Below are 56,938 nucleotides of genomic sequence, written 5' to 3' on the forward strand. Positions count from 1 at the left end.
GACGACGGCGTCGACGCCCATGGCCTCCAGCGTCTGCGCGGTGTCCTTGAGCGACTCGCCCTTGGAGACGCTGGAGCCCTTGGCGGTGAAGTTGATGACGTCCGCCGACAGCCGCTTCTCGGCGGCCTCGAAGGAGATCCGGGTCCGGGTGGAGTCCTCGAAGAAGAGGTTGACGACGGTACGGCCGCGCAGGGTGGGCAGTTTCTTGATCGGCCGGTCCGCGACCCGGGCCATCTCCTCGGCGGTGTCGAGGATCAGGACGGCGTCGTCGCGGGTGAGGTCGGCGGCCGAGATGAGATGACGCTGCATCTGTCAGGCTCCGTAGGCGAGTCATGCGGAAGAGCGGGATAATTCGGGCGCCCGGGCGCGTGCGGGGGCGCGCCGAGCGGGCGTACGGCACGGGTGGGCGCGTACGCGGGGTGTTACGGGTGGGCGCCCGGGGCGTCCGGCTTGACGCCGAGCAGCACGGTGTCGCGACCGTCCTCCTCGGCGAGCTGGACCTTGACCGCTTCCCGCAGCGACGTGGGGAGGTTCTTGCCGACGTAGTCGGCGCGGATGGGCAGCTCGCGGTGGCCCCGGTCGACGAGGACGGCGAGCTGCACCGCGCGCGGGCGGCCGATGTCGTTGAGCGCGTCGAGGGCGGCGCGGATGGTGCGGCCGGAGAAGAGCACGTCGTCGACGAGGACGACGAGGCGGCCGTCGATGCCGTCACCGGGGATCTCGGTGCGGGCCAGGGCGCGCGGGGGGTGCATGCGCAGGTCGTCGCGGTACATGGTGATGTCGAGCGAGCCGACCGGCATCTTGCGCTCGGTGATCTGCTCCAGCTTGTCGGCGAGCCGCCGGGCGAGGAAGACGCCGCGGGTCGGAATGCCGAGGAGCACCACGTCGTCGGCGCCCTTGGCGCGTTCGACGATCTCGTGGGCGATACGGGTCAGCACCCGCGCGATGTCGGGTCCTTCCAGCACGGGCCGGGCCTCGGACTGCGTGCCCGACTGCCCGTCGCTCTGCGCGCCGCCGAGCCTGTCCTGCTGCTTGCCTTGTTGCTTGTCCATACGAAACGGACCCCCTTCTCCGCCTCACGGGACGGACCTTAAAGGACGTCGGATATGCGCCACCTACGCTACCAGGCCCACAGGACCGGGTCGGCGACCCCCCTGACACTCCCGCGTCACTCTTTCGCCGCACCGCGGCCACCCGTTCGGAGCAACGGAGAGCGAATACCACGGAAGCGTCGGTGCGGACCATTCGGCTTGACGCAGGAGAGTAACGCTGCGTAACCTCACAGTGAGTTACCAGCCGCGCGGCCGACATCAGAGCCTGCCGCGTCGACACCTTGTCCGGGGAGCCATATGTCCAGCGAATACGCCAAACAGCTCGGGGCCAAGCTCCGGGCCATCCGCACCCAGCAGGGCCTTTCCCTCCACGGTGTCGAGGAGAAGTCCCAGGGCCGCTGGAAGGCCGTGGTGGTCGGTTCGTACGAGCGCGGCGACCGTGCCGTGACCGTGCAGCGCCTCGCCGAGCTGGCGGATTTCTACGGCGTCCCCGTACAGGAGCTGCTGCCGGGCACCACTCCGGGCGGAGCCGCCGAGCCGCCGCCGAAGCTGGTCCTGGACCTGGAGCGGCTGGCCACCGTGCCCGCCGAGAAGGCCGGCCCGCTCCAGCGGTACGCGGCCACGATCCAGTCGCAGCGCGGTGACTACAACGGCAAGGTGCTCTCGATCCGCCAGGACGACCTGCGCACGCTCGCCGTCATTTACGACCAGTCGCCCTCCGTCCTCACCGAGCAGCTGATCAGCTGGGGCGTGCTGGACGCGGACGCACGCCGCGCGGTGGCCTCCCACGAGGAGCTCTGAGCCTCTGCCGCCTCAGCAGAAACGTGCCGCCGGGGGGGGGGGGGGGGGGGGGGGGGGGGGGGGGGGCCCCCCCCCCCCCCGGCGGTTTTTGATGCGTAGGTGCGGCGCCCCGTGAGGGGCGCGGTGCTGTGCCGATCTTGCGGCTACCGCCGCGTGGGCGCGACCAGCCACGGACGACCCGCAGCCGCTCCCCCACCGCACCCCTACGGCGCCGCGTCTCTCCGCAAGCCCTGCGGAGCTACTCGCGGCGCAGTGAGGGCTTCAGGTCCTTCAGCCGGCCCAGCAGGCCGTTGACGAACGCGGGCGAGTCGTCCGTGGAGAACTCCTTCGCCAACTGCACCATCTCGTCCAGGACGACGGCGTCCGGGGTCGCGTCGACCCAGATCAGCTCGTACGCGCCCAGGCGCAGGATGTTGCGGTCGACGACCGGCATGCGGTCGAGCGTCCAGTCGACGGAGTACTGCGCGATCAGCTCGTCGATGCGCGCGGCGCGCTCGGCGTAGCCCTCGACCAGCTCCATCGTGTACTCGCTCACCGGCGGCTGCCGGGTGTCGGACCGGGAGTGCCGGACCCAGTCGGCGAGCACCGTCAGGACGTCGGCGCCGCGCTGATCGCCCTCGAAGAGGATCTGGAAGGCGCGCTTGCGGGCCGTGTTGCGAGCAGCCACGGTTAGCTGTTCACCCGGCCGAGGTAGCTGCTGTCGCGGGTGTCGACCTTGATCTTCTCACCGGTGGTGATGAAGAGCGGGACGTTGATCTGGTGACCGGTCTCCAGCGTGGCCGGCTTGGTGCCGCCCGTGGAGCGGTCGCCCTGGACGCCCGGCTCGGTCTCCTGGATGGTCAGCTCGACGGCGGCAGGCAGCTCGACGAAGAGGACCTCGCCCTCGTGCTGCGCGACGGTGGCCTCGAAGCCCTCGATGAGGAAGTTGGCGGCGTCGCCGACGACCTTGCGGTCGATCATCAGCTGGTCGTACGTCTCCATGTCCATGAAGACGAAGTAGTCGCCGTCCATGTAGGAGAACTGCATGTCACGCTTGTCGACAGTGGCCGTCTCGACCTTGACGCCGGCGTTGAAGGTCTTGTCGACCACCTTGCCGGAAAGCACGTTCTTCAGCTTGGTGCGCACGAAGGCCGGGCCCTTGCCGGGCTTGACGTGCTGGAACTCGACGACGGACCAGAGCTGGCCGCCTTCGAGCTTGAGCACCAGGCCGTTCTTGAGGTCGTTCGTGGAAGCCACGGTTGCGGAATCTCCTGGACTGGACTGACGTGGACGACCCGGGAGCGTACGCACAGCGCGAGGCTAGAGCGCGAGCAGCTCCTTGGTCGTGATGGTGAGTAGCTCGGGTCCGCCGTCCGCCTCGGGGCGCACGACGAGCGTGTCATCGATCCGGACCCCGCCCCGGCCCGGGAGGTGGACCCCCGGTTCGACGGTGACCGGCACACAAGCGTCCAGTTTACCCATGGCCGCGGGGGCCAGTTGCGGGTCCTCGTCGATTTCGAGTCCGACCCCGTGACCGGTGAGGGCCGGAAGGTTCTCCGCGTACCCCGCGGAGTCCAGTGCCTGGCGGGCGGCGCGGTCCACATCACGGCAGGCGGCACCGGGTACGAGGGCCTCACGCCCGGCCCGCTGGGCGGAGAAGACGAGGTCGTACAGCTCGATCTGCCAGTCGGCCGGCGAGGTGCCGATCACGAACGTGCGGCCGATCTCGCAGCGGTAGCCGCGGTACGTCGCGCCCAGGCACACGGAGAGGAAGTCGCCCTCCTCCACCCGCCGGTCGGTGGGCCGGTGGCCCCGGCGTCCCGAGTTGGGGCCGGTGCCCACGGAGGTGGGGAAGGCGGGGCCGTCGGCGCCGTGGTCGACGAGGCGGCGCTCCAGCTCCAGGGCGAGGTGCCGTTCGGTACGGCCGACCAGGATGGATTCCAGCAGTTCGCCGAGGGCCTGGTCGGCGATCTCGGCGCCGATGCGCAGGCAGGAGATCTCCTCCTCGTCCTTGACCACCCGGAGCTGCTCGACGGCCTGTCCGAGGTCGGTCAGACGCAGCCGGGGCGCGACCGAGCCCATGGACCGGTGCCGGACCACGGTGAGGTGGTGGTCCTCCGTGGCGAGGGACTCGGCGCCCTGTTCCGCGGCGAGTCCGGTGGCCGTGACGGCCGGATCACCGCCCGGTCCCGGCAGTGTCCGTACCGGCAGCGTCTCGTCGGGACGGCCCTGCGTGGGCCGGTCGTCCGGGGGGCCCGAGCAGACCAGCAGGTCCTCGGTCCTGCCGAGCAGCAGTACGGCGCCGTGCGGGGCGGCACCCGCGAGATAGCGCACGTTGGCGGGGCGGGAGACGAGCGCCGCCGCGCTGCCGCCCGCGTTGCAGCGTTCCCGTAGGCGCGTCCGGCGGGCCGCGTAGACCTCTGACATGAGCCGAGCGTATGGCTCCGCCGGTGGGGGCGCCGCTTGGGTGGGCCGAGTGGGCGGGGGCGAGGGATGCGGGGTGCGGGGTGGCGCTTCCTGTCGTGTGGCGGCCGACCGTCGGTGGGGGCTGGTCGCGCCCCCGCGGCGGAGCCGCATGTCGATGCAGTCCCGCCCCTTCGGGGGCGCTGCCCCCTACCGGTGTCTACCAGTTCGGGGGGCTGGCCATCGAGCGGGAGAGGACCTCGTCGAGGAGCTGGGCGGTTTCCGGGACGTCGAGTTGGGAGTTGTCGATGATGGGGAGGCCGGAGCCGTACCAGCCCGCCATGCGGCCGTGGATGCGGGCGACCTCCTCGTCGGTGAGGCGCCGGTTGCCGCTGCGCTCGGCGTTGCGCTCCAGGACGATGTCCAGGCCCGGCAGCAGGACGACCGGCAGCAGACCGGGGCCCACGTGCCGCTTCCAGCCGCCGAGGCCGACGACCGGGCGGTCCGGGAAGACCGCGTCGTCGAGGATGCAGGAGATCCCGTTGGCCAGGAAGTTGCGCGCGGAGAAGCCGCAGGTGCGACGGGCGAGGCGGTACTGCGCCTCCGAGTGCTCGTTCCACCCGGTCTGGGGGTCGGCGAAGCCGGAGCGGACCCACTCACGGACGTCGTCGAGGCTGATGTGCGCGGTGGGGACCCGGCGGTGCTCCGCCCAGTACTTGGCCACGCTGGTCTTGCCCGCGCCCGCGGGGCCGATGAGCAGCACCGCGAGCGTGGTCGTGGTGGGGTCGGGCGCGGCGGCCGTGGCGGGCGGCACGCTGGGCACGGCCACCGGACCGCCGGGCGGCAGCGAGAGGTGGCCGGTGGAGTCCGGCGGGGGCGGCGCGGGGGCCGGCTGGCGGTGCCCGGGCGCGGGGGCCGACTGGTGCGGGCCGGGAACGGGTCCCGGGTGCGGACCCGGAACGGCCCCCGGGTGCGGGGCCGGGGCCTGCCGCGGCGCCATGGGGTGGCCGGGCGCGGGAGGCGGTACGGGGGCGGGCCCTTGGGGCGGGCCGGGGTGGTGTGCGGCCGGGGACCAGCCGAGGGCCGGTCCGTGCCCCGTCTGGTGGGGCGGCGGCAGCGGAGAACCCACTGGGTGTTGCATCCGGTGCCACTCCGTCTCGTGCAGGCGATGGGCGCTGGCGGCGGGAGGGGGCCCGCCGTCCTGCTACCGAACGGTACCGCCCCCGGCCGTCGTTTGGTGAACGGCCGGGGGCGGCCCGAAGTGCCCGTCCGGCAGCGCGAATCGGGCGGAAGGGCCCAGCCGGGTACTACTCGCCCACCTCGCCGTAGGCGGCGAGGAGGACGGCCGGGTCGGGGCCCTCCAGGACGGTGGGCTTGGCGAGGCCGTCCAGGACGATGAAGCGCAACAGGTCGCCGCGCGACTTCTTGTCGACCTTCATGTTCTCGACGAGCTTGGGCCACTGGTCGTAGCGGTAGTGCAGCGGCAGCCCGACGGCTTCCAGGATGCTGCGGTGGCGGTCGGCGGTGGCGTCGTCCAGCCGGCCGGCCAGGCGGCCCAGTTCGGCGGCGAAGTGCATGCCGACGGAGACGGCGGCGCCGTGCCGCCACTTGTACCGCTCGTTCTTCTCGATGGCGTGGCCGAGGGTGTGGCCGTAGTTGAGGATCTCCCTGAGGCCCGCTTCCTTCAGGTCGGAGGAGACGACCTCGGCCTTGACCTTGATGGAGCGCACGATCAGCTCGGCGGTGTGCGGTCCGGCCGGGGTGCGCGCGGCCTGCGGGTCGGACTCGATCAGGTCGAGGATCACCGGGTCGGCGATGAAGCCGGCCTTGATGACCTCGGCCAGGCCCGAGACGTAGTCGTTGACCGGGAGGGAGTCCAGGGCGGCCAGGTCGCACAGGACGCCGGCCGGCGGATGGAAGGAGCCGACGAGGTTCTTGCCCTCGGCGGTGTTGATGCCGGTCTTGCCGCCGACGGCCGCGTCCACCATGGCCAGCACGGTGGTGGGGACGGCGATCCAGCGCACCCCGCGCAGCCAGGTCGCGGCCACGAACCCGGCCAGGTCGGTGCTGGCCCCGCCGCCGACCCCGACGACGACGTCGGTCCGCGTGAACCCGGACTGGCCGAGCGCCTTCCAGCAGTACGCGGCGACCTCGGCGGTCTTGGCCTCCTCGGCGTTGGGCACCTGGATGGCGATCGCCTCGTAGCCCTGCTCGGCGAGGTCGGCGCGCAGCGCGTCACCGGTCTCGGCGAGCGCCTCGGGGTGGATCACCGCGACCCGCTTCGCCCTGCTGCCGATCAGGCCGCCCAGCTCACCGAGGAGCTGCCGGCCGACCAGGACCTCGTAGGGGTCGGACCCGGCGCTGCCGCCGATGGGGATCCGGGTGACTTCCTCGCTCATGCTTCTTTCCACTCCACTGCGTCCAGGGCGGCTTCGGCCACTTCCTCCGGCGTGCGGCCGTCGGTGGCCACGACGGCCGTGGCGACCTCCTCGTAGAGGTGCCGGCGGGCCTCCATCAGTTCGCGCCACTGCTTGCGCGGGTTGACCGCCAGCAGCGGACGGGCCACGTTCAGGCCGGTGCGCCTGACCGCCTCCTCCACGTCCATCGAGAGGTAGACGACCCGCTGTCCGGCGAGCAGCGCACGCGTGTCCGCGTCCAGGACCGCGCCGCCGCCGAGGGCGAGGACGCCGTCGTGCCGGGCGAGCGCGGTGCGCACCGCCTCCTTCTCCAGGGCCCGGAAGACGGCCTCGCCCTCGTCCACGAAGATCTCGGCGATGGTCCGCCCCTGGGCGGCGACGATGTCCTCGTCCGTGTCCCGGTAGCCGGTACCCAGCCGCTCGGCGAGCAGCTGCCCGACGGTGGACTTGCCCACGCCCATCGGCCCGACCAGGACGATCACCGGTGCGCTCATCGGATGGCCAGGTTGTCGAGGTAGGAGCGCACGTTGCGGCGGGTCTCGGCGACGCTGTCGCCGCCGAACTTCTCCGCCACCGCGTCGGCGAGGACCAGGGCCACCATGGCCTCGGCGACGATCCCGGCGGCCGGCACCGCGGAGACGTCGGAGCGCTGGTGGTGCGCCTGCGCGGCCTCGCCGGTGGTCACGTCCACGGTCTTGAGGGCGCGCGGCACGGTCGCGATCGGCTTCATCGCGGCGCGCACCCGCAGCAGCTCACCGGTGGTGAGGCCGCCCTCGGTGCCGCCGGAGCGGCCGGAGACACGGCGGATGCCGTCGGGCGTGCTCACGATCTCGTCGTGGGCCTGCGAGCCGGGCACCCGGGCCAGCTCGAAGCCGTCACCGATCTCGACGCCCTTGATCGCCTGGATGCCCATGAGGGCGCCGGCGAGTCGCGCGTCGAGCTTGCGGTCCCAGTGGACGTGGGAACCGAGGCCCACGGGCACGCCGTACGCGAGGATCTCGACGACACCGCCGAGGGTGTCGCCGTCCTTGTGGGCCTGGTCGATCTCGGCGACCATCGCCTCCGAGGCGTCGGCGTCCAGGCAGCGCACGGGGTCGGCGTCCAGCCGCTCGACGTCGTCCGGCGTCGGGTACACGCCGAGCGGCGCCTTCGCCGAGGCCAGCTCGACGACGTGGCTGACGATCTCGACGCCGGTCGTCTCCTTCAGGTACGACCGGGCCACCGCGCCCAGCGCGACGCGGGCGGCCGTCTCACGGGCCGAGGCGCGCTCCAGGACCGGGCGGGCCTCGTCGAAGCCGTACTTCTGCATCCCGGCGAGGTCAGCGTGGCCGGGTCGCGGCCGGGTCAGCGGGGCGTTGCGCGCGAGGCCGGCCAGCACCTCCGGGTCCACCGGGTCGGCGGCCATGACCTGCTCCCACTTGGGCCACTCCGTGTTGCCGACCATGACGGCGACCGGGGAACCCATGGTCAGGCCGTGCCGGACGCCACCGAGGAAGGTGACCTCGTCACGCTCGAACTTCATCCGCGCGCCGCGACCGTAGCCGAGCCGCCGCCTCGCCAGGTGGTCCGCCACCATGTCGGTGGTGATCGGCACGCCGGCGGGCAGTCCCTCCAGCGTCGCCACGAGTGCGGGACCGTGGGACTCCCCCGCGGTCAGCCAGCGCAACCTGCTCAACGGTGCTCCTCAGTGCTCGCGCCCCGGTATTGCCCCGCGTACGCGCCTTCTCCGCGTGCGCGACGGTCCGGCCGGGTGCGCGGCCCCGGCCCGCCGCCTTCGATCCTCCCACGTCCGGCTGCCGGGACCGGCCGCCGGTCCATCTGACGGACGGGCGGCCGGCTCCGACGGTGTCAGGCGGGCGGGTTGCCCCGCTGCTGCGCGGGAGCGTACGACCCGAGGAAGTCCGCACCGCTCTCCTGCCGCCGGTCCGGGGCGTAGGGGCCGAGGAAGTCGGCGCCGCTCCGGGCCGGCCGCGGCGGCTGCTGCGGGGCGTAGGGGCCCGGATCGCCGGCGCCGGTGCCCTGGCCGTGCGGCGCCGCCCCCGGCAGCGCCTGCCCGGCGCGGCGGGCACGCCGCCGGGCGATCCCGCGCCGCGCCTTGACCACCCAGCTCGCGACGACGGCGAGCACGATCAGGGCGAGCACCGTGATCTGCACCCAGTCGGGCAGGAAACCCAGTACGGCCTCGAAGATCTGGCTCTTGGCCGAGGCCAGCGGTACGCCCGCGGTCCCTGTGTCCATGGTTCGTCTTCCCCTCCCGTCCCGCCCCCTGCGGAACCGGAGGGATCTTAGCGATCGGCGAGCGCGCGCTCCCCCGCTTTTCGCATCGCGGCCAGCGGGGCGGGGGCCCGGCCGGTCATCCGCTCCACCTGGAGCACCGCCTGGTGGAGCAGCAGGTCGAGGCCGCTGACGACGGCACCGCCGTACGCCGACCAGCGGGCGGCGAGCGCGGTGGGCCAGGGGTCGTAGAGCACGTCGAACAGGGTGGCCGGCCGCTCGGGGACGGCGGCGGCCAGGGCGTCGGTGGCGCCGGCCGGGGTGGTGGCCACGACCAGGGGCGCGTGCAGCGCCTGCGCGGCGTCGGCCCAGTCCGCGAGGCGCACGTCGACGTCGAGCCGCTGCGCCCAGCCCCGCATCTCGGCGGCGCGTGCCGCGCTGCGCACGTAGACGGTGATCTCGCCGGTGCAGATCCGGGCCAGCGCGGCCAGCGCGGAGGAGGCGGTGGCGCCGGCGCCGAGGACCGCGGCGGTCTCGGCCTTCTCGACGCCGTGTTCGCGCAGGGCGGCGACGATGCCGGGGATGTCGGTGTTGTCGCCGGTCCTGCGGCCGTCCTCGGCGAGGACGACGGTGTTCACCGCGTCCACGGAGGCGGCCGTCTCGCTGATCGAGTCGAGCAGCGGGATCACCGCGCGCTTGAGCGGCATGGTCAGCGACAGCCCGGCCCACTCGGGACCCAGTTCCCGGAAGAAGCCGGGCAGCGCCGCCTCGTCGACGTCGAAGCGGTCGTACGTCCACTGGGCGAGGCCCAGCTCCGCGTAGGCGGCGCGGTGCAGCACCGGAGAGAGGGAGTGGGCGATCGGGGAGCCGAGCACGGCGGCCCGGCACCGGTCAGTCGCCGGAACTGGCATCGAACTTGTCCTTCAGCTTCAGGAACTCGTCGTGGGTCTTGGCGAACTCGGTCTTGTCCACGCCGTCGGTGGCCACGAAGTAGATCCAGCCGTCCTGCGTGGGGTCGAGCGCCGCCTGAAGGGCCTCGTCGCCGGGGTTGCCGATCGGGCCGGGCGGCAGTCCACGGTTGGTGTAGGTGTTGTACGGGTCCATGTTGCTGTTGATCTCGGACTCGCTGATGTGGATCTTGCTCTGGCCCATCAGGTAGTTGAACGTCGAGTCGAACTGGAGCTTCTGGTTCGTCTCGGTGTTGGACTCCTTGAGCCGGTTGTAGATGACCTCGGCCATCTTGCGGAAGTCGTCGTGGGTCTTGCCCTCCGCCTGCACCAGGCTCGCGGCGGTGAGCAGCTCCCACGGGCCCTTGAGGCCGAGCCCTTCCGCCTTCCCCTCCAGACCGATCTTCTCGTACTGCTCGTTGGCACGTGCCACCATCTGCTTGAGCACGTCCTCGGGCTTCTGCCCCTTGGCCGCCGAGTAGCTGGACGGGTAGAGGAAGCCCTCCAGGGGATCCTTGACGCCCTTGTGGTTCAGCGCCCACTCGGGCAGCCCGAGGCTCTTGTACTCGGACTTGGCGACGTCGGCGGTGGTGCCCGCCTTCACCCCGAGGCGCTTGTCGATGAGCTCGTAGACGGCGGCGTTGCGCTTGCCCTCGGCGATGATCAGGTTGCTGCGGCTCTTGGGGCTGAGCAGGAGTTCGACCGCGCTCTCGGCCGACATCTCCTTCTGCAGCGTGTACACGCCGTCCTGGATGCTCTTGCCGCGGGGGTTGCTCTGCTGGGCGGCGATGAAGGCGTCGACGCTCTTCACCACGCCCTGCCGCTTGAGTTCCTGGCCGATCGTGGAGCCGCCGGCACCCTTGGGGATGGTGACGGTCACCTGTTCGCCGTTGCCACCGCCCGCGTAGTCCGGGGCCGAGCCGAAACGATCCTGGTAGAACTGGTAGCCGAAATATCCGACCCCCGCCACGCCGCCGCCGAGCACCAGGCAGACCACCAGGCAGGCGCATCCGCTGCGGCGCTTCTTGGGCTTGCCGCCGCCGCGGCTCCTGCGCTCCTGGCGACCGTCGCGGCCCGCGTCCGCCGCGTCGTCGTCGTCCGCACCGGCGAAGAAGGCGTGCTCCCCCTCGTCGGGTCCCGGGTCCCAGTCGGTGCGCTGCGGCTCGGGCTCGGCGCGCCTGCGGGTGGGCGGCTCCGGCGGCGGGTACGCCTCGGGAGTGCCGTAGAAGTCGGGCTGCTCGGCGCCGTAGCCGCCGGCCTGCTGTCCGTAGGGGTCGGACGGGTCGGCCAGGTAATGCGCCTGGGGCTGCGCGCCGCCGCCCCAGCCGTCGTAGCCCTGCTGCGGCTGCGTCTGGGGGGCGTACTGCTGCTGTCCGTGCTGCTGACCGTGCGGCTGGTCGTACTGCTGTCCGTACTGCTGGTCGTACTGCGGCTCGGAGTTCTGGTGACCGTACTGGTCGTACTGGGGCTGCCCGCCGCCGTACGGCGACTGGCCGTCGCTCCAGTCGCCGTAGCCCTGCTGCGCCTGCTGCTCGGGATACTGCTGCGGCCGGCCGTCGTAGGGGGACTGCTGACCGGCGTGGGCCTGCTGCGCGCCCCATCCGCCGTCCCCGTACAACGGGTCCTCCGGATGCCACGGTTCGGAGCCTGGGCCCCGGCCATACTCAGTCATCGATCCCCTAGAGCCGCGAGGCGACGGGGGGCGCGGCCTGTGCCGAAGGGCCTGCTTCCGTTCCGCCTCTTGCTGTGCGGTGGCTGTTCGAATGCCTCCGCATCGCGCGGAACGTTACCGTATCGCGATCAGATGACCACTTCGACGCCCTCGCCGGGTGGCCCCCCTGACACCCGTTCGGATTCGAGTGCCTGCTGGAGGATGATCACAGCGGCGGCCTGGTCGATGACGGACCGGCCCTTCTTGGACCTCACTCCCGAGGCGCGCAGCCCCTGACTGGCGGTGACCGTCGTCATCCGCTCGTCGACGAGCCGGACGGGGACCGGTGCGACACCGCGCGCCAGCTCCTGCGCGAAGCTCCTGACCTTGACCGCGGCCGGACCCTCGCCCCCCTTGAGGGAGCGGGGCAGGCCGACGACGATCTCGATCGGCTCGTACTCCTCGACCAGCTGCCGAAGGCGCCGGTGCGCCGCGGGGACGTCGCGTCCGGGAACCGTCTCCACCGGGGTGGCGAGGATCCCGTCGGGGTCGCAGGACGCGACCCCGATGCGGGCGTCGCCGACGTCGACGGCCAGGCGGCGGCCGCGGCGCATCACCGGGCCGTCCGCCGGGTCGTTCTCGGGCGTGCTCACTTGGCGGTGTCCGCCACGAGGCGCTCGACGGCGTCGACCGCGTCGCCGACGGCGGCCGGGTTCTGGCCGCCGCCCTGGGCGACGTCCGGCTTGCCGCCACCGCCGCCGCCGAGGGTCTTGGCGGCGGCGCGCACCAGGTCACCGGCCTTGAGGCCGCGCTCGCGAGCGGCCTCGTTGGTGGCGATGACCGTGAGGGGCTTGCCGTTCACCGTGGTGAACAGGGCCACGACCGCGGCCCGGCCGCCCTGGATGCGGCCGCGCACGTCGAGGACCAGCTTGCGCAGGTCGTCGGCGGTGGTGCCGTCCGGCACCTGCCCGGTCACCAGGGCGACGCCGCGCACGTCCTTGGCCGAGTCGGCGAGACCGCCGGCGGCCTGGAGGACCTTCTCGGCGCGGAACTTCTCGATCTCCTTCTCGGCGTCCTTGAGCTTGCCGAGCATCGCCGAGACCTTCTCCGGCAGCTCCTCCGGACGGCCCTTGATCAGCTCCTGGAGCTGGGCGACGACCGTGTGCTCACGGGCGAGGAAGTTGTAGGCGTCGACGCCGACCAGCGCCTCGATGCGGCGCACACCGGAGCCGATGGACGACTCGCCGAGCAGCTTGACCAGGCCGAGCTGGGCGGTGTTGTGCACGTGGGTGCCGCCGCACAGCTCCTTGGAGAAGTCGCCGATGGTGACGACGCGCACGCGCTCGCCGTACTTCTCGCCGAACTCGGCGATGGCGCCCTGCTTCTTGGCCTCGTCGATGCCCATGACGTCGGCGCGCACGTCGAGGTCGCGGGCGAGCACCGCGTTGATCTTCTGCTCGACGTCGGTCATGACGGCCGTCGGCACGGCGGACGGCGAACCGAAGTCGAACCGGAAACGGCCGGGCTGGTTCTCGGACCCGGCCTGCGCGGCCGTCGGACCGAGGGCGTCGCGCAGCGCCTGGTGGGTGAGGTGGGTGGCCGAGTGGGCGCGGGCGATGGCCTTGCGGCGGCGGTCGTCGATGGACGCCTGGGCCTTGGCCCCGACGGTGACCTCGCCAACCTGGACGACGCCCTTGTGCACGTACACGCCCGGGACCGGCTTCTGGCAGTCGCGGATCTCGATGACGGCGCCGGTGTCGACCTTGATCCGGCCCGTGTCGCCGATCTGGCCGCCGCCCTCGGCGTAGAACGGGGTGCGGTCCAGGACGATCTCGACCTCGTCGCCCTCGGTGGCGGCCGGCGAGGAGGTGCCGTCGACGAGGATGCCGACGATCGTGGACTCGCTCTCGGTGTCGGTGTAGCCGACGAAGTCGGTGGCACCCGCCTTGTCGGCGATCTCCCGGTAGGCGCCGGCGCCGGCGTGACCGGTCTTCTTGGCCTGGGCATCGGCCTTGGCGCGCTCCCGCTGCTCCTTCATCAGGCGGCGGAAGCCGTCCTCGTCCACGGAGAGCCCCTGCTCGGCGGCCATCTCCAGGGTGAGGTCGATCGGGAAGCCCCAGGTGTCGTGGAGCAGGAACGCCTTGTCGCCGGCGAGGACGGTGCCACCGGCGGCCTTGGTGTCGGTGACCGCGGTGTCCAGGATGTTGGTGCCGGCCTTCAGCGTCTTGAGGAACGCGTTCTCCTCGGCGAGGGCGACCTTCTCGATCCGCTCGCGGTCGGTGACCAGCTCGGGGTACTGCTGCCCCATCATGCCGATCACGACGTCGATCAGGTCCTTGACGACCGGACCGGTGGCGCCGAGCAGGCGCATGTTGCGGATGGCACGGCGCATGATGCGGCGCAGCACGTAGCCGCGGCCCTCGTTGCCGGGGGTGACGCCGTCGCCGATGAGCATCACGGAGGTGCGCATGTGGTCGGTGACCACACGCAGCGAGACGTCCGAGGCCTGGGCGTCGCCGTAGGCCACGCCGGTCAGTTCGGTGGCCTTCCTGATGACGGCCATGGAGGTGTCGATCTCGTACATGTTCTGCACGCCCTGCAGAATCATGGCGAGGCGTTCCAGGCCGAGGCCGGTGTCGATGTTCTTGCTCGGCAGCTCGCCGAGGATCTCGAACTCCTCCTTGCCGATGCCCTCGCCCCGCTCGTACTGCATGAAGACGAGGTTCCAGATCTCCACGTACCGCTCGTCGTTGACGGCGGGGCCGCCCTCGACGCCGAACTCGGGGCCGCGGTCGTAGTTGATCTCGGAGCAGGGGCCGCAGGGGCCGGGGACGCCCATGGACCAGTAGTTGTCCTTCTTGCCGAGGCGCTGGATGCGCTCGGAGGGAACGCCCACGACGTCGTGCCAGATGCGCTCGGCCTCGTCGTCGTCCTGGTAGACGGTGATCCACAGCCGCTCGGGGTCGAGGCCGTAACCGCCCTTGTCCTGGGGGCTGGTGAGCAGCTCCCAGGCGTACTTGATGGCGCCTTCCTTGAAGTAGTCGCCGAAGGAGAAGTTGCCGCACATCTGGAAGAACGTGCCGTGCCTGGTGGTCTTGCCGACCTCTTCGATGTCCGGCGTGCGCACGCACTTCTGGACGCTGGTGGCACGGTCGAAGGGCGGCTTGACCTCACCCAGGAAGTAGGGCTTGAAGGGCACCATGCCGGCCGGGACGAGGAGCAGAGTCGGGTCGTCCGCGATGAGCGACGCCGAAGGGACGACGGTGTGACCGCGCTCCTCGAAGAAGCTCAACCAGCGGCGACGAATCTCGGCCGACTCCATCAGTGGTCCTCATTCCGGTTGTGCGAGTGCGTCGTCCTGTCGTCGACGACGTACTTCGGGTTGTCGCTGTTGCGGTTCTCGATGGCGTGGTGGCGCCGGGGCGCGGGGAGTTCCCGGTCGACGGGGGCGTTCAGGCCCAGCGCGTCGTCCAGTTCGGCCTCCCGCTGGGCCATGTTGTCGCGGACGTCGAGTGCGAAACCCACCGCGCGCTCCTTGACCCTCGCGCCCACGTCGAGCGCCTTGTTCGCCGCGGTGGCGGCGAGGCTGTCCGGGGTGAGCTGCTTGAGCTTCCGGTTGACCTTGGTGGTGGCCCAGACACCGGCGGCCATGCCGGTGCCGAACCAGAACGTACGGCGGAACATCGCTCGGTCAGCCCTTCTTCCGCTTCGTCCGCCGCGCGGCCGGCAGCGTACGGCCCACGATCACGGTGCGCCGCGCCTGGGCGGCCGGGACGGACACGTCATCCTTGCGACCGCCGAGTGCCCGCCGCACGCCGTACCCGAACGCCGCCACCTTCACCAGCGGGCCGCCGAAGGTGGAGGCCACGGTGGTGGACAGCGCGGAGGCGTTCGAGGTGACCTCCTGGACGTCGGAGGCGATCGCGTCGACCCGGTCGATCTGGGTCTGTGCGCTGCGCACCGCCGCGGAGGCGTCGGCCAGCAGCGGGACGGCCTGGTCGGTCACGTCCGCCACGAGTTTGGTGGTCGTCCTGAGCGTCTGGGCCAGCCTCGCCAGTGCGACGGCGAGGAAGGAGACCAGGATCGCCCAGAAGACGGCCACCAGGATCCCGGCCACCTCGCCACCGGACACTGTGTGCACCCGCTCCCTGAAAGACGTGCCTCAACATCGGGAAAGTCGTGCACCGAGCCTATCGCGCCGGGCGCGGGGCTCCGTACCCCGTTCCGCGTCCCGCGCGGCGCGGGGCGGCCGAGTTGCCCGAAGGGATTGTACGGAGTGAATACGGTTCAGTACGCTCCGTGTTCCATGCGAGACCTTCGGCGCGACGGCGTTCCGCACGGCAACCTACCGCTGGAGCTCGACGCCTTCGTGGGGAGAGCGACGGAACTCGCGGGGCTGGCCCGGGCGCTGGACGCGGCACGCCTGGTGACCGTCACCGGGCCCGGAGGCGTCGGCAAGTCCCGGCTGGCGGCGCGGGCGGCCGGGCGCCGCTCGCCCCGGGACGGGGTGTGGCGGGTGCAGCTGGCGCCGGTGCGCGACGAGGAGTTCGTCGACTATGCGGTGGTCGAGGCGCTGGGCCTGACCGACCACACGACCCGGCTGCCGCGCGAGACGCTGCTCGCGCACCTGGCCGAGCGGGAACTGCTGTTGCTCCTGGACGGGGTCGAGCACCTGGTGGACGCCTGCGCGGCCCTGGTGACCGAGCTGCTGGGCCGTGCCCCCGGGCTCAGGGTGCTGGCGGTGGGGCGCAGGCCGCTGGGCGTGGCCGGGGAACGGCTGGTCCCGCTGGCTCCGCTGGGCACGGAGGAGGCGGTGGAGCTGCTGGCGGTGCGGGCCGGGCAGCGCAGCGTCACCTGCGGCCACGACGCCGCCGATCCGGACGCGGACCAGCGGGAGGCGCGCGAGCTGTGCCGCCGCCTGGACGGGATCCCGCTGGCGATCGAGCTGGCGGCGGGGCGCCTGGGCGCGCTGTCCCCGGGGCAGGTGCTGCACCGGCTCGACGACAGGTTCCGGCTGCTGACGGGCGGGGACCGCACCGCGTTGCCCCGGCACCGGACGCTGCGCACGGCGATCGGCTGGAGTCATGAGCTGTGCACGCCGCCGGAGCGGCTGCTGTGGGCGCGGCTGTCGGTGTTCGCCGGGCCGTTCGACCTGGAGGCGGCCGAGTACGTGTGCAGCGGTGAGGGGCTGCCGGCCGACGAGGTGCTCGACGTCCTCTCCGCGCTGCTCGCCCAGTCCGTGCTGACCCGCGAGGAGTCCCCGGCCGGGGTGCGCTTCCGGATGCTCGACACGGTGCGGGCGTACGGCGCCGACTGGCTGGAGGCCGCGGGGGACGCGGACCGGCTGCGGCGGCGGCACCGGGACTGGTATGTGGGCCTGGCCACCTGGTGCGAGCTGGAGTGGTTCTCGCCGCGCCAGGGCGAGGTCGCCGCGCGCGTGGACGCGGAGCTGCCGAATCTGCGCAGCGCCCTGGAGCACTGTCTGACCGAGCCGGACGACGCGCACCTGGGCCAGTATCTGGCGGGCTCCCTGTGGTTCCACTGGGTCGGCTGCGGACGGCTGTCGGAGGGGCGGCACTGGCTGGAGCAGGCGGTGCGGCTGGACGCGGAGCCGACTGCGGGCGACCAGCCGCGGCTGAAGGCGCTGTGGGTGCTGGCGTACGTGGCGATCCTCCAGGGCGACACGGTGCCCGCGCTGGCCGCGCTCCAGGAGTGCCGCCGGGAGGCGGAGCGCTCGGCGAACCCCACGGCGGTGGCGTACGCGGAGCACCGCACCGGCTGTCTGGCGCTGGTGACGGACGACATGCCGCGCGCGGAGACGCTGCTGCGCTCCGCGCTGCGCCGCTACCAGGAGATCGGCGAACTGAACAGCAACGTCCTGATGGGCCAGGTGGAGCTGGCGATGACGCGGGCGTTCCAGGGCGATCTGCCGGACGCGGTGCGCCTGTGCGAGGACGTGCGCCAGGTCTGCGAGGACCACGGCGAGCGCTGGGCCCGCGGCTACGCCCTGTACGTCCTCGCCTACGCGGCGTGGAGCGAAGGGAACCCGGTGCGTGCCCGCGAGCTGCTGGCCGACTGCCTGGGCGGTGCGCACCGCTTCCGCGACCAGCTGGGCTCGGTGCTGGCGGTGGAGCTGCTGGCCCTGGTCACGGTGGCGGAGGGCGACGCGGCGGAGGCGGCGGTGCTGCAGGGTGCGGCGGGGCGGATGTGGCCGTCGGTGGGGCTGCCGCTGTTCGGCTCGGCGCACTACAACGCGCCGCACGAGCTGTGCGAGGCGACGGCCCGGGAACAGCTGGGCGACGAGCGGTACGAGCAGTGCGCACGGCACGGGGCGCGGCTGGGCCGCCGGGAGGCGGTGGCGCGGGCGCTGCGGCGGCCCGGGGCACCGGCCTCGCTGCCGGCGCCGCGCTCGGCGGACGGGCGGCGGACGGCGGCGGGCTCCCGCACGGCGAAGCCCGCCGCCTCGCCCACCCGGAAGGGCGGGGAGACGGCGGGCTGAGGTACCGCTGGTACTGCGCCGGGGCTGGGATCAGCGGGCGTAGTACTCGACGACGAGCTGCTCGTCGCAGATCACCGGGATCTCCTTGCGGTTCGGCTCGCGGTCCAGGCGGAACGCCAGGGCCTTGAGGTTCACCTGGAGGTAGCGCGGGGTCTCGCCGTCGGGGGCGAAGCCACCCTCGCGGGCGATGGTGAAGAGCGTCTTCTCCTTGGAGCGCTCGCGCACCTGCACCACGTCGTCCGGGCGGACGCGGAAGGACGGCTTGTCGACCTTCTGGCCGTTGACCTGGATGTGGCCGTGGACGACCATCTGGCGGGCCTGGTAGATCGTGCGGGCGATGCCCGAACGCAGGACCAGCGCGTCGAGACGGCGCTCGAGCTCGATGACCAGGGCCTCGCCGGTCTTCATGTTGGTCTTGGAGGCACGCTCGTAGGCGCGGACGAGCTGGCGCTCGCTGAGGTCGTACTGCGCGCGCAGACGCTGCTTCTCGAGCAGACGGACCTTGTAGTCCGAGTTCTGCTTGCGGCCGCGGCCGTGCTCGCCCGGCGGGTAGGGGCGGGCCTCGAAGTACTTGACGGCCTTCGGGGTCAGCGCGATGCCGAGGGCACGCGACTTCTTGACCTTGGGGCGGGACTGGTTCGCCACTGTGTCTCTTTCCTAGTTCCGGCTTGTCAGGGTTGTGGGAGGTCGCAATCCGCAGCCGGGGAAACCCGCCGGGTCCGTGTGGACCTGCCGGGCAGCCGCTCCCCTGGTCTGGGCACATACGTGCAGCACGCGAGTGGCCCACCGACCTGTCCGGAACCCCGGGTGGTGGTGGGCTGCCCGCGACACCGATCGACGGTGCGCGACGCTCCTGGAACCCGCTGGGGGTTCCGGCCGGTTGTCCCGTTCTGACTGCACGGGACTCGGCACTCCGGGCGATTCTACAGGCTGCTCAGGTGGGCTTGCGACCGAGGTGCCCGCGGGTCCACTCCACCGCGTCCGCGTACCGGGCCTCGGCGCCGTGCCGGGTCGGCGTGTAGTAGGTGCGGTCCTTCAGCTCGTCCGGAGCGTACTGCTGGGCGGCGATGCCCTCGGGCAGGTCGTGCGGGTACACGTACCCCTGCCCGTGTCCGAGCTTGCCGGCGCCCTTGTAGTGGCTGTCGCGCAGGTGCGCGGGGACCGGTCCGGCGTGCCCCTTGCGCACGTCCTCCAGTGCGGCGCCGATGGCGGTGGTCGCGGCGTTGGACTTGGGGGCCAGCGCCAGGGCGATGGTGGCGTGGCTGAGGGTGAGGGCGGCCTCCGGGAAGCCGATCATGGCGACGGCCTGGGCGGCGGCGACGGCGATCTGCAGCGCCTGCGGATCGGCCAGGCCGATGTCCTCGCTGGCGGAGATCATCAGGCGCCGGGCGATGAAGCGGGGGTCCTCGCCGGCCTCGATCATCCGGGCCAGGTAGTGCAGGGCCGCGTCGACGTCGGAGCCGCGGATGGACTTGATCAGGGCGCTGGCGACGTCGTAGTGCTGGTCGCCGTCGCGGTCGTACTTCACCGCCGCCCGGTCGACCGTCTCCTCCAGCGTGGTCAGGCCGATCTCCGCCTCGCCCTTGTCGAGGGCGGCCCCGGCGGCGGCCTCCAGCGCGGTCAGCGCACGGCGGGCGTCGCCGCCCGCGATGCGCAGCAGGTGCGCCTCGGTGTCATCGGGGAGCGCCACGGCGCCGCCCAGTCCCCGCTCGTCGGTGAGGGCGCGGCGGAGCAGGCCGCGCACGTCGTCGTCGGTGAGGGGTTCGAGGGTGAGCAGGAGGGAGCGGGAGAGCAGCGGGGAGATCACCGAGAAGTACGGGTTCTCGGTGGTGGCGGCGACCAGGGTGACCCAGCGGTTCTCGACGGCGGGGAGCAGGGAGTCCTGCTGGGCCTTGCTGAAGCGGTGGATCTCGTCGAGGAAGAGGACGGTCTCCTTGCCGTACCCGCCGACCGCGCGGCGGGCGCCGTCGATGACCGCGCGGACCTCCTTGACGCCCGCGGTGATCGCCGACAGTTCCACGAACCGCTTGTTGGTGGCCTTGGACACGACGTACGCCAGCGTGGTCTTGCCGGTGCCCGGCGGGCCCCAGAGGATGACCGAGGACGGCCCCGCCGGGCCGGAGGCGCCCTCGCCGACCAGGCGGCGCAGGGGGGATCCGGGCTTGAGCAGGTGCTGCTGGCCGACGACCTCGTCGAGGGTGCGGGGGCGCATCCGCACGGCGAGGGGGCTGCCGGTCGGGTCCTTCTCCTGGCGTTCTTCGGCTGCGGCGGTGAACAGATCGGGCTCCACGCCTTGAACCCTAAAGGACCGCACCGACAACGCGGCGGGCCCGGTGGGCCCGCCCTCCCGCCGGACCGGTCAGCTGGTCCAGAAGTCCCACCAGCGGGTGAGGATCATCATGCCGATGATGCCGATGTGCAGCACCGGCAGGACCCAGGTGAACTCGCCGAAGAAGCCGCGCAGCCAGCCCGGCGCGGGCAGGAAGCCCTTGCGGACGTTGAAGGACGTCACGTACCAGAACATCAGGATGGTGGCGACCCAGGCCAGGCAGCACCACAGGCACAGCGCGTTGATCCGGTACAGGGACTGGAACTGGAGCCAGGACACGAAGCCGACGCCGAACAGGCAGCCCGCGTTGAAGGTGAGCCAGTACCAGCGCGGGAACGTGGCGCGGGCGAGCAGGCTCATGCCGACGCAGACGACGACGGCGTAGGCGGCGAGGCCGAGCATCGGGTTCGGGAAGCCGAAGACGGAGGCCTGGTCGCTCTCCATGACGCTGCCGCAGGAGACGACGGGGTTGAGGCTGCAGCCGGGTGTGAAGGTGGTCCCGGCGATCTTGGCCTCGAGCAGCTTCTGCTTGTCGATCGTGATGACCCACGCGGCGAGCAGGCCGGCCGCGCCCGTGATCACCAGCAGCAGCGCGAGGGCCCGGCTGCCGCCTTCGGTGCGCGAGGTGCGGGCCCGGGGGTCCGGCGCGGACTCGTCCACGGTGGAGACGTCCTTCACTGTCGTCTTGCTCATCACGCCGATTCCGTCACTGGAGGGTCGGACCTGCTTCGGGCAGGGGCCATTGTGCCGCACGACCCTGTAGGGGCACCGTTCGATGAACATATGAACGGATCGGTGATCACCCCGGAGCGCTGCCTTCCGGCCATCGTCCGTTCCCCAGGGGCACACGCGAACGAGAACGCGTGCCCCCGGAGGCGTCCGGGACCGCTAGCCGCGCCGCGACTCCAGCTCGGCCACGATCTCGTTGACGCCGATCGCGGTCTGCTCGCCGGACTCCATGTCCTTGAGCTGGACGACGCCTTCGGCGAGGTCGCGCTCGCCGAGGACCAGGGCGTAGCGGGCGCCGGAGCGGTTGGCCGCCTTCATCGCGGCCTTCAGGCCCTTGCCGCCGTAGGAGAAGTCGGCGGCGACGCCGTTCTTGCGCAGCTCGGTGACCTTGGCGAACAGGATCCGGCGGGCCTCCTCGCCGAGCGGCACGGCGAAGACGGAGGTGGCCGACGGGATGTCCAGCTCGATGCCCTCCGCCTCCAGGGCGAGGACGGTGCGGTCGACGCCGAGGGCCCAGCCGACCGAGGGGAGGGAGGGGCCGCCGATCATCTCCGACAGGCCGTCGTAGCGGCCGCCGCCGCCCACCGCGGACTGGGAGCCGAGACCGTCGTGGACGAACTCGAACGTCGTGCGCGTGTAGTAGTCCAGGCCGCGCACCAGCTTCGGGTCGTCCTCGAAGACCACACCGGCCGCCGTGATCAGCTCGCGGACCTCCTCGTGGTACGCCTTGCAGGCGTCGCACAGGTAGTCGCGCAGCAGCGGGGCGCCGGTGAGCTGCCTCTGCACGTCCGGGCGCTTGTCGTCCAGGACCCGCAGCGGGTTGATCTCGGCGCGGCGCAGGGTCTCCTCGTCCAGGTCGAGCCCGCGCAGGAACTCCTGCAGCGCGGCCCGGTAGACGGGACGGCACTCCTGGTCGCCCAGGGAGTTGAGCAGGATGCGGAAGTTCTGCAGGCCGAGCGCGCGGTACGACTGGTCGGCCAGGATGATCAGTTCGGCGTCCAGGGCCGGGTCCTCGGCACCGATCGCCTCGGCGCCGACCTGGGAGAAGTGCCGGTAACGGCCCTTCTGGGGGCGCTCGTAGCGGTACTGCGAGCCCGAGTACCAGACCTTCACCGGCAGGTTGCCCGCCTTGTGCAGGTTGGCCTCGAGGACCGCGCGCAGCACCGGGGCGGTGGTCTCCGGGCGCAGGGCGAGGCGGTCGCCGCCCTTGGTCTCGAAGACGTACATCTCCTTGGTCACGATGTCGGTGGACTCACCGACACCGCGCGCGAACAGCTCGACGTTCTCGAAACCGGGCGTCTCGATGTAGCCGTAGCCGGAGTTGCGCAGCGGGGCGGCGATCGCCTCGCGGACCGCCAGGAACTTGGCGGAGTCGGGCGGCAGCAGGTCGTACGTGCCCTTGGGGGCCTTGAAGGTGCTCACGGAAGGTCTCGTCACATTCCTCGTCGGGGAGCCCCGGGGGCTCCCTGGCCGGATGCCACCTGCCGCAGGTACGGGTTGGTGGCGCGCTCCTGGCCGATGGTCGTCTGGGGGCCGTGTCCGGACAGCACCACGGTCGAGTCGTCGAGCGGCAGGCACACGCGTGCCAGGGACTCGAGCATGTCGTCCATGGAGCCACCGGGGAAGTCGGTGCGTCCGATGGAGCCGGCGAACAGCAGGTCGCCCGAGAACATGACCGGCGGGACGTCCGCCGCCTCGGGCAGGCCGAAGGTCACCGACCCCTTGGTATGGCCCGGTGCGTGCGCGACCGACAGGTTCAGGCCCGCCAGCTCCAGCCGCGCGCCGTCGGTCAGCTCCTTGACGTCGTCCGGCTCCCCGACGGTCAGCTCGCCCATGAGCGGCATGCCGATGGTGCGGCCGATCCCCTTCTCCGGGTCGCTCATCATGTAGCGGTCCTCGGGGTGGATCCAGGCCGGCACGTCGTGGGCACCGCACACCGGGACGACCGAGGCCACGTGGTCGATGTGGCCGTGGGTGAGGACGACGGCGACGGGCTTGAGCCGATGTCTGCGGATCGCGTCCTCGACTCCGGGGGCCGCCTGGTGGCCCGGGTCGATGATCACGCACTCCTCTCCGGCGGCCGGGGCGACGAGATAACAGTTCGTCCCCCAGGCCCCGGCGGGGAACCCGGCAATGAGCACGATCGTCCTTCGTTTGGGTCGGTACGGGTGGGCTTGCGAACGGATCGCGCCCATGGTCAGAGCCTACCGGCGGTGCCGATTCCTCAGCGAACCCATATACGGTACGGGGCTACACGCCCACGGTCGGCTCATCGCACCCACGCGTACCGGTCGGCACACGAAGACGCATGAGGAGAGAACCCGGTGGTCACCCAGGAGCAGCGGCGGCGTCAGCTCGCCCGGGAGAAGTTCTTGCGGCAGCAGCAGCGACGTACCTCCGCACGACGCAAGGCGCGCATGCGCAACGCCGCGATCGCGTCCGTGCTCGGCGTGATCCTGATCGGCAGCGTCGCGCTGTACACGACCGGCGTGGTCCTGGGGGACGACGACGACAGCAAGACGAACGCGGGCGCGGAGGCCACGCCGAGCGCCTCGGCGCCGAGCAAGGCGCCGGACCCGTGCGAGAAGCCGGCCGACGGCAAGGTCAAGACGCAGACCTGGAAGAAGGAACCTGCGATGACCGTCGACGAGTCGGCGAAGTACACGATGAAACTGGCGACCACGTGCGGTGACATAGACATCGCGCTGAAGGCGAAGGCGGCGCCGCACACCGTCAACTCGTTCGACTTCCTCGCCGGGAAGGGCTACTTCGACCACACCAAGTGCCACCGGCTCACCACCGAGGGCATCTACGTGCTCCAGTGCGGCGACCCCACGGCCCAGGGCAACGGCGGTCCCGGCTACAACATCCCGGACGAGAACCTGAAGGACAAGAGCCTGAAGGACAACGTGTACCCGGCGGGCACGGTGGCGATGGCCAACACCGGCCAGCCCGGCTCCGGCGGCAGCCAGTTCTTCCTGGTGTACCAGGACAGCCAGCTGCCCCCGAGCTACACGCCGTTCGGCACGGTGTCCGAGGGAGGCATGGCGGTACTGAAGAAGATCGCCTCCGCGGGGGCCCAGGCCGCGGACCCCACGACCGGCAACACCGCGCCCAACGCGACGGTCGTGATCGACAAGGCGACGGTCACGAAATCCTGACCCTCATCAGCGGAAGTTCGGTCGTGCGGGATGCGGACAGGCCGCCCGCCGGTCGCCTATGTTGGCCGTGACGAAACTGTGGACGATGCCCGGGGGCGGCGAAGCCCTCCGCAGGCATCATGTGGAGGAGGCGCTGTGAGCAGCGACCCGTGGGGCCGCGTCGACGAGACGGGGACCGTGTACGTGCGTACGGCCGACGGCGAGCAGGTCGTCGGATCCTGGCAGGCAGGCTCCCCCGAGGAGGCACTGGCCTACTTCGAGCGCAAGTACGAAGGCCTGGTTGTGGAGATCGGCCTCCTCGAGAAGCGGGTGAAGACCACCGACCTGTCGGCCAAGGACGCCCAGACCGCCGTCGACCATCTGCGCGAGCAGGTGGACGCGCACCACGCGGTCGGTGACCTGGAGGCCCTGCGGGCCCGTCTGGACAAGCTCGTCGCGCTCGTGGAGACGCGGCGCGAGGAGCGCAAGGCGCAGCGGGCCAAGCAGTCCGACGAGGCGCGGGGCGCCAAGGAGGCCCTGGTCGCCGAGGCCGAGGAGCTGGCGCGCTCGGACCAGTGGCGGGCGGCCGGCGAGCGGCTGCGGTCCCTGGTCGACACCTGGAAGGGGCTGCCGCGCCTGGACCGCAAGTCCGACGACGAGCTGTGGCACCGCTTCTCGCACGCCCGCTCGGCGTTCTCCAAGCGCCGCAAGCAGCACTTCGCGCAGCTCGACGCGCAGCGCGAGGAGGCCCGCCGGACCAAGGAGCGTCTGGTCTCGGAGGCCGAGGCACTGTCGAGCTCGACCGACTGGGGACCGACGGCCGCGCGCTACCGCGACCTGATGTCCGAGTGGAAGGCCGCGGGCCGCGCCCAGCGCGAGCACGAGGACGACCTGTGGAACCGCTTCCGCGGCGCCCAGGACGTGTTCTTCGCCGCCCGCAGCTCGGTCTTCGCCGAGCGGGACGCCGAGCAGACGGAGAACCTGAAGCTCAAGGAGGAGCTGGCCGAGGAGGCCGAGAAGCTCGTCCCGGTCACCGACCTCAAGGCGGCCCGTGCCGCGTTCCGCTCGGTCAACGAGCGCTGGGAGGCCGTCGGCCACGTGCCGCGCGACGCCCGGCCGAAGGTCGAGGGGCGGATGCACGCGGTCGAGCGGGCTCTCCAGGAGGCCGAGGAGGCCGAGTGGCGCCGGACCAACCCGGAGGCACGCGCACGTGCCGAGGGTCTGACCGGCCAGCTCCAGGCCGCCGTGGACAAGCTGCGCTCCCAGATCGAGCAGGCGCGCAGCCAGGGCAACGACGCCAAGGCCGACAAGCTCGCCCGTGAGCTGGAGGGCCGCCAGGCGCTGCTGGACCAGGCGCTCAAGGGCCTGCACGAGTTCGGCGGCTGACGCTCGCGGACCGACACGAGAGGGGCTCCCGTACACGTCGTACGGGAGCCCCTCTCGTGTGTGTGCCTGTGCGGGCCGCTACGACGGCCTGCGCGCCGAGGTCACCCGGTACACGTCGTAGACGCCCTCGACGCCGCGTACGGCCTTCAGGACGTGCCCGAGGTGCTTCGGGTCGCCCATCTCGAAGGTGAACCGGGAGGTGGCCACGCGGTCGCGGGAGGTCTGCACGGCCGCCGAGAGGATGTTGACGTGCTGGTCGGACAGCACGCGCGTGACGTCCGACAGCAGCCGGGAGCGGTCCAGCGCCTCGACCTGGATGGCGACCAGGAAGACGGAGGACTGGGTGGGCGCCCACTCGACCTCGAGGATGCGCTCGGGCTCCCGGGACAGCGAGTCCACGTTCACGCAGTCGCTGCGGTGGACGGAGACGCCGCTGCCGCGGGTGACGAAGCCGATGATCGGGTCGCCGGGGACGGGCGTGCAACAGCGGGCCAGCTTGACCCACACGTCCTCGACGCCCTTGACGACGACGCCGGGGTCGGCGCTGGTCCGGCGCTTGCGGCCGCGGCCGTGGGCCGGCGGGACCGACTCGTCGATCTCCTCGGTGGCCGCCTCCTCGCCACCGAGCGCCTGCACCAGCTTCTGCACGATGTTCTGCGCGGACACATGGCCCTCGCCGATCGCGGCGTACAGCGCGGAGATGTCCGAGTAGCGCATCTCGTGCGCGAGCGTGACCAGGGAGTCCCCGGTCAGGATGCGCTGGATCGGCAGGTTCTGCTTGCGCATGGCCCGGACGATGGCGTCCTTGCCCTGCTCGATCGCCTCGTCCCGGCGCTCCTTGGAGAACCAGGCGCGGATCTTGTTGCGGGCGCGCGGCGACTTCACGAAGCCGAGCCAGTCGCGGGAGGGGCCCGCGCCGGCCGCCTTGGAGGTGAAGACCTCCACCAGGTCGCCGTTGTCCAGGGTGGACTCCAGCGGGACCAGACGCCCGTTGACCCGTGCCCCTATGGTCCGGTGACCGACCTCGGTGTGGACGGCGTAGGCGAAGTCCACCGGGGTGGCCCCGGCGGGGAGCGCTATGACGTCGCCCTTGGGGGTGAAGACGAAGACCTCGTTGCGGGACAGGTCGAAGCGCAGGGACTCCAGGAACTCGCCGGGGTCCTCCGTCTCCTTCTGCCAGTCGAGCAGCTGGCGCAGCCACGCCATGTCGTTGAGGTGGTCGTCCTTGCTCTTGCCGGACGCCTTGGGTGCGTCGGTGCGCACCTTGGAGGCACCGGCGACGGCCTCCTGCTTGTACTTCCAGTGCGCGGCGATGCCGTACTCCGCGCGGCGGTGCATGTCGAAGGTGCGGATCTGCAGCTCGACCGGCTTGCCCCCGGGCCCTATGACCGTCGTGTGCAGCGACTGGTACATGTTGAACTTGGGCATCGCGATGTAGTCCTTGAACCGCCCCGGAACCGGGTTCCAGCGGGCGTGGACCGTGCCGAGCGCCGCATAGCAGTCTCGGACGGTGTCCACCAGGACGCGGATGCCCACCAGGTCGTAGATCTCCGCGAAGTCCCGGCCGCGGACGATCATCTTCTGGTAGACGCTGTAGTAGTGCTTGGGACGGCCGGTGACGGTCGCCTTGATGCGGGCCGAGCGCAGGTCCTGCTGGACCTCGTCGGTGACGACGGCGAGGTACTCGTCGCGCTTGGGGGCGCGCTCGGCGACCAGGCGGACGATCTCGTCGTACATCTTGGGGTAGAGGATCGCGAAGGCGAGGTCCTCCAGCTCCCACTTGATGGTGTTCATGCCCAGGCGGTGGGCGAGCGGCGCGTAGATCTCCAGGGTCTCGCGCGCCTTCTTCTCCTGCTTCTCGCGCTTGAGATAGCGCATGGTGCGCATGTTGTGCAGGCGGTCGGCGAGCTTGATGACCAGGACGCGCGGGTCCTTGGCCATGGCGACGACCATCTTGCGGACCGTCTCGGCCTGCGCGGCCTCGCCGAACTTGACCTTGTCGAGCTTGGTGACGCCGTCGACGAGCAGGGTGACCACGTCGCCGAAGTCGCGGCGCAGGTCCTCCAGGCCGTACTCGGTGTCCTCGACGGTGTCGTGCAGCAGTCCCGCCATCAGCGTGGCCGGGTCCATGCCCAGCTCGGCGAGGATGGTGGTGACGGCGAGCGGGTGCGTGATGTACGGGTCGCCGCTCTTGCGCTTCTGGCCCCGGTGCCAGCGCTCTGCGACCTGGTAGGCGCGCTCGATCTGGCGCAGGGTCGCCGTCTCGATCTTCGGGTCGTTGCCGCGCACTATGCGCAGCAGCGGCTCCAGGACCGGGTTGTAGGGGTTGGCGCGCTGCACGCCGAGCCGGGCGAGACGGGCGCGGACGCGGTTGGAGGAGCCGGAGCGGGCGGGCTGCCCGGCGGGGGCACGGACCACGGGCGCGTTCTGCGGGCGCTCGGACGGGAGCGTCTTGGGGCGCGGCTGCTGCTCGGCCGGCTTGTCGACCGGCGCGGACGCGGCGTGCTGGATCGGCCCACGCGTGTCGTTCTTCGCCTGGGGCGCGCTCGGCGCGGGCTTCGCCGCGGACGCCGAGGCGGACTCGGGCTTTGCGGCGGTCAGTGGCTGGGCCTCGTCTGGCAAGAGGACTCCTCGTGCGCGATCCGGGTCCCCCGGTCAGGCTCCGGATACCCCATGGTAGCGATCCTGTGTCCCAGGATCGCCTTCAGGCCGGTGTGAGGGCCGTCGACTCCTGCAACGCCTGGGGCGGGCGCCGGATTCCTCCGGGCCCGCCCCAGGGTGCGGTGCGGGTGGCTCAGACCGTGAGCAGCGCCGTCAGCGGCGCCCCGGACAGGGCCGGCTCCAGCCGGGCGCGCCCGCCCAGGAACCCCAGCTCCATCAGGACGGCGACGCCCGCGATCTCGGCCCCGGCCCGCCGGATCAGCTCCAGCGAGGCCTCGGCCGTGCCGCCGGTGGCCAGGACGTCGTCGACGACCAGCACGCGGTCGCCCGCGCTCAGGTCCTCGGCGTGCACCTCGATCTCGGCGGAGCCGTACTCCAGGTCGTACGCCTGGCTGAGGGTGGCTCCGGGGAGCTTGCCCGCCTTGCGTACGGGGATGAAGCCGAGGCCGGCCCGCAGGGCCACCGGGGCGCCGAGGATGAAGCCGCGGGCCTCCAGGCCGACGACCTTGGTGGCACCGGTGCGCCCGGCGACCTCGGCGAGCGCGTCGGTCAGCGCGGCGAACGCCGCCGGGTCCGCCAGGAGCGGGGTGATGTCCTTGAACACCACGCCCGGCTCCGGGTGGTCGGCCACGTCCCTGATGCGGCTCAGGAGCAGCTCCGTGAGGCCGGTGGTTCCGGTCATCGGCGCTTCCCCGAGGGCCGGCCGCGTCCCCGGCCGCGGGACGCGGGCTGGTTCCGCGGGCCGACGACCGCCGGCGCCGCGTCGTCGGGCTCGTCGTCCGCGTACGGCGTCTCCGCCTCGGCGTCCGGTGCCTGCTCGCCCTTGGCCGCCGTCTGGGCCCGCTTGGCGAGGACCCGCTTCTTGAGGGCCTTCATCTGCGGCTCGGCCTCCTTGAGGTCGGCGACGAGCGGCGTGGCGATGAAGATCGACGAGTAGGCGCCCGCGGCGAGACCGACGAACAGCGACAGCGAGATGTCGTTGAGCATGCCGGCGCCGAGGACACCGCCGCCGATGAACAGCAGGCCGCCCACCGGCAGCAGGGCGACCACCGTGGTGTTGATGGAGCGGACCAGGGTGCTGTTGATCGACCGGTTGGCGATCTCCGCGTAGGTCCAGCGGGTCTGCTTGGTGATGTCCCGCGTCTGCTCCTTGAGGCTGTCGAAGACGACGACCGTGTCGTAGAGCGAGTAACCGAGGATCGTCAGCAGACCGATCACGGTGCCCGGGGTGACCTCGAAGCCGACGAGGGCGTAGATGCCCACCGTGATGGTGATGTCGTGGATCAGCGCGACGAAGGCGGCCAGTGCCATCCGCCACTCGAACGCGATCGCCAGGTAGATCACCACGAGGACCATGAAGATCCCGAGGCCCTGCCATGCCTTGTTCGCGATCTGGTCGCCCCAGCTGGGACCGACCAGGTCGGCGTTGATCTTCTCCGCCGGGACGTCCAGGTCCTTGGAGAGTTCGTCCTTGATCTGGTCCGACTGCCCGGTGTCGGTGCCCGCGATCTGGATGCGCAGGCTGCCGTCGCCGAGCTTCTGGACGATCGCGTCGTGCCCGGAGGCCTCCTCCGCCCAGGTCTCGGTCTGGGAGACCGAGGCGCTCATGTTCTTCGGAGTGGTGAAGACCGCGCCGCCCTGGAACTCGATGCCCATGTGCAGGCCGCGCACCGCCAGGCCGACGATGGCCGTGATGGTGATGAGGATCGAGATGCCGTACCAGATCTTGCGGTTCTTGACGAAGTCGTAGCCGACCTCACCGTGGTGCAGTCGGGCGCCGAGCGTGCCGAGCTTCGACATCTCTCACGCCTCCTTCGGGTCGACAGGGCCGGCGGGGCGGGACGGACGGCGGGTGCGGCGCAGCGGGGGCTTGGCGCCCAGGGCCTTGGGGTCGAGGCCCGACCACTTGTGGCCGCTGGCGAAGAACTTGCGCCGGGCCATCAGCGTCAGCAGCGGCTTGGTGAAGAGGAACACCACCACCACGTCGAGCAGGGTCGTCAGACCGAGCGTGAACGCGAAGCCCTGCACCTTGCCGACGGTGACGATGAAGAGCACCGCGGCGGCGAGGAAGGACACGAAGTCGGAGACCAGGATGGTGCGCCGGGCGCGCGGCCAGGCCCGCTCGACGGCGGGACGCAGCGTGCGGCCCTCCCTGATCTCGTCGCGGACGCGTTCGAAGTACACGATGAACGAGTCCGCCGTGATGCCGATCGCGACGATGGCACCGCACACCGCCGGCAGGTTCAGCGCGAAGCCGATGGTCGGGCCGAGCAGCGCCATGATCACGTAGGTGAGGCCGGCCGAGACGAGCAGCGAGCAGACGGCGATGAACGAGAGTCCGCGGTAGTAGAACAGCAGGTAGAGGACGACCAGGGCGAGACCGATCGCGCCCGCGATCAGACCGGCCTTGAGCTGCTCACCGCCGAGCGCGGCGGTGACGGTGGTGACGCTGTCCTCCTTGAAGGTCAGCGGCAGCGCGCCGTAGGACAGCATGTTGGCGAGGCTCTGGGCCTCCTCCTGGTCGAAGCTGCCGGAGATCTCCGCGTTGCCGCCGGTGAGCGCCTGGCTGACGTACGGGTCGGAGACGACCTCGTTGTCCAGGACGATGGCGAACTGGTTCTGCGGGGACTGGTTCTGCGCCAGCTTGCCGGTGATGTCGGCGAACTTCTTGCTGCCCTTGTCCGTGAACTTCATCGTCACGGTCCAGCCGGCCGCGGTCTGCGTGTTGTAGACGGCGTCGGCCTTGTCGACCTCGGTGCCGTCGACCGCCGCGGGGCCGAGGATGTACTTCTGCCACTGGCCCTGCGAGTTCTGGCCGCAGGCCACCGTCGAGTCGGCCGGCTTGGCACCCTTGCCGGCCTTGGCACGGGCGCCCTTGTCGGTGCAGTCCAGGGCCGCGTACTGCTGCTGCAGCTTGGCGGTGGCGTCGTCGCCGGAGGCGCTGGCGCTCGGCGACGGGGAGGCGCCGTCGGAGCTCTTGGCGGACGGGGTCGGGTCGGCCTTCAGGGCGTCGCTGGCGGCGCGGCCCTGCGTGGTGGCGCTGGCCGACGCGGCGTCGGACGGGGTGCCGCTGCTCGGCGTGTCGCCGTCGGTGGCCTTGTCGCCGTCGGTCGCCTTGTCACCGTCCGTGGCCTTGTCCGTCGCCTTGTCGGTGGCCTTGTCGGTGGCCTTGTCGGTGGCCTTGTCGGTGGCCTTGTCCGAGGCGCCGCCGGTCTCGCTCGGTGAGGGGCTGCCGGTCGCGTCGGCACCGGAGAGCTCGGTGGCCAGGACCGGACGGAAGTACAGCTTGGCGGTGGTGCCGACCTGCTCCCGGGCTTCCTTCGAGTTCGTCCCCTTGGGGATGTTGACGATGATGTTCCGGTCGCCCTGGGTCTGGACCTCGGCCTCGGAAACACCCAGACCATTGACACGGTTGTTCATGATGTCAACCGCGGTGTCCATGTTGGTCTTGTTGATCGCGGACTCCTGGCCCGCCTCCGGCACGGCCCGGAGTGTGATGCTCGTGCCGCCCGCCAGGTCGATACCGAGACGCGGAGTCGTGTGCCCGGAGGCGAACATGCCTCCGGTGAGCGCCACGATGGCGATCAGGATCAGGGCCAGCGAGCGCCCGGGCTTACTCTGAGCGCTCGCATTCTTTCCCTTTTTAGGTGCTACCACCTTGGTGTACTCCCTCTCGGGCCGCTTCGCGCCCAGAAGGCGTCACCGGCGGCCATCACATGGTGTCCGGATCCGTGCGAGCCGCGCGTCACGCGGGGTGCGCGGGACCCTGTCCCGCGCACCCCGGGCACGGCTTACTTCGCCTCGGAACCGCCGTCGGACTTCTTCGCCTGCTCGTCCGTCTTCGCCTCGGCGGGCGCGGCGTCGACCGTCGGCTCGTCGGCCGTCTCGCCGGCCGGCTCTTCGGCCTTCTTGCCGAGGTCGACGGACTTGTCGTCGGAGGAGGCGTCGGCGGGGGCGTCGGTCCCGGTGAGGGAGGAGGCGTCGTCGGGGACGACGTCCGCGTCGGACTTCAGGTCGTACTCGATGCCGTGGACGATGCGGTTGTACTCGTCGTCGGAGAGGACGGCGCCGATGGCGTTCTTGGCGAAGAGCAGCTCCACACCCGGGCCGGCGTCGAGGAGGACCGTGTCGTCGTTGACCTCCTTGACCGTGGCGTACATGCCCCCGATGGTGCGGACACCGGTTCCGGGCTGCATCTCGTTCCGCATGGAGGCGGCCTGCTGCTGCTTCTTCTTCGCCGACCGCGTCATCAGGAACATGGCCCCGATGAGCACGATGAACGGGAGGAGGGTCACGAGACTCACGGGTCGGTACTTCCTTCACACGACCGCGATGGTGAGCGGCCTGGGTTGGGGGTGTGTACGCCGCCGACTAGGGCGGCATCGGCGGAGTCTAAGCGAGTCCGCGCGCATGGAACAACGCTCAGCATGGCACCGGGGTTCCTGCTCCGGCGAATGTGCCCCTCGTGACCGGGTCGTCACGCCCCGAACAAGTCCTGTTGTCCGTTTCCTGAACTCTGTGGACGCGGCGGGGTGAGGCCGAGGTGTGCCCAAGCGGCCGGAGTGGCCACCCGCCCGCGTGGGGTGCGGGCGAGCAGACCCTCCCGTACGAGGAAGGGTTCGGCGACCTCTTCCACTGTCTCACGCTCCTCCCCCACGGCGACGGCGAGCGTGGACAGGCCGACCGGCCCGCCGCCGAACAGCTTCAGGAGGGCCTCCAGCACTCCCCGGTCGAGCCGGTCCAGGCCCCGGGCGTCGACCTCGTAGACCGCGAGGGCGGCCGCTGCGATCTCCTGGGTGATCAGACCGTCGGCCTTGACCTGGGCGTAGTCGCGGACCCGGCGCAGCAGGCGGTTGGCGATGCGGGGGGTGCCGCGGGAGCGGCCGGCGATCTCGGCGGCGCCGGTGGTGTCGATCTCGACGTCGAGCAGGCCCGCGGAGCGGTGGATCACCCGTTCCAGCTCGGCCGGTCCGTAGAACTCCATGTGGGCGGTGAAGCCGAAGCGGTCGCGCAGCGGGGGCGGCAGGAGTCCCGCGCGCGTGGTGGCGCCGACCAGGGTGAAGGGGGGCAGCTCCAGGGGGATGGCGGTGGCGCCGGGGCCCTTGCCGACGACGACGTCGACGCGGAAGTCCTCCATCGCCATGTAGAGCATCTCCTCGGCGGGCCGCGACATGCGGTGGATCTCGTCGAGGAAGAGCACCTCGCCCTCCTGGAGGGAGGAGAGGATCGCGGCGAGGTCGCCGGCGTGCTGGATGGCGGGCCCCGAGGTGATGCGGATGGGGGCTTCCATCTCGGCCGCGATGATCATCGAAAGGGTGGTCTTGCCGAGGCCCGGGGCGCCGGAGAGAAGCACGTGGTCGGCGGTCGCGCCGCGCGCGCGTGCGGCCCGCAGCACCAGATCGAGCTGCTCGCGGACCTTCTCCTGGCCGATGAACTCGCCCAGGTCCTTGGGGCGCAGCGCGGCCTCCACGGCCTGGTCCTCGCCGTCGGCGACAGCGCCCACCAGCCGCTCGGCGGCGGCTTCCGCGTCGGTCGTGTCGTCCCAGTTCACTTCGTTCTCCTTGCCGTGGCGCACCGGTCGGTGGTGGCGGGCGTGGTCAGCGGGCGCGGTTCAGCGTCTGCAGGGCGGCCTTCAGCAGCGCGCCCACCTGTGGCGTCCCTCCGGCGGCTTCCGCCTGCGGCGCCACGGCGGCGACGGCCTCGTCGGCCTCGCGGGTCGCGTACCCGAGGCCGATCAGGGCTGCGTGCAGCTGGTCGCGCCAGCCGGAGCTGACCGGAGCGCCGACGGCGGGCGCGCCGACCGGCTCGCCGAGGCGGTCCTTCAGTTCCAGGAGCAGCTTCTGCGCGCCCTTCTTGCCGATGCCGGGGACGGCGGTGAGGGCCTTCTCGTCGCCGGTGGAGACGGCTCTGCGCAGGGCGTCGGGCCGGTGCACGGCGAGCATCGCCTGGGCGAGGCGGGGACCGACGCCGCTGGCGGTCTGGAGCAGCTCGAAGACCTGGCGTTCGTCGTCGTCGGCGAAGCCGTAGAGCGTGAGCGAGTCCTCGCGGACCACGAGGGAGGTGGCGAGCTTGGCGGGCTTGCCGAGCCGCAGGGTGGAGAGCGTGTCGGGCGTGCACTGCACGGCCATGCCGACGCCACCGACCTCGACCACCGCGGCGTCGGGGGCGAGGGCGGCGACGGTGCCGCTGACGAAGGCGATCATGCGGGGCGGCCTTTCGGGGGGTGGGCGGTCTGCGGGCGGCGCGGGCTCCGGGCGGCGTGGAGGGCCGCCGCCTGCTGGAGCCGGTTCTGCGCGGGGGCGCGCCAGATGTGGCAGATGGCGAGGGCGAGGGCGTCGGCGGCGTCGGCCGGTCTGGGCGGGGCTGCGAGCCGCAGCAGGCGGGTGACCATGGCGCCGACCTGCGCCTTGTCGGCGCGCCCGCTGCCGGTGACGGCCGCCTTGACTTCACTGGGTGTGTGCAGGGCGACGGGGATGCCGCGGCGGGACGCGCACAGGATGGCGACGGCGCTGGCCTGGGCGGTGCCCATGACCGTACGGACGTTGTGCTGGCTGAAGACGCGCTCCACGGCGACGAACTCCGGCCGGTGCTCGTCCAGCCATTGCTCGATGCCCTGCTCGACGGCGACGAGACGGTGGCCGAGGTCGGCGTCCGCTGGCGTGCGGACGACGCCGACGCCGATCATGGTGAGCGGCCGGCCCGCGACGCCTTCCACGACACCGACCCCGCAACGGGTCAGCCCGGGGTCCACCCCCAGTACGCGCACGCCGCCCCCTCTCGTCGATCACCTGTTTGTGCAGGCTATCGGGTGCCACTGACAAGACGACGGGCCGACGGGGTGTGTCCCCGTCGGCCCGCTGAGAGGGGACGCGTCAGGCGTCGACCTTCTCCATGACCTCGTCGCTCACGTCGAAGTTGGCGAAGACGTTCTGCACGTCGTCGCTGTCCTCCAGGGCGTCGATGAGCCGGAAGATCTTCCGCGCGCCTTCCTCGTCCAGCTCGATCTGCATGGTCGGGACGAAGTTGGCGTCGGCCGACTCGTAGTCGATGCCGGCCTCCTGGAGCGCGGTGCGGACCGCGACCAGGTCGGTCGCCTCGCTGAGCACCTCGAAGGACTCGCCGAGGTCGTTGACCTCCTCCGCCCCCGCGTCGAGGACGGCGCCGAGGACGTCGTCCTCGGACAGTTCGCCCTTGGGCACGATCACGACGCCCTTGCGGTTGAACAGGTACGACACCGAGCCCGGGTCGGCCATGGAGCCGCCGTTGCGGGTCATGGCGACGCGGACGTCGGAGGCGGCGCGGTTGCGGTTGTCGGTGAGGCACTCGATGAGCACCGCGACCCCGTTGGGACCGTAACCCTCGTACATGATCGTCTCGTAGTCGGCGCCGCCGGCCTCCAGGCCGCCGCCGCGCTTGACCGCGGAGTCGATGTTCTTGTTCGGGACCGACTGCTTCTTCGCCTTCTGGATGGCGTCGTACAGCGTCGGGTTGCCCTCGACGTCGACGCCGCCCATGCGCGCCGCGACCTCGATGTTCTTGATCAGCTTCGCGAAGAGCTTGCCGCGCTTGGCGTCGATCACGGCCTTCTTGTGCTTCGTCGTAGCCCATTTAGAGTGGCCGGACATCTGCCTGTCTCCTTCGCGTAACCCATCTCCTGCAACGAACGCAGGAATCCTACAAGGACCGAGCCGCCCGGTTCGCGCGCACCATGTCGGCGAAGAGCGCGTGCACGCGGTGGTCGCCGGTCAGTTCCGGGTGGAACGAGGTGGCCAGCGCGTTGCCCTGGCGGACGGCGACGATGTGGCCGTCGTGCTCGGCGAGCACCTCGGCGGCGGCGCCCACGGACTCGACCCAGGGCGCGCGGATGAAGACGCCCTCCACGGGATCGCCCTCGACGCCCTTGATGCCGACGGCGGCTTCGAAGGACTCGTTCTGCCGCCCGAAGGCGTTGCGGCGCACGATCATGTCGATACCGCCGACCGTCTCCTGCCCCGAGCGCGGGTCGAGGATCTTGTCGGCCAGCATGATCATGCCGGCGCAGGTGCCGTACACGGGCATGCCGTCCCGCACACGGGCGCGCAGGGGCTCCATCACGCCGAAGAGGACGGCGAGCTTGGAGATCGTCGTGGACTCGCCGCCGGGGATGACCAGGCCGTCCACCTCGGCGAGTTCTTCGGGGCGCCTCACCGGCCTGGCCACGGCGTCGGCCACGGCCAGGGCGACGAGGTGCTCCCGTACGTCGCCCTGGAGGGCCAGGACGCCGATGACGGGGGTGTCGCTCATGGGTTCGGTGTCCTACCAGCCGCGGTTGGCGTAGCGCTCGGCCTCGGGGAGGGTGTCGCAGTTGATGCCGACCATGGCCTCGCCCAGGTTGCGGGACGCGTCCGCGATGATCTTCGGGTCGTCGTAGAAGGTGGTGGCCTTCACGATGGCGGCGGCGCGCTTGGCGGGATCGCCGGACTTGAAGATGCCGGAGCCGACGAAGACGCCCTCGGCGCCCAGCTGGCGCATGAGCGCGGCGTCGGCCGGGGTGGCGACACCACCGGCGGAGAAGAGGACCACCGGCAGCTTGCCCAGCTCGGAGACCTCCTTGACCAGCTCGTACGGGGCGCGCAGGTCCTTGGCGGCGGCGTACAGCTCGTTGTTGTCGTAGCCGCGCAGCCGGGCGATCTCGTTCTTGATCTGGCGCAGGTGACGGACGGCCTCCACGACGTTGCCGGTACCGGCCTCGCCCTTGGAGCGGATCATGGCCGCGCCCTCGGCGATCCGGCGCAGGGCCTCGCCCAGGTTGGTCGCGCCGCACACGAAGGGGGTGGTGAAGGCGAACTTGTCGCTGTGGTTGACCTCGTCGGCCGGGGTGAGGACCTCGGACTCGTCGATGTAGTCGACGCCGAGGGACTGCAGGACCTGGGCCTCCACGAAGTGGCCGATGCGGGACTTGGCCATCACGGGGATGGAGACCGCGTTGATGATGCCCTCGATCATGTCCGGGTCGGACATCCGGGCCACACCGCCGTCCTTGCGGATGTCGGCCGGGACGCGCTCCAGGGCCATGACGGCGACGGCGCCCGCGTCTTCGGCGATCTTCGCCTGCTCCGGCGTGACGACGTCCATGATGACGCCACCCTTGAGCTGCTCGGCCATGCCGCGCTTCACGCGGGCGGTGCCGGTCTCGGGGGTCTGGTTTTCGGGGAGCGTGCTGGACACGGGTACCTCGCTGAGGGGAAGGGGGTTTCTGCAGCAACGAGGAAACGCGAGGCGAGCAGGCCACAGCAAGGGCCAATGGGAAGGCGGTGGATCGTTTTCGCCGCGGGCGCCGACGGCAGGGGCTACGCCGCCCGCTCGACCAGGGCGGCCGGCGACTCGTCGTCCATCTCGAAGGCCAGCGGGAAGGGTGCGTGCCCGGCGAGGCGGAACCAGCGCACCTTGCGGTGCTCGCGCAGCCTGCGGGCGGCTCCCACCGCGTCGTTGTGGAAACGCCGGGCCATCGGCACCCGGCGCACGGCCTCGGCCAGCTCGTGGGCCGCCGCCTCTCCCCCGGGCGCCTCGCGCAGCGCGTCCACCTGCTGGGCGTCGGCGAACACGGCGCGCAGGGCCTGGCTCAGCTCGCTCTCGGCGACCTCCCGCAGCTCCTCCTCGGCCTGCCGGGCGGCGTGCGCGGCCTCGTAGAGGACCATGGAGGCGGCGGGGTCGAGCACGCCGGAGGTGGCGAGTTCCTGGGCCACGGACGCCCTGCGCAGCAGCTGTGCGTCCAGGGCGGCGCGGGCGGCGTCGATCCGGGCGTGCAGCCGGTCCAGGCGGCCGGCCGTCCAGCTGAGGTACAGGCCGACGGCGACGAGGACGACCAGGATCCAGATGAGGGTTGCGGTCACGGGCGGCAACCCTATCGGTGGGCCGGACGGAGCCGGTGCGCCGCGTACGGCTCCGACGGGCCGGGCCCGCCGCCTGCCCTCCCGTCGGCGGACCCGCGTCCGGCGGTGGGCCCCGGCGTGCGGGGGCACGTCCCCGCCGGTCGGCACGACACCGGCCGGCTGCTCAGGGCGGGCCGGCTGCTCCACGCCCGTGGCGGACGCCCAGGCGGTCCGCCTGTCGCCACCGCCACGGACCGGCCACCCCGCGCACCCAAGGCGGGCACCCCGGCGGCCGGCCACCCCAGACCCGTGACAGGCCGCCCCGCCGACCGGCCACCCACACCCGTGACAGGCACCCGGGCGGCCGGCCCCGCACCAGCGCGGACCGGCCACCCCGCACACCCAAGGCGGGCACCCCGGCGGCCGGTCCCTCGCCGCCGCGGGCCGGCCGCCCGACGCCGGTGACGGTCACCCGGCGGTGGGTCCTCCCCACCGGGGGCGACCACCCGTGGCGGGCGCCCCGCGGTCAGTCCCTCGCCAGGCCGAAGCGCGCCCGCAGGCCCGTCGCCCGGTCGTCCGCCGCCACCGCCGCCGCTCCCGCGGTGACCGTCTCGTAGACCGACAGGATGTCCGCGCCGACCGTGGACCAGTCGAAGCGCCGTACGTGGGCGCTGCCCCGCTCCCGCAGCGCGGTGCGCCGCTCCGGGTCGGCCAGCAGGCGCACCGCCGCGTCGGCCAGGGCGTCGGCGTCCTCGTTGGGGAAGAGTTCGCCGGCCGCGCCCTGGTCGAGGACCTGGGCGAAGGCGTCCAGGTCGGAGGCGAGGACGGGGGCACCGGCCGACATGGCCTCGACCAGGATGATGCCGAAGCTCTCGCCGCCGGTGTTGGGTGCCACGTACAGGTCGACGCTGCGCAGGAAACGGGCCTTGTCCTCGTCGCTGATCATGCCGAGGAACTCGACGCGGGAGCGCAGTTCCCTGGGCAGGCGTTCCACGGCCTCCTCCTCGTCACCGCGGCCCGCGACGAGCAGCCGGGTCTGCGGGCGGGCCGCGAGGATCTTCGGCAGGGCCCGCATGAGCACCGGGAGGCCCTTGCGGGGCTCGTCGATGCGCCCGATGAAGCCGATGGTGTCGCCCTGCCACTCGGACTTGGGCTCCGCGTCGGCGAAGAAGTCGACGTCGACGCCGTTGGGGATGACGACCGCGTCGCCGCCCAGGTGCTCGACGAGCGTGCGGCGGGCGTACTCGCTCACGGCGATCCGGGCGCTGATCTTCTCCAGGGCGGCCTGGAGGATCGCGTACGCGGCGATCATCGCGCGGGAACGCGGGTTGGAGGTGTGGAAGGTGGCCACGATCGGGCCCTGCGCCGCCCAGCAGGTCAGCAGACCGAGCGAGGGCGAGGTCGGCTCGTGGATGTGGATGACGTCGAAGCCGCCGTCGTGCAGCCAGCGCCGCACCCGGGCCGCCGACAGGAAGCCGAAGTTCAGCCGGGCCACCGAGCCGTTGTACGGCACCGGCACCGCGCGGCCGGCGGAGACGACGTACGGGGGCAGCGGGGTGTCGTCGTCGGCGGGGGCCAGGACGGACACCTCGTGGCCGAGCCGGACGAAGTACTCGGCGAGGTCGCGGATGTGGAACTGGACGCCGCCCGGCACGTCCCAGGAGTACGGGCAGACGATGCCGATCCTCACGACGCGCCGCCCCGCCCCTCGGCCGCTCCCGGCGCCGGGTCCGCTCCCGGTGCCCCGGGTGCCTTGGCGGGGTCGAGGTCCTTCAGCCACAAGCGCTGCAGCATGTGCCAGTCCTCCGGGTGGTCGGCGATGCCCGTGGCGAAGGCGTCGGCCAGCGCCTGTGTCATGACGGACGTCTTCTCGGCCCGGGTGCCTGACGCGGGCACCTCGACCGGCGGATGCACCCGGCCCCGCATCACGGGCGAGTCGTCGTACCAGAGCGTCACCGGCAGCAGCCGCGCGCCCGTCTGCTGGGCGAGCAGGGCAGGGCCGGCCGGCATCCGGGCCGTCTCGCCGAAGAAGTCGACCTCGACGCCGGAGGCGGACAGGTCGCGGTCGGCGACCAGGCAGACCAGGCCGCCGTCGCGCAGCCGCCGGGCCAGCGTGCCGAAGGCGGCGCCGCCGCTGTGCGGCAGGACCTCCATGCCGAGGCCCTCCCGGTAGGCGACGAAACGGTCGTACAGCGTCTCCGGCTTGAGGCGCTCGGCGACCGTGGTGAACGGGATGCCCAGCTCCGTGGTGACCCAGGCACCGGCGAGGTCCCAGTTGGCCAGGTGCGGCAGGGCGAGCACCACGCCCTTGCCCGCCGCCATGCCCTCGGTGAGGTGGTGCAGGTCCTCGGGCGTGAAGCCGCTCCTGATCCGCTCGGTGCTCCACGCGGGGAGCCGGAACGACTCCATCCAGTAGCGCAGGTACGAGCGCATGCCCGCGCGCGAGAGGGCGGCGAGCCGCTCGGGGCCCGCGTCGGGCACCACGCGCGCGTAGTTGGCCTCCAGGCGGCGCACACCCGCGCCGCGCTGCTTCCAGGCGAGGTCGGCGACGGTTCGGCCGAGCCGCACCGCGGCGGGCTCGGGAAGCTTCTTCACGGTGCCCCAGCCGGCACCGTACAGACCGTCGGCGAGGCGGTCCCGAGCGCTCACTTCGCCGCCTCGGTGCCCTGGTTCTCCTGTGCGGCGGCGTCGGCCTCGGCGGCCTCCCGGCGGACCGTGACGACACGCTGGACCAGCGTGACGAGGCTGCCGACGGCGACGATCCACAGGGCGACCGGCAGCAGGTACTGGATGCCGGGGACGCCGAACTTGTGCAGTCCGGCGAAGCCCGCGGCGACCAGCGAGATGACGAGGCGCTCGGCGCGCTCGACCAGTCCGTTCACGGCCACCGGCAGGCCGATCGCCTCGCCGCGCGCCTTGGTGTAGGACACGACCTGACCGCTGGCCAGGCAGAAGATCGACACCGCGCACAGGATGTTGTCGTCGCCCGACCCCGCGTACCAGAGGGCGAGTCCGCCGAAGATCGCGCCGTCGGCGACCCGGTCGAGGGTGGAGTCCAGGAAGGCGCCCCAGCGGCTGGAACGGCCGAGCTGGCGGGCCATGTTGCCGTCGACGAGGTCGGAGAAGACGAAGAGCGTGATCACGACCGTGCCCCAGAAGAACTCACCCATGGGGTAGAAGACCAGCGCACCCGCGACCACACCGGCGGTGCCGAGGAGCGTGACCGTGTCGGGGCTGACGCCCCGGCGGATGAGAAACGCGGCGAACGGTGTGAGGACACGCGTAAAAAATGCACGCGCGTACTTGTTCAGCATGGCCTTCCCGACGGTCGGTGTGGCGCCGCGACCCTTGCTGGCCACCGGCTGGCCCATCGTAGTCACGCGCGCGCGTGGTCGGTGGCCGGGCACCCGGAGCCGTCGCCCGGCGGCCGGCGGGGCGGCGGGATCGGCTCCTTCGTATGGACGCGGCGTGAAGGGAGTGGAAAGCTCGAAGGACCGCGGGCGTCGCCGGAGCCGCCAGTGCACGCGGTCCCGCGTGTCCGCGCCCACAGCGACCTCACCGTGCACGGGAGGCAAGGACATGGGCGACAAGGCACACACCCACCCCGGAGCCGCCGGCAGGGCGACGGCGGCCGACCATCCCACCTCCGTACGGAACGTGGTGCTGGTCGGCCACTCCGGATCGGGCAAGACGACTCTGGTGGAGGCCCTCGCGCTGACGGCGGGGGCGGTGAACCGGGCGGGCCGCGTGGAGGACGGCGGCTGCGTCTCGGACTACGACGACATGGAGCACCGCCAGCAGCGCTCCGTACAGCTCTCCCTGGTGCCGGTCGAATGGGACGGCATCAAGATCAACCTCCTGGACACTCCCGGGTACGCCGACTTCGTCGGTGAGCTGAGGGCCGGTCTGCGTGCGGCGGACGCGGCCCTCTTCGTCGTCTCGGCCTCCGACGGGGTGGACGGCTCGACCCGCATGGTCTGGGAGGAGTGCGCCGCGGTCGGGATGCCGCGCGCCATCGTGATCACGCACCTGGAGGCCGCCCGCGCGGACTTCGAGGAGACGACGCGGATCTGCGCGGAGGCGTTCGGCGGCGACGACCCCGACGCCGTACTGCCGCTGTACCTGCCGCTGCACGGACCGGCCGCCCCCGACGGGCACGCGCCCGTGACGGGGCTCGTCGGACTGCTGTCGCGCAAGCTGTTCGACTACGCCTCGGGGGAGCGTGTGGCCTCGGAGCCGGGGGAGGCGGATCTGCCGCAGCTCGACGAGGCCCGCTCCCTGCTGATCGAGGGGATCATCTCGGAGAGCGAGGACGAGACCCTCATGGAGCGCTACCTCGGCGGCGAGCAGGTCGACGTCAGGACGCTGATCGAGGATCTGGAGCGGGCCGTGGCGCGCGGGGTGTTCTTCCCCGTGCTGGCCGCCGCCCCGGCCGCCGAGGGCGCCCGGCAGGGTCTGGGCACCGTCGAGCTCCTGGAGCTGATCACGCGCGGTTTCCCGACGCCCCTGGAGCGCGCGGCACCCCGGGTCACCACCCTGGAGGGCGCCGGGCGCGAGCTGCGGATGTGCGACCCGGAGGAGTCGCTGGTCGCGGAGGTCGTCAAGACGTCCTCCGACCCGTACGTGGGCCGCATCTCGATGGTCCGCGTCTTCTCCGGCACCCTGCGCGCCGACCAGACGGTGCACGTGTCCGGGCACGGGCTGACCGACCGGGGCCACGAGGACCACGACGTGGACGAGCGGATCGGTGCCCTGTCCACGCCGTTCGGCAAGCAGCAGCGGCCGGTCTCGCACGTGATCGCGGGCGACCTGGCCTGCGTGGCCAAGCTGACCCGCGCGGAGACCGGGGACACCCTCTCGGCCAAGGACGACCCGCTGCTGATGGCCCCCTGGGAGATGCCGGACCCGCTGCTGCCGCTCGCCATCGAGGCGCACAGCAGACCCGACGAGGACAAGCTGTCCCAGGGGCTGGCGCGGCTGGTGGCCGAGGACCCGACGATGCGCCTGGAGCACAACCAGGACACCCACCAGGTGGTCCTGTGGTGCCTGGGCGAGGCGCACGCCGACGTGGCGCTGGAACGGCTGCGCAGCCGCTACGGCGTCCAGGTCGACGTGGTCCCCCACCGGGTTCCGCTGCGCGAGACGTTCGGCGGCCGGGCGGCCGGGCGGGGACGGCACGTCAAGCAGTCCGGCGGGCACGGGCAGTACGCCGTCTGCGAGATCGAGGTGGAGCCGCTGCCGGGCGGCTCGGGCATCGAGTTCGTGGACAAGGTCGTCGGCGGCGCGGTGCCCAGGCAGTTCGTCCCGTCCGTCGAGAAGGGCGTACGCGCCCAGGCGGCCAAGGGCGTCGCCGCGGGCCACCCGCTGATCGACGTGCGGGTGACGCTGCTCGACGGCAAGGCGCACTCGGTGGACTCCTCCGACGCCGCGTTCCAGACGGCGGGCGCGCTGGCACTGCGGGAGGCCGCGACGGAGGCGAAGATCCACCTGCTGGAGCCGGTCGCCGAGGTGAGCGTGCTGGTCGGCGACGACTACGTGGGCGCGGTGATGAGCGACCTGTCCGGACGGCGCGGCAAGGTGCTGGGCACCGAGCAGACCAGCGGTGGCCGGACCCTGATCAGGGCCGAGGTGCCCGAGATCGAGATCGGCCGGTACGCCGTGGACCTGCGCTCCCTCTCGCACGGCACGGCGCGCTTCGACCGCCGTTACGCACGGCACGAACCGATGCCGGCGCAGGTCGCCGACCGGCTGCGCGAGGAGGTGAGGGCGGCCTCGTAGCGAGGCCGGGTCCTGCGGTGCGGGGTCCGCCGCAGGAGGCCGCTGCCCCGGGCCGGTGTCCGCCACCCCGGCGTGCGACGGCGCGTCCGGCGGCCGATCCGCGCGCACGGGGGGCGCCTTCGGGCGTCCCGTGACGCGTGCCGGTGCCGGCGGATACGCTGATGACCAGATCAACAGGTGTGCGGGGCAGGGAAGTCGGGAAGGCCGCAGGAGCGACAGTGGTGGCGATCAGGGGGCGGGAATGACCGTTGACGGCGGGTACGCGGACTTCTTCGGACCGCAGGTGCCGCGCACGGACGACGGCGGCCAGACGGCCACCTTCGCGCTGGCCTCGGCCGCCTACCGGGACAGCCCGATGGAGGAGATCAAGAAGGCCGACAACGAGTGGCACCAAACGACCGTCAACACCGGCCGGTCCTGGGCCACGGTGTTCCGGCCCAACCTCGGCGAGGCGTTCTCCCGCGCGGTGGCCGACCGCATGCTGGGCGGCGACCGCAAGCCCCTCATCCAGTCCTTCGGCGCCGAGCCGCAGGTCGTGGTCGAGCACTGCCTCGCGGCCAACGGCATCCGCAAGAACCGTGACAACCGGCTGACCATGGTCAGCGTGGTGTGCGGGCTGCTCTTCCTGCCCGGCGCGCTGGTGTGGCTGCTCGGCTTCCAGATCCGCACCACCGTCTCCAAGGCGGAGAACAAGCAGGCCGGGGCGCTGGGCACCGCGGTGCTGTTGGCGATCGCCGCGCTGGCCGTGCTCTTCCTCGTCAAGATGCCCTTCTCCGGTTTCTGGGCCTGGTACGGGCGCGCGACGGTCGTCATGCCGGTGGTGGGCTGGTTTTGGGCCAAGCGGATCTGCGAGGGCACCGCGCGAGACCTGCGCGAGCGCTGGGACGGACTGCTGTCGGGCAGCGGCGTGGGCGCCAAGGTTCCGGAGGCGGTGCCCAGCAACCCGGGCGAGACCGCGGCCGAGCAGCTGCGCCAGTCCCTGGCCAGGCTCGGCGCCGAGCAGCAGTCCAACTCCGTCTTCTACGCCGGTCCCAAGGGCATACTCGGCATGGGCACCCGCTGGGGCAGCTGGCAGCTCGCCGAGAACCTGGCGCCGGCCGACCCGGACCGGGAGATCCACCCCTTCCGCAGCTGGGACGTCGTGAAGGCCGTCCACGACCAGCTGCGCATGCTGGAGCGCGGCCCGCTGAACACCGGCGGTTTCACCAAGCCCTCCATACGGCACTGGGTCGTCACGCCGATCGGGGAGAACGCCAAGGCGGTGTCCCGTCCGGAGGGCACGGACGTCGAGGCGTACCAGGTCAAGTCGCACGCGATACAGGAGATCTGCAACAAGCAGCAGTTCGGCGCGGGCGACCGGCACTACCTGGGCGTCCAGTGGACGCTGTGGGACGGCCAGCTGGTCATCACCATGCTGATCACGGTGACCGTGCTGCACGAGACGCTGCGCATCGAGGTGACCGGACACGCCCTCGGCCCGGTGAACCCGCTGTTCACCACCAAGCCGGAGGCGCCGTCCAAGGAGGTCGCCAAGTCGTTCAAGCCGTGGGAGACCCGCAAGGTGATGCTCCCGCTGGTCACCGCGAACGAGGTGGTGCGGCTCGCCGTGCGCGCGCCGCTCACCTGGTATCCCCCGCTGCTGAACTGGCTCGGCGGCACGATCACGCTGCCGGAGCCGTTCGGCCTGCGGCACGCCTGGGCGGACCAGCCGTGGCGGCACCGGTTCATGGCCGACGACGCCCTGCGCGCGGCGGCGCCGGTGCTGCGGGTGGTGCACTCGGCGGCGATCCGGGTGCTGGACGAGAACGGCGTGGACACGGAGAAGTTCGGCACGCGGTCGTCGTTCCTCAGCACGGCCGTGCAGGATCCCACGCCGGGGAAGGCGGACCTCTACAACGCTTAGGGCGCCTCGCCGGTACGCGGCCGCGTACTAGGCGGAGGGCCAGGCCTCCGCCAGCATCTTGCGGGTGTCACCGAGCAGCTGCGGGAGCACCTTCGTGTGGCCCACCACCGGCATGAAGTTCGTGTCGCCGCCCCAGCGGGGGACGAGGTGCTGGTGGAGGTGGGCGGCGATGCCCGCGCCCGCCACCGCGCCCTGGTTCATGCCGATGTTGAAGCCGTGGGCGCCGGACGCGGTGCGCAGCGCCGTCATCGCCTGCTTGGTCAGCTCGGCCAGCTCCGCGGTCTCCACGGCGTTCAGCTCGGTGTAGTCGGCGACGTGGCGGTACGGCACCGTCATCAGGTGGCCGCCGTTGTACGGGTACAGGTTGAGCACCGCGTACACGTGCTCGCCGCGCCGGACGATCAGACCGTCCTCGTCGGACTTGGCCGGGATCGAGCAGAAGGGGCAGCCGTCGTCGGCACCGGGGCCGCTCGGCTTGTTCTCGCCCTGGATGTAGGCCATCCGGTGGGGCGTCCACAGACGCTGGAACGCGTCCTGCGTCCCGACTCCCAGCTGCTGCTCCGGCTCACTCGTCATGCGTGCAGCATATGGCGTCGCCCCCGGGGACAGGGAAAGGCCCCCGCAATCCGCCCGGGGGCCCGTCCCACGCTGTCGAACCGGACGGTCAGACCTGCACCCGGTCCTCGACGACCTTCGCGATCTTGGCGATGGCCTCGTCGAGCGGGATGCCGTTCTCCTGGGAGCCGTCGCGGTAGCGGAAGGAGACCGCGCCGTTGGCCATGTCCTCGTCGCCCGCGATGACCATGAAGGGCACCTTCTGCTTCTGGGCGTTGCGGATCTTCTTCTGCATCCGGTCGGAGGAGGAGTCGACCTCGACGCGCAGCCCCTGCTTCCTGGCGGCGACGGCGAACTTCTCCAGGTACTCGACGTGCGCGTCGCCGATCGGGATGCCGACCGCCTGGACGGGCGCCAGCCAGGCCGGGAACGCGCCCGCGTAGTGCTCCAGGAGCACCGCGAAGAACCGCTCGATGGAGCCGAACAGCGCGCGGTGGATCATGACCGGGCGGGTCTTGCCGCCGTCCGCGCCGGTGTACTCCAGCTCGAAGCGCTCGGGCAGGTTGAAGTCGAGCTGGATCGTCGACATCTGCCAGGTGCGGCCGATGGCGTCCTTGGCCTGGACGGAGATCTTCGGGCCGTAGAAGGCGGCGCCGCCCGGGTCCGCCACGAGCTCCAGGTTCTGCTTCTCGGCGACCTGGCGCAGCGTCTCGGTGGCCTCCTCCCACGCCTCGTCCGAGCCGACGAACTTCTCCGGGTCCTTGGTGGACAGCTCGAGGTAGAAGTCGTTCAGGCCGTAGTCGCGCAGCAGGTTCAGGACGAAGGTGAGCGTCTTGTCGAGCTCCTCCGACATCTGCTCGCGGGTGCAGTAGATGTGCGCGTCGTCCTGGGTGAAGCCGCGGGCGCGGGTCAGGCCGTGCACGACGCCCGACTTCTCGTACCGGTACACGGTGCCGAACTCGAACAGGCGCAGCGGCAGCTCACGGTAGGAGCGGCCGCGCGCGTCGAAGATCAGGTTGTGCATCGGGCAGTTCATGGGCTTGAGGTAGTAGTCCACGCCCTCGTCGAGCTGCATGGGCGGGTACATGCCGTCGGCGTACCAGTCCAGGTGGCCCGAGGTCTCGAAGAGCTTCCCCTTCGTCGCGTGCGGGGTGTAGACGAACTCGTAGCCCTCCTCCTCGTGGCGGCGCCGCGAGTAGTCCTCCATCACCCGGCGGATGATGCCGCCCTTGGGGTGGAAGACGGCGAGGCCGGAGCCGATCTGCTCCGGGATGGAGAACAGGTCCAGCTCGCTGCCGAGCTTGCGGTGGTCGCGCTTCTCGGCCTCGGCGAGGAACTCCAGGTGGGCCTTCAGCTCGTCCTTGGTGGGCCAGGCGGTGCCGTAGATGCGCTGGAGCATCGGGTTCTTCTCGCTGCCGCGCCAGTAGGCCGCGGCGTTGCGCATCAGCTTGAACGCCGGGATGGCGCGGGTGCTGGGCAGGTGGGGACCACGGCAGAGGTCCTTCCAGCACAGCTCGCCGGTCTTGGCGTCCAGGTTGTCGTAGATCGTCAGCTCGCCGGCGCCGACCTCGACGTCCGCGCCGTCGTCGCTGGACGCGGAGCCCTTGAGGCCGATCAGCTCCAGCTTGTACGGCTCGTCGGCCAGCTCCTCGCGGGCGGCCTCGTCGGTGACCACGCGGCGGGAGAACCGCTGCCCGCGCTTCTGGATCTCCTGCATCTTCTTCTCGATGGCCTTGAGGTCATCGGGGTGGAAGGGCTTCTCGACGTCGAAGTCGTAGTAGAAGCCGTCCTTGACGGGCGGGCCGATGCCCAGCTTGGCCTCGGGGAACAGCTCCTGCACGGCCTGCGCCATGACGTGCGCGGTGGAGTGGCGCAGGATGTTCAGACCGTCCTCGGAGGAGATCTCGACACCCTCGACGGTCTCGCCGTCCTTGACCTCGTAGGCGAGGTCCTTGAGGTCACCGGCCACGCGCGCCGCGATGATCGAGCGCTGGCCGGCGAAGAGCTCGGCGGCCGTAGTGCCCGTCGTCACCACGCGTTCTTCCCGCTCGGAATCCCGCTGGATGATCACACGGACGTCTGACACCGGTCTCTCCTGACTGAAGTGGGGCCGCGGCGCCATACCCGAGCGCACGCATGAGGGCGATCGTACCGACCCGGGCCCGCCCACCGCGAAATCAGTCCCGGCACTCCCCTCCGTCGCCGCAGGCCTCCTCGAAGAGGGCCGCGACCTCCACGTGTTCCTGGACGGCCTTCAGCAGCCGGTCCCGCTCCGCGTCGTCGACCTGGACGGGAGTGATCTCGCAGGCGCCGGTGAGCCGTCGGAACCCGCCCCGGCTCTCCAGCCGCCCCAGCACCCGCACCGGCAGCCCGACGAGGTGGGCGTGGCCGGCGATCCGGTAGGCCTCCTCGTCCAGCGCGACGCGCACGTGCGGCACCTCGGCCCCGGCCAGCACCCGCAGCCGGACGGTGCCCGGGCCGCGTGGTCCGGGCCGGCGCATGCGGACGACGGCGCCGGTGATCCGCACCGGGACGGAGGGCTCCGCGCGCAGGTAGCGGGCGGCGGCCTCGCGCAGGGCGGGCAGGTCGCCGGGCGAGAACTCGACGGGTTCGGCCAGGGCGCCGCAGCCCTCGGGGACCCCCGCGGCCGGTGCCCAGCGGACCGCGATCCTGGCTCCCTGGCTGCCCCTGACCAGGGCGACGAGCGCCTCGGTCAGCTCGTGGCTGACGCCCACGGCGACGGCCGAGTCGAAGGCCTCCATGCCGCCGGTGGCCCGCCGGTAGTCGACGGCCTCACGAGCCGCGTACAGGGCCTGGTGGAGGCGTACGGCCAGGGGGCGGGCGTTGCCGACCGGCAGGAAGGCGGTGAGGCGACGGCCGCCGGGGACGGGGCCCACCAGGACGTGCTCCAGGGCCGCGCCGGCGGCGCGCCGGTGCCGGGCGCCGTAGTAGCCCGCACGCGCGCGTGTGGCGAGTGCGCCGGCGAGCAGCATCCGGCGGGCGGCGGAGCGCAGCTGCTCCTCCGCGGTCCAGGACGCGGTGCCGCCGGGCCCCGTCGGGGTGTCGCGTTCCCAGCGGACCTCGTCGCTGGGGACGGCGAGGGAGAGCAGGATCTCGCGGGCCGCGGGCGTGCCGGTGCGGGAGAGCGCGAGCAGCGCCTCGGCGAGCAGGTCGTCGCTGTCGGGGAAGGCGCGGCTGACGGGCACCAGCAGACTGGTGCCGCCGGCGGCCGGGTCGGGCGGGGTCCAGCGGCCGTAGCGGCCCGGGGCTCCGCCTCGCCGCCGCCAGCCGTGCCGGTGGAGCAGGGCGGTCAGCACGGCCGGGTCGACCGAGCCCGGCTCGGGCGGGCGGCCGTCCCGGGCGGTGTCGTCGCGGACGTCGGCCCGGTACGGCCGTACGGAGCGCAGGGGTTCGGTGGGCCGTGCCGGTCCGCCGGAGCCCGGGGGCTCGCCGGCCGGGGGGTGCGTCATGGTGTTCCTCCCGTCCCGACCCGCGTCATGATCTCGCACAGCGCCCGGTCGTCGAAGATCCGCGCGGTCGGTATCCGCACGGTGGTGCGCCGCCGTCCGGTGACCGGATGTCCGGCGAGGTTGGTCCAGTAGCAGCAGTGCCTGAGGTCGAGCCGGTCGTGGCCGGCGCGCAGCCACTGGTCCCGGGACCGGGGGACGATCATCACGACCAGGATCTTGTGCACCGACACCGGGGTGCGGGCGAGTTTCGCCAGGTGGTCGTTGTCGAGGGTGAAGGAGAAGAACGGGCCGGGCGGGTTCGGCGCGAGCTGGTACGTCGCCTTGAGCTGCACCTTGATGGTGACCTCGTCGTCGACGGTGTGCCCCGGGGCGCTGTGGCTGACGTGCCAGTCGATGCCGTTGTCCGGGAAGGGCTGGGAGAGCGAGCAGCCCGCCGCGGCGGCGACCGCGTGGAGGTAGCCGACCTGCAAGGTCTCCATGCAGGCGGTGGTGGCGAGAGAGCCGCGTGAGGGCGCGGTGCGCTCCGGCAGCAGCCCGCCCCGTTCGGGCTGCGCGATGGCCATGACCAACAGCCTTCCAGAACTGGTGAATCCCGGCTGCGGGTCTGTGAACTGCAAAGACCCGTACTCCTGTTGTGTCCTTCCGGCGTACGTCGCAAACAGCCCGGGTATCACCGAACCGGGACAAGGGACGGCGCGTCAGCTGCCGCGCTCGGACGAGGAGTTGAGTGCCCTATGACGAGCTGGTTCGAGGGGCCGCTGGCGGCCTTCGACACGGAGACCACGGGTGTGGACATCGAGACCGACCGGATCGTGTCGGCGGCCCTCGTCGTCCAGGACGCGCCGGGGCTGCGGCCGCGGGTGACCCGGTGGCTGGTGAATCCGGGTGTGCCGGTGCCCGAGGCGGCGACGGCGGTGCACGGGCTGACCGAGGAGCACGTGCAGCGCCACGGGCGGTGGCCGGCGCCGGTGATGTACGAGATAGCGGAGGCGCTGACCGAGCAGGCCCGCGCCGGGCGTCCGCTCGTGGTGATGAACGCGCCGTTCGACCTCACCCTGCTGGACCGGGAGTTGCGCCGGCACCGCGCCTCGTCGCTCGGCCGCTGGCTGGACCGGACGTCGCTGCACGTGCTGGACCCCCGCGTGCTGGACAAGCACCTGGACCGCTACCGCAAGGGCCGACGCACCCTCACCGACCTGTGCGCGCACTACGGCGTGGAGCTGACCGGCGCGCACGACGCGGCGGCCGACGCCCAGGCGGCGCTGGAGGTCGTCCGGGCGGTGGGACGGCGCTTCCAGGCGCGGCTGGAGCGCCTCTCCCCCGCCGAGCTGCACGCCCTGCAGGCGGTGTGGCACGCGGGTCAGGCACGGGGGCTTCAGGCGTGGTTCGCGCTCAACGGCACCGAGGAGGCGGTGGATCCGGCCTGGCCGCTGCGACCGGACCTGCCGGCGGCGGCGTGACCCTCCGTCCCCGGCCCGCGTCGACGCCGGGACGGGGGTGTGGCTGGCCGAGCCCCCACGACGCGCGGCGAAGCCGCGCGGAAACGACGAAGCGACGTGGTCCGCGTATGGTGCGGACCACGTCGCTGTCGCGAGCGTGGGCGATACTGGGTTCGAACCAGTGACCTCTTCGGTGTGAACGAAGCGCTCTCCCACTGAGCTAATCGCCCGGGAACGCACTGAACCATACAGGTCCCGGCACGCTTCCTTCAAACCGCTTGCCGGCCGCCCGCCAGGTGCGCGGCCAGGCCCCGCCGCCCGGCCCGCATCATGACGCGGTGGTTGGCCCGGAACACGGGCCGTCCCGGCACGGCCAGGCGGCGCAGCAGCGGCTTGCGCACGACGACCTCCTGGTCGTAGCGCACGAGGGTGCCGGAGCCGCGAGGGGCGACCGTCCAGCGCGCCCAGCCCTCCAGGTCGCCGCTCATCGCGACCTCCAGGACCCCAGCCGCCGGATCACGCCGCCCCTCCCGCAGGACCGTCGTCAGGTCGTACGGGAGCAGTGAGCGCACCCGGAGCACACCGCTGGTGTCGTCGAGCCGGGTGACCTCGCGCACCTGGCGCCACCAGAGCGGATAGTCCTCGATCCGTTCCAGCTCCCGGTAGACGGCGGGGGCCGGCGCGGGCAGGGTCCACCGGCTGCGGAAGCGGTAATGGTTCCAGTCCACCCGAGCAGTGTGCCCGCGTCCGCGCCGATCAGCGCGGGCTACGGCATCCTGTCCCCCAGGAGCGCGAGGTTCTCGATGGCGGCGAGACCGTAGAGCGCGGTGTCGTTGGTGGACACCCAGCCGGCCTCGCTGCCCGGGACCAGGGCGACGGGGCCGCTCAGAGGCTCCGTCTTCCAGGGGGCCGACTCCTTGTAGCCGTCGGAGTCGTAGAACTTCTGCCACGCGCGCGCGGCGAGCTTGTCGTCGCCGGTCCGCACCGCCGCGTACGCGTCGAGGCGGGAATGGCCCTGGAAGAGGATGAGGCTGCCGAAGTCCGAGCCGTAGCGCTCCGCCTGTTCCGCCTTGCTCGCGTTGAAGTAGCGGCAGTAGTCGTAATACGCCTCCTCGAACTTCGGCATGTCGACGAGGTCGATCAGTTCGGCGCACAGTTCGTTCAGACCGAAGACGGCCGAAAGGTGGGAGACCTCGACCTTCGGCGCGTCGGCGACCGCGAACTTCCCGGTGTCCAGGTCGTACAGGCCGCTGCCCTGGACGAAGCCGTTGGGCTGGGCGGCGATGGTCTCCATGGTGGACAGGACGCGGTCCCGGGCCTTCTCCCACTGGGGGCCCCTGCGTTCCCACTCGGTGAGCCACGCCGAGACCAGACCGCTCCAGTCGGTGCCGAACCCGACCGACAGGGCGTTGCGGTCCGGGGTGTAGGGCTCGGTGCGGACCTTGCGGAGCGGGTCGAGGGCGAGGAAGGTCTCGTCGGAGTCGACGTTGGCGTGCATGAGGTCGCCGACGCGTTCGTCTGCGGTGAGGAAGTAGTAGAAGCGCCGGTAGGTGGTGTTGGCGATGCGTTGCTGCTTGGCGCTGTCGGCGTAGTGCTGGACGCCGTGCCGGGTGCCGAGTCCGGCCCATGCGCCGAGGTGGTAGACGTCGACCTCACCGGTGTGCCGGGTCATGGCCTCGGCGAAGCGGAAGATGTCGGCACGGCCGGAACGCAGGTAGGCGTACCAGAGCCAGAGGTCCGGGGAGAGCTCGGAGTTGTCCCAGGCGTAGCCCCCGACGTCGTAGCGCCAGACGTGCCGGGCGGTGTCGTAGGTGTGCATGATGTCGCCGTAGTCCCAGAAGCCGTACCAACGGCGTTGCTCCACCTGGTCCTTGTAGTAGGTGAAGAGGAAGTCGAGGTGGTCCTCGATCTTGGCCTTGGCGGGGGTGGAGCGGTCGGGCCGGGCGTAGAGGCCGGGGCCGAAGACGCCGGCCTTGATGAGCTGCTCGGGCGGGGCGGCCAGTTGGGGCAGTACGCGCACCGCCCCGATCTGGTCGGCGAGCGCCTCGGCGCTCGGGGTGGCGGCGTTGGCCCAGAACAGCAGTTCCGAGGTGCGGGCGATGCCGTAGGGGGTGCCGAAACCGGGCTCGTAGTCCTCGTAGGTGATGTTGAGGCCCTCGATCTGCTCGGGGAAGGTGTCCTGGCCCATGCCGTCGTGGTAGAAGCGCAGGTCCATGGGCTGGGCCTCGGGCGACCAGAGCCAGAGGGTGACCTCGGCCTCGTCGGTGTGGGCGCCGCGGATGTCGAGCTGGGCGGGGTACTTCTCCCAGAAGTCGCGCAGGCCGAAGGAGAGGCCGCCGCTCGCGCCGCCGACGTACCCGAAGCCGGAGGCACGCCGGCCACCGCCGGCGCCGATCCAGCCGTGTCCCTTCTTGGTGCGCTTGCGCAGGGTGAAGCCGTCGGCGGAGAGCTGGGAGAGGGTGTAGTCGCCCCACTCGGGGATGTACGGCAGACGGGTGGTGACCCGCTGGTCCCAGGTGGCGGGGTCGGGCAGCCTCTCGCCGGCGAACTGTGCCGCCTGGACGGCCGCCCCGGGGTCGCGGCGCAGTCCGGTGATGCCCTTGACGGCTTCCCGGAGCAGGCCGGTGCCCTCGCCGCCGAGGCGGATGTGGCGGTCGTAGGACTCGTCGCGCATCGGGACGGTGAAGCGGACGCCGAGGCCGCGGACGAAGTCGCCGCTCGCCCTGCCGGGTTCCTGCTTCCCGTCGAAGGTGACGGTGTGCACCATGCGGAACGAGTCGGCGCCCGCGTAGAAGTAGAGACGGACGGAGAAGGGGAGCCGGCCGCGGTGGCCCTTGCGGTGCCTGCCGTCGACGCGGACGACGGCGCGGACCGGGCCCTCCTGCTCGACCGTCACCTCGTCGACGGTTCCGTCGAAGCGCTCGTACGTCACCGCGCCCTGGTCGCCGTCCTCGATCTCCGGCTGGCGCAGCAGGACCAGGCGGCCGTTCTTCGCGATCTCGGTGGCGCCCCGGGTGACCGACTTGACCAGGGTGGATCCGGACGTGCCGATTCTCGCGGTGATGACGCCGGTCGATATGTCGATGGTGCCGCCGCGCCGGTCGACGGTGACCTTCTTCGCGGGGGCGGCGGGGGTGCCGGCGGCCAGGGTGAGCTTGCCGCTGCCCGAGCCGACGGCGTGGGCGGTCCACTTGAGGGAGCCGTCGGGCCACTGGGCGAGCGGCCAGGACTGTACGGGTACCGCCTTGCCGTCCGCGTCCGTGACGGAGAACGTCTGGTCCTCCCGGAAGGTGCCCCTGGGCCAGGGGACGCCGACGGTGGAGCCGGGGGCGGCGCCGAGGCCACCCTCCTCCAGCCAGGCCAGGGTGACGGGGCCGTCGTCGGCGACCGGGGCGGCGGCGGGCGCGGCCTGCGCGTTCCTGGTGCCCAGCGCCCAGCTGAACTGGGCGGCGGCGCCGGCCACGGCGGCGGCCTTGAGGAGGGACCTGCGGGGGATGGGGGACATGGCCTTTCCTTTCCGTGCGGATGTTCAAGGTGTCAAGGGCATGACAGATAGAGGGGCGACGGAAGCAGCGGCCTCGTTGCGAAGGGGCGGCCGGCGCGGCGCACTCGACCGCCCCCGTGGGGGGTGCCGGGTCAGCGGCGCCGGTGGCGTTCCTCCACCGCGACGGCCGCCGCGGCGACGGCGCCCAGGACGGCGACGGCCAGCGGAGCGCTGAACCAGGCGGAGCAGACCACGACGGCCAGCCCGCCGACGAGGAGGAAGGAACCGGCGGGGTCGAGCACGGTGCGCCGGCCCGCCCGGGCGAGCAGCGACCGCCAGGAGGCGCCGGGGCGCCAGTCCGCCGCGGCGCGCAGTCCCGCGACGGCCGCGCCGATCAGGGCGAGGACGCCGACGGCGCCGACCGCCTGTCCGCCGGGCAGACCGTCCCGGACGGCCCGTACGTCCACCCAGACGACCGCCGACGCGGCCCAGTCGGCCACCCCGACGAGCCACCCGCGGCGCACCGCCGCCCGGAAGTCGGCGACGAACTCCCGCCATCCGCCGCTCTCGTGGGCCAGCCGGCGCCGGAGATGCCGGGACCCGGCCGCGAAGGCGGCGGGGTAGGTGACCAACGGCAGCGCCGCCACCGCGATCCACACGCCGGTGAGCAGGCATTCGGCGAACAGGGCGAATCCCTGGGCGAACCGGGACTCCCCCGGCTGCGTACGGGCCTTCACACGCGCTTCGGTCATCGGAGTCCCCTCAGCCCTTCAGGCCGGACGTCGCCATGCCGTCGATCAGGTAGCGCTGGAAGGCCAGGAAGAAGGCGAGGACCGGCAGCAGGGCGACGAGCGACATGGCGATCATGCCGCCGTAGTTCGCCAGGCCCTCCTGGTCCACGAACATCTTCAGGCCGAGGGAGATCGTGTACTTGCCGGGCTCGTTGAGGTAGATCAACGGGCCCATGAAGTCGTTCCAGGAGTTGATGAAGGTGAAGATCGCGCTGGTGATCAGCGCCGGCCGGCTCAGCGGGAGCACGATCGACCAGTAGATGCGGAAGTGTCCGCAGCCGTCCAGCCGGGCGGCCTCGTCCAGTTCCCTGGGCAGGTTGCGCATGAACTGCACCATCAGGAAGACGAAGAACGCCTCGGTGGCCAGGTACTTCCCCAGCAGGAGCGGGGTGTACGTGTTGATCATGTCCAGGTTGCGGAACAGCACGTACTGCGGGATCAGCAGCACGTGGTACGGCAGCAGCAACGTGCCGATCATGAGGGTGAACAGCAGGTTGCGGCCGGCGAACCTGATCTTCGCGAAGGCGTACGCGGTCAGCGAGCAGGAGACCACGATCCCGATCACGGATCCGACGGCGAGGACGAGGGAGTTGACGAAGAACGTCGAGATGGAGATGTCCGCGATGCCGTCGGCGAGGCTCGTGTAGTTGGACGTGATCGGGTCGCCCGGGAAGAGGTCCAGGCTGCCGACGATGTCGCCGCTCTCCTTGAAGGAGCCGCCGATCACCCAGAGCACCGGGTAGAGGATCACGGCGAGGATCGCCAGCGACCCGATGTGCCAGGCCAGCGACCCGGGCAGCCCGCGCCGCGGTGCGGGCGCCCGGCCGGGGCGGGGACGGGCGGAGCGGGGACGGTCGGCCTCGCCGGCCGGTGTGACGTCGGTGGCCTGCGCGCTCATCGGCCGCCCTCCTCGTAGTGCACCCAGCGCTTCTGGGACCAGAACAGCACCGCGGTGACCAGGGCGACCGCGATCAGGAGCATCCACGCCATGGCGGAGGCCAGGCCCATGCGGCTGTTCTCGAAGCCCTGGACGTACAGGTAGCAGGTGTAGACCATCGTGCCGTCGGCGGGACCGCAGGCGTTGCCCCCGGCGCCGCCGCCCACGATGTAGGCCGAGCTGAAGATCTGGAAGGAGTGGATGGTCTCCAGCAGGACGTTGAAGAAGAGGACCGGGGAGATCATCGGCAGGGTGATGTTCCAGAACTGCCGCGGCTTTCCCGCCCCGTCCACGTCGGCCGCCTCGTACAGCTCGCGCGGCACCTGTTTGAGACCGGCCAGGAAGATGACCATCGGGGCGCCGAACTGCCAGACGGTCAGCGCCACCAGACTGTAGATGATCAGCTCCGGGTCGCCGGTCCAGCCGCCGGCGTCGATCCCGAAGAGCTGCTGGGTGCGGTCGACGACGGCGTCGTCCGAGAAGATCGCCTTCCAGACGATGGCGACCGACACGCTCGCGCCG

52 protein-coding genes and 1 tRNA gene (2 of these 53 only partly in view) are annotated in these 56,938 nt (G+C 71.7%); 7 read left to right on the forward strand and 46 right to left on the reverse strand.

The window, feature by feature from the left end; all coding sequences use genetic code 11:
- Both ACIBCJ_RS33755 and pyrR read right to left on the reverse strand, forming a co-directional pair.
- Positions 1-309 carry the start of an aspartate carbamoyltransferase catalytic subunit gene (locus tag ACIBCJ_RS33755; protein ID WP_061445774.1) on the reverse strand. 672 nt of this gene lie to the left of the window's left edge, so 309 of the gene's 981 nt are visible here — the first part of the coding sequence; it begins with the start codon at positions 307-309; the stop codon falls past the left edge of the window.
- A 113-nt stretch (positions 310-422) separates the two neighbouring features.
- Positions 423-1,052 (reverse strand): bifunctional pyr operon transcriptional regulator/uracil phosphoribosyltransferase PyrR, encoded by a 630-nt coding sequence (pyrR, locus tag ACIBCJ_RS33760; RefSeq protein WP_365980547.1) that lies wholly within the window; start codon positions 1,050-1,052, stop codon positions 423-425.
- A gap of 297 nt (positions 1,053-1,349) precedes the next feature.
- Here pyrR and bldD point away from each other — a divergent pair, with 297 nt between their 5' ends.
- Entirely contained in the window at positions 1,350-1,853 is a 504-nt protein-coding gene (gene bldD, locus ACIBCJ_RS33765) for a transcriptional regulator BldD (RefSeq protein WP_007447547.1), read from the forward strand.
- 238 nt (positions 1,854-2,091) lie between these two features.
- Here bldD and nusB read toward each other — a convergent pair whose 3' ends face one another.
- The 14 genes from nusB to ACIBCJ_RS33835 form a co-directional block, all read right to left on the reverse strand.
- Positions 2,092-2,520, reverse strand: a complete 429-nt coding sequence (gene nusB / locus ACIBCJ_RS33770; protein WP_133888126.1) for a transcription antitermination factor NusB — start codon at positions 2,518-2,520, stop codon at positions 2,092-2,094.
- A 2-nt stretch (positions 2,521-2,522) separates the two neighbouring features.
- Positions 2,523-3,089, reverse strand: coding sequence for an elongation factor P (gene efp, locus ACIBCJ_RS33775; protein ID WP_133888125.1), 567 nt, complete (start codon positions 3,087-3,089; stop codon positions 2,523-2,525).
- A gap of 63 nt (positions 3,090-3,152) precedes the next feature.
- Positions 3,153-4,259: an aminopeptidase P family protein gene (locus tag ACIBCJ_RS33780; RefSeq protein WP_365980548.1), complete on the reverse strand. Its 1,107-nt coding sequence runs from the start codon at positions 4,257-4,259 to the stop codon at positions 3,153-3,155.
- A gap of 196 nt (positions 4,260-4,455) precedes the next feature.
- Positions 4,456-5,376, reverse strand: coding sequence for a Pro-rich N-terminal domain-containing protein (locus ACIBCJ_RS33785; protein WP_365980549.1), 921 nt, complete (start codon positions 5,374-5,376; stop codon positions 4,456-4,458).
- 166 nt (positions 5,377-5,542) lie between these two features.
- A complete protein-coding gene (gene aroB / locus ACIBCJ_RS33790) occupies positions 5,543-6,634 on the reverse strand; it encodes a 3-dehydroquinate synthase (protein WP_362097029.1) in 1,092 nt (363 codons plus the stop codon).
- Positions 6,631-7,146 (reverse strand): shikimate kinase, encoded by a 516-nt coding sequence (locus tag ACIBCJ_RS33795; RefSeq protein ID WP_365980550.1) that lies wholly within the window; start codon positions 7,144-7,146, stop codon positions 6,631-6,633. Before ACIBCJ_RS33795 ends, aroB begins: the two co-directional genes overlap by 4 nt.
- On the reverse strand, positions 7,143-8,327 hold the full coding sequence (gene aroC / locus ACIBCJ_RS33800) for a chorismate synthase (RefSeq protein WP_133888120.1): 1,185 nt from the start codon (positions 8,325-8,327) through the stop codon (positions 7,143-7,145). The genes ACIBCJ_RS33795 and aroC overlap by 4 nt, the downstream gene beginning before the upstream one ends.
- Positions 8,328-8,500: 173 nt before the next feature.
- Positions 8,501-8,890: a hypothetical protein gene (locus ACIBCJ_RS33805; RefSeq protein ID WP_362512483.1), complete on the reverse strand. Its 390-nt coding sequence runs from the start codon at positions 8,888-8,890 to the stop codon at positions 8,501-8,503.
- Positions 8,891-8,937: 47 nt separating this feature from the next.
- On the reverse strand, positions 8,938-9,777 hold the full coding sequence (locus ACIBCJ_RS33810) for a shikimate dehydrogenase (RefSeq protein WP_365980551.1): 840 nt from the start codon (positions 9,775-9,777) through the stop codon (positions 8,938-8,940).
- Positions 9,758-11,485 carry an endolytic transglycosylase MltG gene (gene mltG, locus ACIBCJ_RS33815; protein ID WP_365980552.1) on the reverse strand — a complete coding sequence of 576 codons (1,728 nt, stop codon included), beginning with the start codon at positions 11,483-11,485 and terminating at the stop codon, positions 9,758-9,760. The genes ACIBCJ_RS33810 and mltG overlap by 20 nt, the downstream gene beginning before the upstream one ends.
- 128 nt (positions 11,486-11,613) lie before the next feature.
- Positions 11,614-12,078, reverse strand: coding sequence for a Holliday junction resolvase RuvX (gene ruvX, locus ACIBCJ_RS33820; protein WP_362097414.1), 465 nt, complete (start codon positions 12,076-12,078; stop codon positions 11,614-11,616).
- Between the two features lie 35 nt (positions 12,079-12,113).
- Positions 12,114-14,786, reverse strand: a complete 2,673-nt coding sequence (alaS, locus tag ACIBCJ_RS33825; RefSeq protein ID WP_362097045.1) for an alanine--tRNA ligase — start codon at positions 14,784-14,786, stop codon at positions 12,114-12,116.
- Positions 14,786-15,148 (reverse strand): hypothetical protein, encoded by a 363-nt coding sequence (locus ACIBCJ_RS33830; protein WP_362097048.1) that lies wholly within the window; start codon positions 15,146-15,148, stop codon positions 14,786-14,788. The genes alaS and ACIBCJ_RS33830 overlap by 1 nt, the downstream gene beginning before the upstream one ends.
- A gap of 7 nt (positions 15,149-15,155) precedes the next feature.
- The gene (locus tag ACIBCJ_RS33835; protein WP_133888113.1) at positions 15,156-15,605 is read right to left on the reverse strand and encodes a DUF948 domain-containing protein; all 450 of its coding nucleotides are present in this window, start codon (positions 15,603-15,605) and stop codon (positions 15,156-15,158) included.
- Positions 15,606-15,770: 165 nt separating this feature from the next.
- Between ACIBCJ_RS33835 and ACIBCJ_RS33840 the strand changes: the two genes are divergently transcribed.
- Entirely contained in the window at positions 15,771-17,963 is a 2,193-nt protein-coding gene (locus tag ACIBCJ_RS33840; RefSeq protein ID WP_362097052.1) for a regulator, read from the forward strand.
- Positions 17,964-17,993: 30 nt separating this feature from the next.
- On the opposite strand, the gene rpsD is transcribed toward ACIBCJ_RS33840, so the two are convergent.
- The 5 genes from rpsD to ACIBCJ_RS33865 form a co-directional block, all read right to left on the reverse strand.
- Positions 17,994-18,608, reverse strand: coding sequence for a 30S ribosomal protein S4 (gene rpsD / locus ACIBCJ_RS33845; RefSeq protein WP_030185023.1), 615 nt, complete (start codon positions 18,606-18,608; stop codon positions 17,994-17,996).
- A 289-nt stretch (positions 18,609-18,897) separates the two neighbouring features.
- A complete protein-coding gene (locus tag ACIBCJ_RS33850) occupies positions 18,898-20,253 on the reverse strand; it encodes a replication-associated recombination protein A (RefSeq protein WP_365980554.1) in 1,356 nt (451 codons plus the stop codon).
- Positions 20,254-20,322: 69 nt separating this feature from the next.
- On the reverse strand, positions 20,323-20,985 hold the full coding sequence (locus ACIBCJ_RS33855; RefSeq protein ID WP_365980555.1) for a vitamin K epoxide reductase family protein: 663 nt from the start codon (positions 20,983-20,985) through the stop codon (positions 20,323-20,325).
- Between the two features lie 195 nt (positions 20,986-21,180).
- The gene (gene hisS, locus ACIBCJ_RS33860) at positions 21,181-22,443 is read right to left on the reverse strand and encodes a histidine--tRNA ligase (RefSeq protein WP_362512467.1); all 1,263 of its coding nucleotides are present in this window, start codon (positions 22,441-22,443) and stop codon (positions 21,181-21,183) included.
- Between the two features lie 11 nt (positions 22,444-22,454).
- Positions 22,455-23,162 carry an MBL fold metallo-hydrolase gene (locus tag ACIBCJ_RS33865; RefSeq protein WP_362097065.1) on the reverse strand — a complete coding sequence of 236 codons (708 nt, stop codon included), beginning with the start codon at positions 23,160-23,162 and terminating at the stop codon, positions 22,455-22,457.
- Positions 23,163-23,345: 183 nt separating this feature from the next.
- On the opposite strand from ACIBCJ_RS33865, the gene ACIBCJ_RS33870 reads away from it, so the two are divergent.
- Entirely contained in the window at positions 23,346-24,182 is an 837-nt protein-coding gene (locus ACIBCJ_RS33870) for a peptidylprolyl isomerase (RefSeq protein ID WP_365980556.1), read from the forward strand.
- 135 nt (positions 24,183-24,317) lie between these two features.
- Positions 24,318-25,547 carry a DUF349 domain-containing protein gene (locus ACIBCJ_RS33875; RefSeq protein ID WP_365980557.1) on the forward strand — a complete coding sequence of 410 codons (1,230 nt, stop codon included), beginning with the start codon at positions 24,318-24,320 and terminating at the stop codon, positions 25,545-25,547.
- A 78-nt stretch (positions 25,548-25,625) separates the two neighbouring features.
- Here ACIBCJ_RS33875 and relA read toward each other — a convergent pair whose 3' ends face one another.
- The 15 genes from relA to pgsA all read right to left on the reverse strand — a co-directional run bounded on the left by relA (position 25,626) and on the right by pgsA (position 41,430).
- The gene (relA, locus tag ACIBCJ_RS33880; RefSeq protein WP_133888104.1) at positions 25,626-28,169 is read right to left on the reverse strand and encodes a GTP pyrophosphokinase; all 2,544 of its coding nucleotides are present in this window, start codon (positions 28,167-28,169) and stop codon (positions 25,626-25,628) included.
- Between the two features lie 172 nt (positions 28,170-28,341).
- Entirely contained in the window at positions 28,342-28,890 is a 549-nt protein-coding gene (locus tag ACIBCJ_RS33885; RefSeq protein ID WP_362097075.1) for an adenine phosphoribosyltransferase, read from the reverse strand.
- Positions 28,887-30,008: a protein translocase subunit SecF gene (secF, locus tag ACIBCJ_RS33890; RefSeq protein ID WP_362097078.1), complete on the reverse strand. Its 1,122-nt coding sequence runs from the start codon at positions 30,006-30,008 to the stop codon at positions 28,887-28,889. Before secF ends, ACIBCJ_RS33885 begins: the two co-directional genes overlap by 4 nt.
- Before the next feature lie 3 nt (positions 30,009-30,011).
- The gene (gene secD, locus ACIBCJ_RS33895; protein ID WP_365980558.1) at positions 30,012-31,865 is read right to left on the reverse strand and encodes a protein translocase subunit SecD; all 1,854 of its coding nucleotides are present in this window, start codon (positions 31,863-31,865) and stop codon (positions 30,012-30,014) included.
- Positions 31,866-31,999: 134 nt separating this feature from the next.
- Positions 32,000-32,512, reverse strand: coding sequence for a preprotein translocase subunit YajC (gene yajC, locus ACIBCJ_RS33900; protein WP_362097084.1), 513 nt, complete (start codon positions 32,510-32,512; stop codon positions 32,000-32,002).
- 173 nt (positions 32,513-32,685) lie between these two features.
- Positions 32,686-33,759: a Holliday junction branch migration DNA helicase RuvB gene (gene ruvB, locus ACIBCJ_RS33905; protein WP_362514516.1), complete on the reverse strand. Its 1,074-nt coding sequence runs from the start codon at positions 33,757-33,759 to the stop codon at positions 32,686-32,688.
- Positions 33,760-33,805: 46 nt separating this feature from the next.
- The gene (gene ruvA, locus ACIBCJ_RS33910; RefSeq protein WP_362097090.1) at positions 33,806-34,411 is read right to left on the reverse strand and encodes a Holliday junction branch migration protein RuvA; all 606 of its coding nucleotides are present in this window, start codon (positions 34,409-34,411) and stop codon (positions 33,806-33,808) included.
- Complete coding sequence (gene ruvC, locus ACIBCJ_RS33915) at positions 34,408-34,974, reverse strand: crossover junction endodeoxyribonuclease RuvC (protein WP_365980559.1); 567 nt, start codon at positions 34,972-34,974, stop codon at positions 34,408-34,410. The genes ruvA and ruvC overlap by 4 nt, the downstream gene beginning before the upstream one ends.
- Positions 34,975-35,080: 106 nt before the next feature.
- Positions 35,081-35,833, reverse strand: a complete 753-nt coding sequence (locus ACIBCJ_RS33920; protein ID WP_362097096.1) for a YebC/PmpR family DNA-binding transcriptional regulator — start codon at positions 35,831-35,833, stop codon at positions 35,081-35,083.
- A gap of 49 nt (positions 35,834-35,882) precedes the next feature.
- Positions 35,883-36,491, reverse strand: a complete 609-nt coding sequence (gene pdxT / locus ACIBCJ_RS33925; protein WP_362097099.1) for a pyridoxal 5'-phosphate synthase glutaminase subunit PdxT — start codon at positions 36,489-36,491, stop codon at positions 35,883-35,885.
- 12 nt (positions 36,492-36,503) lie between these two features.
- Entirely contained in the window at positions 36,504-37,415 is a 912-nt protein-coding gene (gene pdxS / locus ACIBCJ_RS33930) for a pyridoxal 5'-phosphate synthase lyase subunit PdxS (protein ID WP_133888095.1), read from the reverse strand.
- 122 nt (positions 37,416-37,537) lie between these two features.
- Positions 37,538-38,080 carry a hypothetical protein gene (locus ACIBCJ_RS33935; protein WP_164412786.1) on the reverse strand — a complete coding sequence of 181 codons (543 nt, stop codon included), beginning with the start codon at positions 38,078-38,080 and terminating at the stop codon, positions 37,538-37,540.
- Positions 38,081-38,585: 505 nt separating this feature from the next.
- On the reverse strand, positions 38,586-39,749 hold the full coding sequence (locus ACIBCJ_RS33940; protein ID WP_362097104.1) for a glycosyltransferase family 4 protein: 1,164 nt from the start codon (positions 39,747-39,749) through the stop codon (positions 38,586-38,588).
- Positions 39,746-40,708: a phosphatidylinositol mannoside acyltransferase gene (locus ACIBCJ_RS33945; RefSeq protein WP_365980560.1), complete on the reverse strand. Its 963-nt coding sequence runs from the start codon at positions 40,706-40,708 to the stop codon at positions 39,746-39,748. Before ACIBCJ_RS33945 ends, ACIBCJ_RS33940 begins: the two co-directional genes overlap by 4 nt.
- On the reverse strand, positions 40,705-41,430 hold the full coding sequence (pgsA, locus tag ACIBCJ_RS33950; protein ID WP_362097417.1) for a phosphatidylinositol phosphate synthase: 726 nt from the start codon (positions 41,428-41,430) through the stop codon (positions 40,705-40,707). The genes ACIBCJ_RS33945 and pgsA overlap by 4 nt, the downstream gene beginning before the upstream one ends.
- Positions 41,431-41,638: 208 nt before the next feature.
- Here pgsA and ACIBCJ_RS33955 point away from each other — a divergent pair, with 208 nt between their 5' ends.
- Entirely contained in the window at positions 41,639-43,837 is a 2,199-nt protein-coding gene (locus ACIBCJ_RS33955) for an elongation factor G-like protein EF-G2 (RefSeq protein WP_365980561.1), read from the forward strand.
- 241 nt (positions 43,838-44,078) lie between these two features.
- On the forward strand, positions 44,079-45,740 hold the full coding sequence (locus ACIBCJ_RS33960; RefSeq protein WP_362097113.1) for a hypothetical protein: 1,662 nt from the start codon (positions 44,079-44,081) through the stop codon (positions 45,738-45,740).
- A gap of 27 nt (positions 45,741-45,767) precedes the next feature.
- Here ACIBCJ_RS33960 and ACIBCJ_RS33965 read toward each other — a convergent pair whose 3' ends face one another.
- From ACIBCJ_RS33965 to ACIBCJ_RS33980, 4 genes are all read right to left on the reverse strand, one after another.
- Positions 45,768-46,316, reverse strand: coding sequence for an HIT domain-containing protein (locus tag ACIBCJ_RS33965; RefSeq protein ID WP_362097115.1), 549 nt, complete (start codon positions 46,314-46,316; stop codon positions 45,768-45,770).
- An 88-nt stretch (positions 46,317-46,404) separates the two neighbouring features.
- A complete protein-coding gene (thrS, locus tag ACIBCJ_RS33970; protein ID WP_362097118.1) occupies positions 46,405-48,381 on the reverse strand; it encodes a threonine--tRNA ligase in 1,977 nt (658 codons plus the stop codon).
- Positions 48,382-48,472: 91 nt separating this feature from the next.
- Positions 48,473-49,765 carry a hypothetical protein gene (locus ACIBCJ_RS33975; RefSeq protein ID WP_365980562.1) on the reverse strand — a complete coding sequence of 431 codons (1,293 nt, stop codon included), beginning with the start codon at positions 49,763-49,765 and terminating at the stop codon, positions 48,473-48,475.
- Complete coding sequence (locus ACIBCJ_RS33980; protein WP_133888086.1) at positions 49,762-50,328, reverse strand: DUF4365 domain-containing protein; 567 nt, start codon at positions 50,326-50,328, stop codon at positions 49,762-49,764. The genes ACIBCJ_RS33975 and ACIBCJ_RS33980 overlap by 4 nt, the downstream gene beginning before the upstream one ends.
- Positions 50,329-50,499: 171 nt before the next feature.
- On the opposite strand from ACIBCJ_RS33980, the gene ACIBCJ_RS33985 reads away from it, so the two are divergent.
- A complete protein-coding gene (locus ACIBCJ_RS33985) occupies positions 50,500-51,225 on the forward strand; it encodes a 3'-5' exonuclease (protein WP_362097124.1) in 726 nt (241 codons plus the stop codon).
- Between the two features lie 137 nt (positions 51,226-51,362).
- Here the strand turns inward: ACIBCJ_RS33985 and ACIBCJ_RS33990 are convergent.
- The 6 genes from ACIBCJ_RS33990 to ACIBCJ_RS34015 form a co-directional block, all read right to left on the reverse strand.
- Positions 51,363-51,434, reverse strand: a tRNA-Val gene (locus tag ACIBCJ_RS33990).
- A gap of 39 nt (positions 51,435-51,473) precedes the next feature.
- The gene (locus ACIBCJ_RS33995; protein ID WP_362097127.1) at positions 51,474-51,932 is read right to left on the reverse strand and encodes an SRPBCC family protein; all 459 of its coding nucleotides are present in this window, start codon (positions 51,930-51,932) and stop codon (positions 51,474-51,476) included.
- A 38-nt stretch (positions 51,933-51,970) separates the two neighbouring features.
- On the reverse strand, positions 51,971-54,709 hold the full coding sequence (locus ACIBCJ_RS34000; protein ID WP_365980563.1) for a Tat pathway signal sequence domain protein: 2,739 nt from the start codon (positions 54,707-54,709) through the stop codon (positions 51,971-51,973).
- A gap of 131 nt (positions 54,710-54,840) precedes the next feature.
- Positions 54,841-55,440, reverse strand: a complete 600-nt coding sequence (locus ACIBCJ_RS34005) for a hypothetical protein (RefSeq protein WP_365980564.1) — start codon at positions 55,438-55,440, stop codon at positions 54,841-54,843.
- Between the two features lie 10 nt (positions 55,441-55,450).
- Positions 55,451-56,377, reverse strand: coding sequence for a carbohydrate ABC transporter permease (locus ACIBCJ_RS34010; protein WP_362513197.1), 927 nt, complete (start codon positions 56,375-56,377; stop codon positions 55,451-55,453).
- Positions 56,374-56,938 carry the 3' portion of a sugar ABC transporter permease gene (locus ACIBCJ_RS34015; protein WP_365980565.1) on the reverse strand. Its footprint extends 434 nt past the window's final position, so 565 of the gene's 999 nt are visible here — the last part of the coding sequence; the start codon falls outside the window, past its right edge — the gene reads right to left on this strand; its stop codon occupies positions 56,374-56,376. Before ACIBCJ_RS34015 ends, ACIBCJ_RS34010 begins: the two co-directional genes overlap by 4 nt.

Origin of the sequence: Streptomyces sp. NPDC051136, from assembly GCF_044455745.1 — a bacterium.
GTDB lineage: Bacteria > Actinomycetota > Actinomycetes > Streptomycetales > Streptomycetaceae > Streptomyces.

Coding starts and splice junctions, on each gene's coding strand:
- pyrR (WP_365980547.1), bottom strand. CDS start 1,052: ATGGACAAGCAACAAGGCAAGCAGCAGGACAGGCTCGGCGGCGCGCAG.
- bldD (WP_007447547.1), top strand. CDS start 1,350: ATGTCCAGCGAATACGCCAAACAGCTCGGGGCCAAGCTCCGGGCCATC.
- ACIBCJ_RS33780 (WP_365980548.1), bottom strand. CDS start 4,259: ATGTCAGAGGTCTACGCGGCCCGCCGGACGCGCCTACGGGAACGCTGC.
- ACIBCJ_RS33785 (WP_365980549.1), bottom strand. CDS start 5,376: ATGCAACACCCAGTGGGTTCTCCGCTGCCGCCGCCCCACCAGACGGGG.
- aroB (WP_362097029.1), bottom strand. CDS start 6,634: ATGAGCGAGGAAGTCACCCGGATCCCCATCGGCGGCAGCGCCGGGTCC.
- ACIBCJ_RS33795 (WP_365980550.1), bottom strand. CDS start 7,146: ATGAGCGCACCGGTGATCGTCCTGGTCGGGCCGATGGGCGTGGGCAAG.
- ACIBCJ_RS33805 (WP_362512483.1), bottom strand. CDS start 8,890: ATGGACACAGGGACCGCGGGCGTACCGCTGGCCTCGGCCAAGAGCCAG.
- ACIBCJ_RS33810 (WP_365980551.1), bottom strand. CDS start 9,777: ATGCCAGTTCCGGCGACTGACCGGTGCCGGGCCGCCGTGCTCGGCTCC.
- mltG (WP_365980552.1), bottom strand. CDS start 11,485: ATGACTGAGTATGGCCGGGGCCCAGGCTCCGAACCGTGGCATCCGGAG.
- ruvX (WP_362097414.1), bottom strand. CDS start 12,078: ATGCGCCGCGGCCGCCGCCTGGCCGTCGACGTCGGCGACGCCCGCATC.
- alaS (WP_362097045.1), bottom strand. CDS start 14,786: ATGGAGTCGGCCGAGATTCGTCGCCGCTGGTTGAGCTTCTTCGAGGAG.
- ACIBCJ_RS33830 (WP_362097048.1), bottom strand. CDS start 15,148: ATGTTCCGCCGTACGTTCTGGTTCGGCACCGGCATGGCCGCCGGTGTC.
- ACIBCJ_RS33840 (WP_362097052.1), top strand. CDS start 15,771: ATGCGAGACCTTCGGCGCGACGGCGTTCCGCACGGCAACCTACCGCTG.
- ACIBCJ_RS33855 (WP_365980555.1), bottom strand. CDS start 20,985: ATGAGCAAGACGACAGTGAAGGACGTCTCCACCGTGGACGAGTCCGCG.
- ACIBCJ_RS33885 (WP_362097075.1), bottom strand. CDS start 28,890: ATGACCGGAACCACCGGCCTCACGGAGCTGCTCCTGAGCCGCATCAGG.
- secF (WP_362097078.1), bottom strand. CDS start 30,008: ATGTCGAAGCTCGGCACGCTCGGCGCCCGACTGCACCACGGTGAGGTC.
- ruvA (WP_362097090.1), bottom strand. CDS start 34,411: ATGATCGCCTTCGTCAGCGGCACCGTCGCCGCCCTCGCCCCCGACGCC.
- ACIBCJ_RS33920 (WP_362097096.1), bottom strand. CDS start 35,833: ATGTCCGGCCACTCTAAATGGGCTACGACGAAGCACAAGAAGGCCGTG.
- pdxT (WP_362097099.1), bottom strand. CDS start 36,491: ATGAGCGACACCCCCGTCATCGGCGTCCTGGCCCTCCAGGGCGACGTA.
- pgsA (WP_362097417.1), bottom strand. CDS start 41,430: ATGGGCCAGCCGGTGGCCAGCAAGGGTCGCGGCGCCACACCGACCGTC.
- ACIBCJ_RS33955 (WP_365980561.1), top strand. CDS start 41,639: ATGGGCGACAAGGCACACACCCACCCCGGAGCCGCCGGCAGGGCGACG.
- ACIBCJ_RS33960 (WP_362097113.1), top strand. CDS start 44,079: ATGACCGTTGACGGCGGGTACGCGGACTTCTTCGGACCGCAGGTGCCG.
- ACIBCJ_RS33965 (WP_362097115.1), bottom strand. CDS start 46,316: ATGACGAGTGAGCCGGAGCAGCAGCTGGGAGTCGGGACGCAGGACGCG.
- ACIBCJ_RS33975 (WP_365980562.1), bottom strand. CDS start 49,765: ATGACGCACCCCCCGGCCGGCGAGCCCCCGGGCTCCGGCGGACCGGCA.
- ACIBCJ_RS33980 (WP_133888086.1), bottom strand. CDS start 50,328: ATGGCCATCGCGCAGCCCGAACGGGGCGGGCTGCTGCCGGAGCGCACC.
- ACIBCJ_RS33985 (WP_362097124.1), top strand. CDS start 50,500: ATGACGAGCTGGTTCGAGGGGCCGCTGGCGGCCTTCGACACGGAGACC.
- ACIBCJ_RS34000 (WP_365980563.1), bottom strand. CDS start 54,709: ATGTCCCCCATCCCCCGCAGGTCCCTCCTCAAGGCCGCCGCCGTGGCC.
- ACIBCJ_RS34005 (WP_365980564.1), bottom strand. CDS start 55,440: ATGACCGAAGCGCGTGTGAAGGCCCGTACGCAGCCGGGGGAGTCCCGG.
- ACIBCJ_RS34010 (WP_362513197.1), bottom strand. CDS start 56,377: ATGAGCGCGCAGGCCACCGACGTCACACCGGCCGGCGAGGCCGACCGT.